The 40671-nt window shown below is 41.2% G+C and carries 36 protein-coding genes; 8 read left to right on the top strand and 28 right to left on the bottom strand.

Features of this window, described 5'->3' with window-relative positions; translation table 11 throughout:
• Window positions 1-72 precede the first annotated feature (72 nt).
• The 3 genes from KUG63_RS01345 to KUG63_RS01335 all read left to right on the top strand — a co-directional run bounded on the left by KUG63_RS01345 (window position 73) and on the right by KUG63_RS01335 (window position 4284).
• Window positions 73-450, top strand: coding sequence for a hypothetical protein (locus KUG63_RS01345; RefSeq protein WP_287553757.1), 378 nt, complete (start codon window positions 73-75; stop codon window positions 448-450).
• Between the two features lie 524 nt (window positions 451-974).
• The gene (locus KUG63_RS01340; protein WP_287553754.1) at window positions 975-1931 is read left to right on the top strand and encodes an ABC transporter substrate-binding protein; all 957 of its coding nucleotides are present in this window, start codon (window positions 975-977) and stop codon (window positions 1929-1931) included.
• Window positions 1915-4284, top strand: a complete 2370-nt coding sequence (locus tag KUG63_RS01335) for an ATP-binding protein (RefSeq protein ID WP_287553752.1) — start codon at window positions 1915-1917, stop codon at window positions 4282-4284. The genes KUG63_RS01340 and KUG63_RS01335 overlap by 17 nt, the downstream gene beginning before the upstream one ends.
• Before the next feature lie 100 nt (window positions 4285-4384).
• On the opposite strand, the gene KUG63_RS01330 is transcribed toward KUG63_RS01335, so the two are convergent.
• The 14 genes from KUG63_RS01330 to nirB form a co-directional block, all read right to left on the bottom strand.
• Window positions 4385-5074, bottom strand: a complete 690-nt coding sequence (locus tag KUG63_RS01330; RefSeq protein WP_287553750.1) for a hypothetical protein — start codon at window positions 5072-5074, stop codon at window positions 4385-4387.
• Window positions 5071-5847 (bottom strand): FTR1 family protein, encoded by a 777-nt coding sequence (locus KUG63_RS01325; protein WP_287553748.1) that lies wholly within the window; start codon window positions 5845-5847, stop codon window positions 5071-5073. Before KUG63_RS01325 ends, KUG63_RS01330 begins: the two co-directional genes overlap by 4 nt.
• Before the next feature lie 4 nt (window positions 5848-5851).
• Entirely contained in the window at window positions 5852-6169 is a 318-nt protein-coding gene (locus KUG63_RS01320) for a cupredoxin domain-containing protein (RefSeq protein ID WP_016389561.1), read from the bottom strand.
• An 8-nt stretch (window positions 6170-6177) separates the two neighbouring features.
• Entirely contained in the window at window positions 6178-7503 is a 1326-nt protein-coding gene (locus KUG63_RS01315; protein WP_287553745.1) for an ATP-binding protein, read from the bottom strand.
• Window positions 7500-8159: a response regulator gene (locus KUG63_RS01310; RefSeq protein ID WP_287553743.1), complete on the bottom strand. Its 660-nt coding sequence runs from the start codon at window positions 8157-8159 to the stop codon at window positions 7500-7502. Before KUG63_RS01310 ends, KUG63_RS01315 begins: the two co-directional genes overlap by 4 nt.
• Before the next feature lie 16 nt (window positions 8160-8175).
• Complete coding sequence (locus KUG63_RS01305) at window positions 8176-8805, bottom strand: tetratricopeptide repeat protein (protein ID WP_015005629.1); 630 nt, start codon at window positions 8803-8805, stop codon at window positions 8176-8178.
• Window positions 8806-8956: 151 nt separating this feature from the next.
• The gene (locus KUG63_RS01300) at window positions 8957-9625 is read right to left on the bottom strand and encodes a TenA family transcriptional regulator (RefSeq protein ID WP_287553741.1); all 669 of its coding nucleotides are present in this window, start codon (window positions 9623-9625) and stop codon (window positions 8957-8959) included.
• 5 nt (window positions 9626-9630) lie between these two features.
• The gene (locus KUG63_RS01295; RefSeq protein WP_287553739.1) at window positions 9631-11094 is read right to left on the bottom strand and encodes an AMP-binding protein; all 1464 of its coding nucleotides are present in this window, start codon (window positions 11092-11094) and stop codon (window positions 9631-9633) included.
• Window positions 11094-11807 (bottom strand): thermostable hemolysin, encoded by a 714-nt coding sequence (locus KUG63_RS01290; protein WP_287553737.1) that lies wholly within the window; start codon window positions 11805-11807, stop codon window positions 11094-11096. Before KUG63_RS01290 ends, KUG63_RS01295 begins: the two co-directional genes overlap by 1 nt.
• Before the next feature lie 264 nt (window positions 11808-12071).
• Entirely contained in the window at window positions 12072-13961 is a 1890-nt protein-coding gene (locus KUG63_RS01285; RefSeq protein ID WP_287553735.1) for a DmsC/YnfH family molybdoenzyme membrane anchor subunit, read from the bottom strand.
• A gap of 5 nt (window positions 13962-13966) precedes the next feature.
• Window positions 13967-16168 carry a molybdopterin oxidoreductase family protein gene (locus KUG63_RS01280; protein WP_015005624.1) on the bottom strand — a complete coding sequence of 734 codons (2202 nt, stop codon included), beginning with the start codon at window positions 16166-16168 and terminating at the stop codon, window positions 13967-13969.
• Between the two features lie 17 nt (window positions 16169-16185).
• Window positions 16186-17100, bottom strand: a complete 915-nt coding sequence (locus KUG63_RS01275) for a PhzF family phenazine biosynthesis protein (RefSeq protein ID WP_020162009.1) — start codon at window positions 17098-17100, stop codon at window positions 16186-16188.
• A 13-nt stretch (window positions 17101-17113) separates the two neighbouring features.
• Window positions 17114-17473, bottom strand: a complete 360-nt coding sequence (gene nirD, locus KUG63_RS01270; RefSeq protein ID WP_020162008.1) for a nitrite reductase small subunit NirD — start codon at window positions 17471-17473, stop codon at window positions 17114-17116.
• Window positions 17474-17481: 8 nt separating this feature from the next.
• Window positions 17482-20016, bottom strand: coding sequence for a nitrite reductase large subunit NirB (nirB, locus tag KUG63_RS01265; RefSeq protein ID WP_016389573.1), 2535 nt, complete (start codon window positions 20014-20016; stop codon window positions 17482-17484).
• 304 nt (window positions 20017-20320) lie between these two features.
• On the opposite strand from nirB, the gene KUG63_RS01260 reads away from it, so the two are divergent.
• From KUG63_RS01260 to KUG63_RS01250, 3 genes are all read left to right on the top strand, one after another.
• A complete protein-coding gene (locus KUG63_RS01260) occupies window positions 20321-21787 on the top strand; it encodes a NarK family nitrate/nitrite MFS transporter (protein WP_015005620.1) in 1467 nt (488 codons plus the stop codon).
• Between the two features lie 18 nt (window positions 21788-21805).
• Complete coding sequence (locus tag KUG63_RS01255; RefSeq protein WP_287553730.1) at window positions 21806-23509, top strand: bifunctional protein-serine/threonine kinase/phosphatase; 1704 nt, start codon at window positions 21806-21808, stop codon at window positions 23507-23509.
• A 226-nt stretch (window positions 23510-23735) separates the two neighbouring features.
• Window positions 23736-24410 (top strand): NnrU family protein, encoded by a 675-nt coding sequence (locus KUG63_RS01250; protein ID WP_015005618.1) that lies wholly within the window; start codon window positions 23736-23738, stop codon window positions 24408-24410.
• A gap of 25 nt (window positions 24411-24435) precedes the next feature.
• Here KUG63_RS01250 and KUG63_RS01245 read toward each other — a convergent pair whose 3' ends face one another.
• The 13 genes from KUG63_RS01245 to KUG63_RS01185 all read right to left on the bottom strand — a co-directional run bounded on the left by KUG63_RS01245 (window position 24436) and on the right by KUG63_RS01185 (window position 35634).
• Complete coding sequence (locus KUG63_RS01245) at window positions 24436-26157, bottom strand: bifunctional protein-serine/threonine kinase/phosphatase (RefSeq protein WP_287553727.1); 1722 nt, start codon at window positions 26155-26157, stop codon at window positions 24436-24438.
• A gap of 63 nt (window positions 26158-26220) precedes the next feature.
• Window positions 26221-27030 (bottom strand): formate/nitrite transporter family protein, encoded by an 810-nt coding sequence (locus tag KUG63_RS01240; RefSeq protein ID WP_015005616.1) that lies wholly within the window; start codon window positions 27028-27030, stop codon window positions 26221-26223.
• A gap of 35 nt (window positions 27031-27065) precedes the next feature.
• Entirely contained in the window at window positions 27066-27509 is a 444-nt protein-coding gene (cynS, locus tag KUG63_RS01235) for a cyanase (RefSeq protein ID WP_277642241.1), read from the bottom strand.
• A 619-nt stretch (window positions 27510-28128) separates the two neighbouring features.
• Window positions 28129-29877, bottom strand: a complete 1749-nt coding sequence (locus KUG63_RS01230) for a Na(+)/H(+) antiporter subunit D (protein ID WP_020932773.1) — start codon at window positions 29875-29877, stop codon at window positions 28129-28131.
• Complete coding sequence (locus KUG63_RS01225; protein WP_015005613.1) at window positions 29861-30148, bottom strand: hypothetical protein; 288 nt, start codon at window positions 30146-30148, stop codon at window positions 29861-29863. The genes KUG63_RS01230 and KUG63_RS01225 overlap by 17 nt, the downstream gene beginning before the upstream one ends.
• A gap of 12 nt (window positions 30149-30160) precedes the next feature.
• A complete protein-coding gene (locus KUG63_RS01220; RefSeq protein WP_287553723.1) occupies window positions 30161-31636 on the bottom strand; it encodes a monovalent cation/H+ antiporter subunit D family protein in 1476 nt (491 codons plus the stop codon).
• A 10-nt stretch (window positions 31637-31646) separates the two neighbouring features.
• Entirely contained in the window at window positions 31647-33137 is a 1491-nt protein-coding gene (locus KUG63_RS01215; protein ID WP_015005611.1) for a monovalent cation/H+ antiporter subunit D family protein, read from the bottom strand.
• On the bottom strand, window positions 33134-33490 hold the full coding sequence (locus tag KUG63_RS01210) for a cation:proton antiporter subunit C (protein WP_015005610.1): 357 nt from the start codon (window positions 33488-33490) through the stop codon (window positions 33134-33136). The genes KUG63_RS01215 and KUG63_RS01210 overlap by 4 nt, the downstream gene beginning before the upstream one ends.
• 7 nt (window positions 33491-33497) lie before the next feature.
• Window positions 33498-33950 (bottom strand): Na(+)/H(+) antiporter subunit B, encoded by a 453-nt coding sequence (locus tag KUG63_RS01205; protein ID WP_015005609.1) that lies wholly within the window; start codon window positions 33948-33950, stop codon window positions 33498-33500.
• A complete protein-coding gene (locus tag KUG63_RS01200) occupies window positions 33940-34524 on the bottom strand; it encodes a DUF4040 domain-containing protein (RefSeq protein WP_015005608.1) in 585 nt (194 codons plus the stop codon). The genes KUG63_RS01205 and KUG63_RS01200 overlap by 11 nt, the downstream gene beginning before the upstream one ends.
• Window positions 34521-34856, bottom strand: a complete 336-nt coding sequence (gene mnhG, locus KUG63_RS01195; RefSeq protein ID WP_041230487.1) for a monovalent cation/H(+) antiporter subunit G — start codon at window positions 34854-34856, stop codon at window positions 34521-34523. Before mnhG ends, KUG63_RS01200 begins: the two co-directional genes overlap by 4 nt.
• On the bottom strand, window positions 34853-35158 hold the full coding sequence (locus tag KUG63_RS01190) for a monovalent cation/H+ antiporter complex subunit F (RefSeq protein ID WP_287553718.1): 306 nt from the start codon (window positions 35156-35158) through the stop codon (window positions 34853-34855). Before KUG63_RS01190 ends, mnhG begins: the two co-directional genes overlap by 4 nt.
• Window positions 35155-35634 carry a Na+/H+ antiporter subunit E gene (locus tag KUG63_RS01185; protein WP_015005605.1) on the bottom strand — a complete coding sequence of 160 codons (480 nt, stop codon included), beginning with the start codon at window positions 35632-35634 and terminating at the stop codon, window positions 35155-35157. Before KUG63_RS01185 ends, KUG63_RS01190 begins: the two co-directional genes overlap by 4 nt.
• A 266-nt stretch (window positions 35635-35900) precedes the next feature.
• Here KUG63_RS01185 and KUG63_RS01180 point away from each other — a divergent pair, with 266 nt between their 5' ends.
• Both KUG63_RS01180 and KUG63_RS01175 read left to right on the top strand, forming a co-directional pair.
• The gene (locus KUG63_RS01180; RefSeq protein WP_287553715.1) at window positions 35901-38615 is read left to right on the top strand and encodes a cation-transporting P-type ATPase; all 2715 of its coding nucleotides are present in this window, start codon (window positions 35901-35903) and stop codon (window positions 38613-38615) included.
• Window positions 38616-38675: 60 nt separating this feature from the next.
• Window positions 38676-39938: an MgtC/SapB family protein gene (locus KUG63_RS01175; RefSeq protein ID WP_287553713.1), complete on the top strand. Its 1263-nt coding sequence runs from the start codon at window positions 38676-38678 to the stop codon at window positions 39936-39938.
• A 128-nt stretch (window positions 39939-40066) separates the two neighbouring features.
• Here KUG63_RS01175 and hypB read toward each other — a convergent pair.
• Window positions 40067-40671: hydrogenase nickel incorporation protein HypB (gene hypB / locus KUG63_RS01170; RefSeq protein ID WP_287553711.1), on the bottom strand; the 605-nt coding region annotated here is incomplete at its 5' end.

Below are 40671 nucleotides of genomic sequence, written 5' to 3'. Positions count from 1 at the left end.
TCATCTTCTGTGTCCTCTATTTAAATAATAATACAGAAAATAACTCCTTAACTAACGGCTTTTACTGTCCTAATGAGCGGAACCGCTTCAGGGTATGCATACAACCATACCAATGTTGGGAGAATCACTCACAATGATATTGAAAATATTCGCAGCTCTGTACCAAAAGATGTTTTTAATATTTTGGTCTCCCATACGTTTGATAATAATTTATGGGCTAGTATTGCTTTCTACTACACTAGTAGCATGGAGTATTTAGACTCGGGTAACCCACAAGGTCCGTTAAGGCGCTTAGATATTAATACAGGAAAATCATTTAACCTATCACAACGCCAAGAAATAGACCTTAGCTTTAACCTACAACTGGCTCTTGATAAAAACAAAGACTTCCTGAATGAATTTGAACTCGATAACCGAGCATTTGTCGAACTAACCTATAGGTATGACTAAAAGGACGACAGTAATACAAGTTAAGACATGGAATGTTGCACAAAAAACTCTAGGTATTTACTAACCAGCTTATTACTGGTCGGCTTTATTTATGTGCCTTATGTTGAGAATCAATACCTATTTTCAATGTTCCCTCGATTACTCTTCTTCTACCTAGTTTTGAATAGCCTCACACAGCAATGCTCCTTAGCTAAGCTATTAATAACATGATACTATAATTTTTAATGCTTTTTTGATAGCCAAACTTATCTGCCTAATTATCGGCATTAAACTTAGTCATAGTCAAAACATATTTTCCTATGTTGTTAAGCAACAATTTTTCGCAGAACGTCTAAAAAGGAACAGACTCCTCACCAAAGGCAACCCCACGTATCAAACCATTGCTAATATTCGACTGTACTTTAAACTATCGAAAAAGCTAACTAATGGAATCCGTTTTAGCTCATCATTAACATCCAATAAAAAGCAGCCTCTTCATCAATACGTGGTCACCAATAACCAAATGCATCAAAGGATAAAATAGCGTGCTGATTAACACCCATCAGCCCAGAAAATTTTATAGTGTCTATTTAGCATTGGCTTTACTGCTGATGCCTCTACCCTTACTCGCACAAAATTTGGTTATCATTTCTGATAACGCTAGCCATTATCAAACCAGCTATAAAACACTTATTACGAACCAGCTATCTCAAGACCCCAGCATACAATTACGAAACATACCGACCAGCTCATTAAGCACCGAAACGCTAACAAAAGACTCACCCGACATCCTGATTAATCTCGATAATAAAGCCATAAAAAAGCTCGTGGAATTGAATATACAAACCACAACATTTCACGCCTTAACAACATTATCACATGCTAAAAAGAACATCCCATGCTTACCTTCATGCCGAGAGCTTCGGCCCAATCACTTTTTCTTTGTCTTGGATCAGCCACCAGCTAGACAATTAAATTTAATACAACGTCTTAGCCCTTTATTTAAAAACATTGGTGTTATTGTCACTCATCAATCAAAAGATCAGCTAACACACTTAAAGAAAATTGCCGCGGATAAAAAATTAACCATTAACGAACACCTTAGTAATTCAAAAAATGTAAATTCCCAAATAGGTCGTGTTTCACAATCTTCGGACATCATTCTCGCAATAGCCGATACCGATATTTATAACGCCACGTCTCTTTCACAAATCCTACTAACCAGTTACCGTTATGGAACACCCATCATAGGTTTCTCTAAAGGCTTTATAAGAGCCGGGGCTATTGCAGGAACAGTCAGTAGCCTCGAGCAGTTGGCTAAGCATTTAACCGAAACAATCTTCGCCCTAGAGGAAGCAAAGAAGCCTCTGGCAAACAGTATTGTTTACCCTAAATATTTCAGCGTTATTTCCAATAGAAATGTCGCAAAAAGTTTAAACCTACATTTCCCTAACGATAAAGCATTACAAGCGCAATTAATCAGCTATGAGTTTGATAAGTAGGTTTCAATTACAAGATAAGCTGCTTCTCCTAGGCGTTATGCCAGCAGCCATCGTAGCCATTATATTAGCCACCTACCTAACCTCAACGCGTTTAAATGACATGTACGATTTATTGCATAAAACGAATGAGAACTTATGTCTTTCAATAGCCAAGTCCAGTGTTAATGGTGTCTTTTCTGGGAATTTAGCGGCGCTCGATGCAGTTGTCCGTTCAGTAGTTAATGAGCCAGATATCCTCTCTATTAAAATTACAGACAGTGCGGGAACGGCTCTTTCCTATGCAAGCAGTGATATTGCAACACCCTCATTACTATCCAACCCATCAAAAGAAATTGTTCAACCAATCACACTTAAATCAATTGAAAACACGGATGAATTTTATAGCTTATTAGTTGGCCCACCGGTTGAAAAAAATGAAACCATTGGTTACGTCACACTCACGCTTTCATATGAGGCTATTCAACAACGGCAATATAATATTTTATCTAACACAATCTACATCACCTTATTTTTACTATTGGTAATCGCTCTTATTGCAAAATACTTCAGCGCAACAATTAGTCGCCCCATTCTAAAATTAACACGTGATGTAAAAAACATTACTAAAGGCAACTATACTCCACCACCTAACACCCCAAATATCAGTAGCAAAGATGAAATTGCCACACTCGAGAGCGGTGTTCATGAAATGGCTCAGCAAATTAATAATCACCAACGGATTCTGAAACAGAGGGTCCTTGAAGCGACGCAAGAGTTAAGATCTCAAAACGACAAGCTTTTTTCTGCCCAAGAAGAAATCCTCAAATCCGCCGATGCAAAATCACGGTTTATTTCACATATAAGTCATGAAATACGAACTCCGTTAAATGGCATTATCGGCTTTCTTGAAATCATTCAACAAACCCCTCTTGATGATGAGCAACTGAAATTGGTCAATGCATCTCATTTATCATCAAAAAATTTACAAACCATTATTAATGAAGTATTAGATTTTACCCAGCTTGAATCTGGCAAAGTACTTATTCATAAAACAAATTTTGAACTGAAAAAGGCAATACAAGATGCCATTTTGCTTTTATCTGCCCAAGCAAAGGAAAATCACGTCAGCATTAATTATCAGCACGATGCCAATGTCCCTGTGGTTATTAATCAAGACCACGTCAAGTTTGGTCAAATACTTATTAACCTACTTAGCAATGCTATCAAGTTCAGCCACCAATCATCTGTTATCGTTCGCTTAAAAATGAACCCTTACAAGCAGGATGTTATTGATATTAGCATCATTGATCACGGTATCGGCATCAGTGAACATAACCTCAAACAGCTTTTTCAAGAATACTCTCAACTTGATGGCGCTACTAGCGACCAAGGAACAGGTCTTGGCTTAGTAATTACTAAACGCCTGCTAAACGCACTTAACGGCAGCATTAAGGTAAAAAGCACCTTAGGCGAAGGTTCTAATTTCACCTTTAGTCTACCCTTTACACAGGTGAAAGATAGCTACCAAGCTATTAATAAACCCATAGCGATTGAACACCCTCTGCCCGACCTAAGTTCTTTAAATATATTAGTTGCAGACGACAACGAAATTAATCGATTATTGTTGAGTCATTTATTAGAAAAACAACACGCTAATGTAACCTGTGTTAACGATGGCCAACAAGCCATTGAACTAGCCTTCAAGCACCCCTATGACCTGATGCTATTTGATTTAAGAATGCCTTTAAAAATGGGCAATGAGGCACTTTTTGAAATACGTAACCACTCACAAAACCCTAACTATAAAACACCCGCCATTGCTATTACTGCACACATTACCTCAGGTGAAGAGAAGGCACACCACATCAGTTCATTTGACGGGTACCTAATAAAACCTATTGATCAAGTACACTTTTTCGCCTTAATTGAGCAATTACTTAGCGAACATGATTTTGATACGCAGCCTTTTATATCAACCACTACAAATGGCGATTCAGCCTCTAACAGTCAACCGTTTGATTATCACTTAGCTAAAAAAAGCATGAATGCGGACCATTCGTTTATGTTAATTATGCTTGAGAAGTTTTTATCTGAACTTCCTAAACAAAGCGAAGACATTTCAGAGCTGATTGGGCAAAACAACATAGTGGATGCAGCAGAAGCAGTCCATAAAATCCACGGTTCGGCAGCATATTGTGGAACACCTTTATTAAAATCAGCAGCGAAAAAACTTGAGCTTGTATTGAGGGAAAACGATAAAAATAATATTCAAAAGTTCCACAAGATTTTTTGTAATGAAATACAGACATTGCTTACATTAAAAAGCGACATTCTTACCTTGCTGCAAACCCTTACTAATAATCAAGAAACTTAAACAACTTTCTTATAACGTGCCCATAGCAACCATGACATGGCGCTTTAATCAATCAAGAAACCCTAATTACAGTTAAGTAGAAAACCTTAATCCCTCTGCATTAATACTCATACTCTATCAATACGCGCAACGTACTATCAGGGCCTTTATAACCTAAGCCAAATATGGAGCCAACTTCCCAATGCATTTTTTTCGCATGGGCTAAGCGAATATCACCCATTACAACAGGGCCTACCGCCTGGCCATTTTCATCACTATAAAACTCAATGGCAGGTTCTAACTTTTCTGAATACCGGTAGCGTGCCTGAAGAGCTAGCGACGATTCAAGCTCATTCTTTATTTCATTCCCCCACTCATACTCAATAATAAAATTGGCCGCACCCACCCATTTCCCCAACTCTTTTTCCATTAAAAGACCACTGGATAAGCCCCAAGTATCGTCGTGCTGCTGATGCTCAAGTTCAAATAAAACACCCCAGTCAGCATCGTACTCACCTTGTTCAGTTAACTGCCATTTTACTTCCAGCTCTAAGGCCTCTAAAGAAAAGTGCCGATCGTTATCTTCTGCAATAAGATAGCCCTCAACGAACAAGCTATCCGATAATGATTTACCGATACCAAGCCGGTGAAGTTGCTGCCCATCTCCTGATAACATTCGCCATTCCAGCTCCCTTTCTAAAGGCTGGACGTACGGGTGATACACTTTATCTACCGAAAATTCCGATGCTGCCACACGAACGGCTAAAAGTGCTAAACAACAGGCTTGTAGTGTTCTGTTTATTGTTCTCACTCGCCCATTTCCCACTTAAAGGTTTTAAAAGTCCTAACAGCTAAGGCAGATGCAAGTATTAAACTTAAAAAATACCCACCAACTTGAATAGGCGTTGGCGTAGATTCGTAGCCAAGCAAGGCATATAAAATTTGCCCTATAACAGAGCCCTCACTCACCCATGATGAGGTGTTCCATAATGGTGCTTGACTGATCAAAATATCCGCCTGAATTAACAATTGAAATGCTTGAGTGGTCATACTCGCGCTGATTAGAACCAAGGCAACTAAGCTAACAGCAATCCCCTTCCTAGGACGCAAATTGATCATTAAATAATACATAAACACTCCCACACTGAAACCTACTCCAGCTCCAATAAAGCTGCCTGCAAGCACTGTTTCTAATAGCTGCTCATTACCTATAAAACCTTGAATATAAATGATTATTTCTGACCCTTCGCCCACTAAAGTGGCCGATAAACACCCAGCAATCGCCCATACAGTTATTTTGTAATAAGGTCGCCTCCCCATTGAAAAAATTAAAAATAACAAACAAATAAACGTCATTAGGTGCATGCACGCATTCAAAATTTCTTGCCCAACACCATCAAAAAACATCGAAATAGATGCAATATGACGAGCATAAAAAATTGATAACACCCCACCTAAGCCCAACGAAGAAAGAAAGTAACGACGCGGTAATTGCAGTTTCTGACATAGTACTAACAACACACTGACTATGAGCGCTGCTTCAAATACCTCCCTTAAGATAATAATGACTGAATTGATGAGCATAACGTTACTTTACAATGACCTTGCCCTGAGCTGTTTTAGGAAAAAACTCACCAAAAAAGGGGTATTCACCCGCTGGTAATGGGCCTATAAAAACAACGCCTTTTGAATGTCCTGGAATAACTTTCTCACGGTTAAGCTCATAACTTTCAAACTCCTCTGCTGTCTGGTCTTGGTTATCAATTAACAGCTTTACTTTGGTATCGACGGGAATTTCAACCGTGGACGGGTAAAACAGGTGATGACGAATGACAATATTAACTGTAGGTGCCGCGAAAAGCGGGGTTATTGCCAACATTAAGCAGATGATGAGTAATATGCGCATAGGTGCCCTTAAATAGCTGGAAATTCTACCATCACGTTTAAACCACCTAATTCAGCTGACACTGCCAGTTCAACCTTAGCCCCATGAAAAGTAGAAATATGCTGCACAATGGCTAAGCCAAGCCCACACCCTAATATACCGGATGCATGTCTATCTCCACCCACCCGATAAAACCGTTCAAAAACACGTACCCGATCTTCTTCTGCGATGCCTGGCCCAGAGTCTTCTACGCAAAGCATCACAGCATTGTCTTTGGATTTAATATTTACCGAAATAACACCCTGTGCTGGTGTATATTTATTGGCATTAAGAACTAAGTTTTGCAATAAACTCTCTAGTGCAAATTCATTACCTTTGATAAGGCATACAGGCTCTGCATTCAAACTTATTCTTTGCTGCTTTGACTCAAACTGCATGTATTCTTTGGCAATCACCATCTTAGCAATATCAGTTAAGTTTAACGGTTCCATTTGCTGAGCAGCTTGATCGGGTGAATGTTGATATAAACTCAGTATCTGCTCAATCACATGCCCCATTCGTTCCACTCCCTCTTTCAAAGGTTCTAGATCGCCATCAGTTATGTCCTTAGTAGACATTAGGTTGTGTAGCTGCACTTTTAAGGAGCTAATAGGGGTGCGCAACTCATGCGCCGCATCCGCCGAAAACTGCTGCTCACGTACGAATGCATCATTTAAGCGCTGTAGTAAATCATTGGTTGTTATACATAATTGCTCTAGCTCTTTGGGTTGTTGCTTAATCGAAATTGCAGACAGATCATCCGCTTTCTTATCACCGAGTTGCGTGGTTAATTCACGTAGCGGCTTTAAACCAAAACCCACCGTTAACCAAATAATAAAGGCGGCCAATGGGATAGCCATCACTGTTGGTTTGATGGCAGATAATACAATTTTATCGGCTATTTCATAACGTAAGTCGATACGTTCCCCTGTGATCACCCAGCGTTTAAAAAGCCTGTCTTGTAATATGTAAGTACGCCAACGAAAGTCTGCGTAGTTGGCATTATGAAAGCCTTCCGACAATTGACTGTTAAACATTTGGTGTTCAGGCGCATTACCGGAGCGCGCAATAAGTACGCCATCATGCGACCAAATTTGAAAAAAAACCGAGGGCTTAAGGTCTAGTGTTTTTTCAACCCTTGGCGTGAGATCATGATTAGCATGTACAATAATGCTGGCTAAGTTTTTAAGTCGCTCATCAAACAAAGCATCCGTTTTAGCAAGACTTGAGCGGTAGCCCAGCAATAACGATAGAAACGTTACCGCGGTAATAGTCGCCAACAGTGTTAACAATAAATAGGTACGAATTGACCTCATATTGGCTTCACTATATAACCAACACCTCGAAGTGTTTTGATAAAACCTTTAGGTAACTTTTTTCTTAGATTGTGAATATGAACTTCTATCGTATTACTCGCCACCTCTTGATCCCAGCTATACAGTTTTGACTCCAAACTCTCGCGTGTTAAAACACGCCCAGCATTTTCCATCAGTGCCTTTAACAAGGTAAACTCACGACGCGATATATCCACCGCTTCGTTGGCAACCGATAAGCCATAACAAGCCGTGTCTAATACAACATCACCGATATGAAGGCCTGCATGTTTTGAGCTACTAGAACGGCGCTCAACAACTCTTAAGCGCGCCAACAGTTCATCCACTTCAAATGGTTTTGCTAAATAATCATCCGCCCCTAAATCCAAGCCCGACACCTTGTCATCAATCGATGACCTAGCCGTTAAAATAAGTACCGGCAACTGCGCTGTATGCTGCCTAATGGCCCGCAATACATCCAAGCCATCCATATCGGGCAGGCCCAAGTCTAAAATCACAATATCCGTTGGCTCAGTTTTAACGATGCTTATCGCCTGTTGACCATGCTTCAAATAATTAACCACAAAACCTTCATGTGTCAGCGTCTTTACCAAGGCGTTAGCCAATGCTGCATCGTCTTCAACCAGTAAAATATTCACTTGTTCAGTTTAAATGCTAATTAATTTCATGCAATGCTTCATTTATTTCATGCCGGCGGCCGCTATCTGCAAGCGCTCTGTCTGGCCTTGCTTTAGCATCGAGTGCTTTTATGAAGCTAGCTTGAGCTTGTTTTTTCTCACCTTGATCCAGCAAAAACAAGGCATAAAAATAATGACTATCAATGCCGTTTGGATCAAGGAGTATGCCCTTTTGAAGATACCTTTTTGCTTTTTTGTCATTGCCAAAACTAATCGGCCAGCCTGGCGCCTTAAAATACAAGGTTCCCAAGGTTGTATGTGCTGAGCCAGACAACGCTTTATCATCTAATAAAATAGATTTTTCCAAATCTTTTTTTGCTTCTTTTATTAATGATAACGCACTCAGGCCACCCTTAACGCCAGCGAAACTTGATTCAATAATACCCCGCCAAATAAGCACTTCCGCCGATACCGGATGCAACTTAACTGCCTCGTTAGATTGCTCTATTAAGGTCTCAAACGCTTCTTCTTGTTGTGACCCTTTCATTTGATAGTTAGCTTTTGCCCAATCTTTTGCCAAGAGAGCCACATCCTGCTGAACATCTGCCAATACGGCGGTTGATGATATGAGTAAAACGTAACACAGTATTTTCACAATATTTTTCATACTAAACTCCGATTTAGGTTACTCAGCAACCTTTTGTGTTTGCTCACTGTTTATCCGTAGATTGAACAGCCAGCGCTTAATAACATCATTGATAAGCCAATGCACCACCACTCGTCACGCTGTTTTATTTATTTATAAGTACGCTTACCTTCTATGCTAATGTCTTTTCAGGCTGTTCAGTTAAGCTACAAAAAATATCACCATAGAGTCGATAAAACTGTTTGGCACAACGAATAATAAGCTGCTGCTCAGCTGGCTGATTTATTTTATTCATTAAGCTTTCAAAAAATTGAACATGATCCTGATCCAGTGCGCCATGTGAGCGCAAATAACTAAACGCCTCATCAGGTAAACTCAATACTTCTTGAATGCCATCTGCCGCTCTATCAGCTGTTGTGACACTGGTGCCTTCTAACACATGAACCATACCAAAAAAACCCAAGGGGTTAACACGGTTAATAACATCATAGGCATACGCAACCATTAATTCCGTTTCAAAGGCTGGCGCGTCATGCCGAACTCTTTCTTTATCAACCCCACACACAGCAAGGTCGTTTAAAATCCATTCTTGATGGCCTAACTCTTCTTCGATGTATTCTGCCAATGCATTACGTAGCCACTCTTTTTCCTCTGGAATTCTCGCACCCGCTGCCATTAATAATGGCACCGTATGTTTAACATGGTGATAAGCCTGTTCTAAAAAAGCGATATATTCCTCTTTTGAGATTGTTCCAGACACCGCTTTGTTAATAATCGGGGCCGCCAACAGTTGATGACGCTCCTGCTCGGTTTGTTGCTGTAATTGTTGAAAAAAGGCCATTATCCTTACTCCGAATATAATTGATGTATAGTTGATTGATACTGCCTCAAAATAACATCCCTAACGGGTCTGCCATTAGAGGTCATCGTGCCTGCTGAAAAACTCATCGGTTGTGGTAGTACTGCCCATCTTTTAACCTGCGCATAATCAGGCAGTGAGCGATTCGCTTTGATAATGCTATCCTTTATTATTTCTTCAGGCATTGCTTCATCTCTTAAGGATATTAGTGCAATGCAGTGTGGCCGTTGATCGCCAAACACGACACACTGTTTAAGCAAACCATCGCTTAATAAAACGCCTTCAACCCATTCAGGACTAATATTCCGACCATAACTTGAAATAAGAAGGTTTTTTTTACGTCCATTGACATATAGATACCCTTGTTCATCTAAAAACCCCAAATCGCCCGTTCCAATTTCTGCTTTTCCCCATGAAGCAGGCTCTCCTACGTAACCTAGGAACGGGTTTCCATAAACAATAATTTCATCGTCCACAATGCGTACTTCAAGGTGCGGCAAGGGCTTGCCAACCGACCCCGCTTTATTATTTTTAGCTGAATTTAAACTCACAACCGAAGCACACTCAGATAGCCCATACCCTTCATAAACGGGCAAGCCATACGATTGCGCTTGCTGAATGAGTTGTTGAGACACTTTGCTACCACCGACAGCCATAAGCGCTATGGACGAGGGTAGCGTCCAACCTTTTTTTATCGCACCAATAAGACTCAGTAGTATTTCTGGTAATAAAATTAAACTAACGGGCTTATATTTCTCAATCGTTTTCAGCAAAGCTGATAACTTAAAGTCACTGCTGCCATTAAAGCCTAATTGATTGCTGGGTAAGGCAATAATAGTTCCACCATTTAACAAGGTCACGTACGAACCCGCTGTGTTTTCAAGTAAGGTACTAAACGGTAATACTGATAAATGCTTGCCGACTGGCAATTGTAATGAATCATGCGTAGCTTTCGCGACCGCAAACTGCTGCTTGTTCGATAAGCAAACACCTTTAGGCTCACCTGTTGAACCCGATGTAAACGTTATTTTCGCAGTAGAAACGGGTAATTCGCTATCCGCTATATTTTTCAAGTCACTACAGAGTAAATCCCCAATCAATACCTCTGTATTCAATAACTCCGTAACGTTCAATAAGCTATCATCACGCTTATGAACCAGCGCACATGCGCCCGATTTTTTAATAGCAAAGGCTAATTGCTGCTGAGAAAAAAATGCCGGCAAGGGTAACAAGGTCACCCCTGATACATTAGCAGCAAGGTCAACTAACAACCATTCAGGCGAATTATCACAAAACAAGGCCAATACTTTATGCTGATAACGTACTAAAAACCTTGATATAACATTAACCCCATTCAGCAATTCTTTATAGGTGTATGCTTTTTTTTCGCCAACAATGGCTATATCACTTGGCCGCTGTTTGGCAAGCTCTTTAATTTCGTTCCAAAGCATTACCGGTCCAAAGATACTCGCAATACAAGCTGATCAATTGTGGACTGATAATTAGTCATCACAAAACCTGAAACCGGATGACTTTTCAATATTGCATAAGCTTTTTTTATATCGCCTGCAATAACTTTGGGTTGGTTTTTGTAATAACTGCCCCATGAACCACTATCAAACGCAAGACTTTCGGCTTGGGCATCACAAATATCAATACACCCAATATCCAGTTCCGAAATCATAGATTGAACTTGCTTAGTTGCGGTAAATAATGCCCAATCAATATCTAATTGATAGAGTGTTGACACTATTAAAACAAACAACATTTTACTGGTACTAGGATAACTCGATGTTAAGTTACCAATTTCCGCTATCTTCTGCCGGTCAACATTAAGGTTGATCAGCCGACTAATCACTAACTCAGCCTTATCATCTAAATATTGTTCTAAAAACATTGGGTTATCGATCTCAGCCGGATAGAACCCAAGCACTGATGTTATATTTTTTTTGGTTTCTGCAGATAATAAATAAGGTAAAAAACTCTTTATCTGCGCGGCATGGTTTTTATAAAATTGCTTTGTAATATATGCTTCTACATTAGCTCGTTGCGGTGAGTCAAGGCCTGTTAAAACAACAGATAAGTGAGGTAAAAAAACTCGTTTGCTTGCTTCTGAATCAGCACGTTGTTTGCTACCCTCTGATTCACTTTGTAGTGCACTCATAACCAATCCTTATTCTCATAGACTGGTTACGAGTGTACTTGTTGAAAATTAAGCCAATCTTAAGAGAATTGGAATAAATGCAAAAACATAATAAAAACCTATATTCCCCTGAACATCGCCTTTAATACGTTACAGCTTATGCTGTAGGCCTAAGGTAACCTACAAACAAGTATTAACAAATTGATAAATTTAAGGCACATTAGGATTTTCTAAACAGTTACACCTTGTTAAATAACAAGGTCACGTGAGTTTCAAGCCGAGCTTCTATTTAACCTTTTTCCAATAAAATATTTCTTTCAATTGGTCAATCGCTTCTTTTGCGGTTGTGGTTTTAATAGTATCTATCAATTCACCTACTTTAAAGGTTCTATGCTCCTCATAACGCACACCCACTTGAGGCATATTTGCTAAACCAGTTTCTTTTGCATGTTCTTCAAAAGCTTTGTTTTTCCAAAAGAATGCACCCGGCATTGTGGTAGGAATAACCAATGCAAAGAATAAAGAACGCCTAATCACGGCTGTACTAAGTAATGACAGCCCTAATATCAACCAACCCAGCGTTGATGATGGAGAATCAAGCAATAAGCAAGACACAATAATTGAGGAGCCTAACAATACATTACTAATAATATAAGGCCATGCAAAACGGGTTGTTTGTAAGTACCATGAAGCACTACCTTCTCCCTCACTATTTTTAAGATCAGCGGCATGCGCGACGTGCCCTATGGCTTCAAGCAGCAAACCCAGCAATAGTAAAACTACCAAACTAATATATTGTGTAGTATTGAGAGCATCTGCTATTAACGCAACGAAAACAATCGTTAATGACCCAAGACTCAAACATGTTCCAACAAAAGAACTCGCTGTTTGCCAGTGATCCCAAAATGGGCGTGCCTTAATTCTATATAGCTTATACATATAAAACAGACCTACTGGACCACTGAGTACGCCCATAATGGCAAACAGTCCAATCAATGGCTTAATCTCAAAATAACTAAAAACACTAAACCCAAGCAAGCTGCTAAAAAACAAACTAACCCCAGCAATTTCACGGCTTACCGGTGAATGGCGTAAATTATAAAAACCACGGTAAAAACGATGTGGTTTGCCCAAATGCATATTGAGTTTATAGAAGCCAACCATCAGCAATACATTCATCAATACTAATAACGGCAGATACGCAGCAGACGACTGAATCGCTACTATCGCTTCAACACCCGTAAAGCTACCAAGCACAATGATTAAAAACGCGCCAAGGATGGCTTGTGTTGATAATGTAAAAATGACATGAGAACTTTCATGCGTCATCAGCAAAGCTTTCCAATTCCATTGCTTTTTGACTCCATGCTTTTCATCTACTACCGGTTTATACTTTCCAACCTCTTCATCTTTATGATATTTAAGCGGCATCGAGTCGGTACGCGTCATTTCACGCTTATTTTGTCGCGTTTGCTGAAAACGAATATTCGGATGCGTAATATCTGCTGTTGGAAAACCCGGTATTTCAGCTTGAGCCTGTTCCCTATTTTCTGGCACATTCTCAATGACTCCAAAATCCAACGCATTACCTAAACAGGCTGATACACATGACGGTTTTAACCCCACCTCTAATCGATCAACGCACATATTACATTTACTAACCTCACCTTTAACAGGGTCAAGTTGAGGGGCGTTATAAGGGCAAACCCATGTACAGTAACCACAGCCGAAACAAATATCTGGGTCTTGTAACACCGCACCATATTCAGCAAACTTTGTGTAAGCTCTTGTTGGGCAACCTTTTAAGCAAACAGGGTCATCACAATGGTTACAGGCCATCGAAATATTAAGGCGCTGATAATCTGGGTACGTTCCGCCTTCGACATAACCAACCGAACGGAATGAGATATGAGCAGGGTTATCATTTTTTTCACTGCATGCCGCTTCACATGCATGACAACCGATACAGTTATCTGCATTTAAATAAAACCCATGCTGTTTATATCGATCTGGGTTTTCGCTAATACCTGTATCACCATTTATATTAAGGCTCACCTCCCTTAACGCATTACCCTCCTCGGCGAGCTCAATATTGTCTCCATATCGGTTTTTTTCTCGGCTTTCTTCTGTCCTTAAAAAAGCATATTTTTGTTCATCACTACGTGTTTCAATCATGGGACTTAAAATGTTCTTGCTTCTAAATTTAATCGTGCAGCAACTTCCTGATTTACATGCTCTATTCGTACTGCGCATTGTTTAAAGGCAGGTTGCCGTGAATGTGGGTCTAATAGTCCTAATGTAAGTCGGTTAACGCAATCAAAAAAGTGAAAGGGAATAAACACCATCGTCCTAGGTACTCGTTGTGTCAACATAACCATAACAACAGCATCACCACGACGTGAAATAACACGCACATAGGACTGATGCTCTATCCCCTGTTCAGCTGCTGTATCAGGGTTCATTTCCATAAATGGCGTTGGACTGTATTTATTGTTATTACCGACTTTTCCAGTTCTAGTACGTGAGTGAAAGTGCTCAACTAACCGGCCTGAATTCAACCAAAACGGGTATTGCTCGTCTGGTTTTTCATTATTATCGATAAACGGTAGCGGAATCAGTTTAGCCCGACCACCGGGATGGCGAAAAGTAGCTGGTTCGGTATACAAGCGTTTTCCACCTTTAAGCGGCTTTTCACCCTTATCCACCTGCTCTTGCGTATAAGGCCACTGAATGCCCTTATTCTGCTCAATCAAATCATGAGTCATACCCGATATATCAACCAGCCGTCCTTTGGATAGTTCGCGCATTTCATCAAACACTTCATGAAAATTATCAGGGAAGTTCATCTTTCTACCCTGTTCAAACTGTTTTGCTAGGCCGTTAAAAATATGTAAATCTGTTTTTGACTGACCATAGGGTTCTTTTACTTTACGAATAATATTGACCCTTCTTTCTGTATTCGTAAACACGCCTTCCTTTTCAGCCCAAATAGCCGCTGGTAGAAAAATATGTGCATATTGCGTTGTTTCCACATCAAGGTAAGAATCCTGCACTACACAACATTCAAGCTTTTCTAATGTTTTACGAATACGCGCCGTATTAGGCATTGATGTCATTGGGTTTGTACCCACCAACCACAGACCTTTAATTGCGCCGGTTTCAATGGCAGGAAATATATCTGTTTGTGCAAGCCCCCGTTTCTTTGGGAAAAACTCTGGATCTACGCCCCAGTATTTTCCAATATCAATTCGGTCTTGTTCATTCTCTAATAAACGATAGCCAGGTAGACCAGAACACGATGACCACTCTCGTGTTCCCATCGCATTACACTGTCCAGTAATAGACAAGCTGGTCCCACCTTTTTTACCAATGTTGCCAGTCAGCAAGCTAAGGTTATTAAGCCCCACCACTCCATCTGAGCCATGCGTGCTTTGATTAATACCCATCGTCCAAATATTCATTGCGGCGCCAGCTTTTGCGTACAAACGAGCAACATTACGAATCGTATCTTCATCAATACCGCATATTTTAGATGCCGTTATCGGGTCATAGTTTTTAACTTCTGCTGCTAATTCGTCAAAGCCAGTAGTATTCGCTTTTATATAGTCTTGATCTTCCAATCCTTCAGCCAGAATGACATGCATTAATGAATTCATTAACACGACGTCTGTACCGGGCGTAATTGCCAAATGCATATCTGCATTTTGCGCCAGCATGGTGACTCTTGGATCAATAACAATTAAAGGAAATTTTCGTTTTTCCTGCGCTTCTTTAAAACGCCAATAAATAATAGGGTGTTGTTCTGGTAAATTGGACCCCCAAGCAATCAGGCAATCGGTATGTTCAAAATCTTCATAACAACCTGGAGGGCCATCTGAACCAAAAGAGCGCTTATAGCCTGATACTGCCGAGGCCATACACAGTGTGGTATTGCCATCGTAGTTATTGGTTCCAATCACACCGCGGGCCAACTTGCCCAAGGTATAAAAACCTTCGGTTAAAATTTGCCCCGTTGATACAATGGCAAATGAGTCTGGCCCATAGGTATCTTGTATGCGTTTAATTTCAGAGGCCATTTTTTCAAAGCTTTCGTCCCAGCTCGCTTCTTGGTATTCATCATGAATATTTGAGCGCATCAGCGGTACGTCACCGCGACCTGCTGACTCAAACAATTCGTGTTCAAAAAGGCCTTTTACACATAACTTGCCTCGATTAACATCTGCATCAGCCACTCCTCGACTTCCTACTGGCACACCATCTTTGTCCGTGCCTACTTCAATTGCACAACCAGTTGAACAATAGCCACAAGTAGCATAGGTCCATTTTTCAATTTTTTTATCCGCGATCGCGATGGGATTTTTTTTATTCCGACCAAATAGCATCTTATTATCTCCCTCGTTTAACCTAGCAACAGTTCGCTTTTACTGACCAACAATGAATCGCCACCCACCCTTAAAGTTATTGGGCGGCCTTCTCGTTTATCCATTTCTACATGTAACAAACTTCGGCGAGTTTCTGCTGTGCCACGATCAATTGCAAAACTATAAGTACCCAGCCGTATATGCTCATGAGAAGCTAGGTAGCCAGCAAAGGTAGGCAAGACCGAACCAAGAGGTGGGTCCTCACGATCGCTGATATTTGGACCCATTAAACGCCCGTGGAAATTACAATCGTCTAGGTCCGTTTTTGCACTAAAAATTAAAATTTCTTGTGCTGCCATAGCGGGTGCTGACGACTCACCCCAAGCCTTCACATCAAAACATGCTTTACGTACATCCGCCTGTGATTTCAGTGGCACAATTAAATAAGGTAAGCCACTCGACACAAGGCGTGTGTAATAGCTTGAATGGTCTATATCTTTCTCATCAATCGATAATAGTTTTGCTAACTCTTGATCCGTGGGTGTAAATCGGTCAACAACAGGCATACTACTTAATGTAAATTGCACATACCGCTTACCATTCGCATCCTTAGAAATATTTGCGGTAACATCTTGGCTATTTTGCTTTACCATAATGCTTGTATAGTCGCCTTCCAAGCTAACTTTTCCAGTTTCCACTAAAACATTGGCAATCGCTAAAATAGGATGTCCTGCAAAATCCTTCTCGCCATCCGGCGAAAAAATTCGAGCTTTAAAGGTACTACGGCCCTCATCTGCTTTATAAACGAATGCCGTTTCAGATAAATTTATTTCACGTGCTATACGACCAAGCTGCTCTTCTGGCAGATCCTCTGCATCTGGGAAAACAGCAACCTGTGCCCCTTGAAAAAGCGTATCGGTAAAAACATCGAGAGTGTAATAAGTTACTTTCATTATTTAGCCTTCATTAACTGTTTGTACCGACGACAACTCGGCCATTTATTATTTTTACTGGGTATGCATTAATACAAACACTCTCGTCTTCTAAGCATTGCCCTGTTTCTAGATTAAAGTGCTGTTTATAAATCGGCGATGCCACCACAAGTTCATCACCTATACTGCCAATTATCCCTCTGGATAAAACGTTCACCTCGCTAAAAGGGTCGTAATTACTAAGCGCATAAACTTGTTCGGTCTTTTTCACATAAAACAAAGCTATTTGTCTCTCATCTATCAAAGCAGCTGTACCTGCATTTTCATTTAGATCTGTTAACGCACAGACATCCACTTCACTACTTTTTAATTCATTAACCATTCGTGTATTCATCCGTTTGTTTAAACTTCTTCAAGTTGTGCTGGTATTTCCTCTTTTCGCGCAGGCCGTATTTGATCCCTTTCTGAAACAAATACAATTTGGCTATCGCCTTTGTCAGAATTTACAAACGCTTTAAAGGTTTTTGATTTTTCTTCGTTTTCAACTGTTGTCTTCCACTCACATTGATACGTATCAATAACATTTTGCATTTCTGTTTCAAACGTTTCAGCAAGCCCTAATGAGTCTTCAATGACCACTTCACGCAAATAATCAATGCCGCCTTCTAGGTTCATCATCCATGTAGATGTACGTTGTAATCGATCTGCTGTTTTTACATAAAACATAAGGAAGCGATCAATATATTGAATCATTGTTTCGTAATCTAAGCCTGTTGCAAACAAGTCGGCATGTCTCGGCTTCATACCGCCGTTGCCGCACAAGTACAAGTTCCAACCATTTTCTGTGGCGATCACGCCAACATCTTTGCTTTGCGCTTCTGCACACTCACGAGTACAACCCGAAACAGCAAACTTTATTTTGTGTGGTGTGCGCAAACCCTTGTAACGATTCTCTAAATCAATCGCCGTTGTCACACTATCGGCAACGCCATATCGGCACCACGTACTACCGACGCAGGATTTAACTGTTCGTAAAGATTTACCGTAGGCGTGACCTGTTTCAAAGCCCGCATCAATTAATTCTTTCCAAATAACAGGTAGGTCTTCTTGGTGCGCACCAAATAAATCAACACGCTGCCCACCGGTAATTTTCGTATACAAATTATATTTTTTGCCAACCTCACCCAGAGTAATCAGCTTGTCAGGTGTAATTTCACCACCTGGAATCCGAGGTACGATTGAATAAGTGCCATTTTTCTGAATATTGGCAAGATAACGGTCATTCGTGTCTTGCAGGCCAGTATGTGGAGTTTCTAATACATAATCATTCCAGCAAGAAGCAAAAATAGACGCTAGCGTTGGCTTACAAATATCACAGCCATACCCCTTACCATGTTTTTCGATCATTTCATCGAACGTTTTAATCTTGCCGACACGAACCAAGTGATAAAGGTCTTGGCGGGTATACGCAAAATGTTCACACAAATCTGTATTAACATCCATCCCCAGTTTTTCTAACTCTTTATTCAGTACTTGACCAACAAGTGCCGTACAACCACCGCAGCCTGTTGTTGCACTGGTACACTCTTTAAGGCTTGCCATCGTTGTAGCGCCATCTGAGATGGCTTGGCAAAGCGCACCTTTGGATACATCAAAACAAGAACATATTTGCGCAGCATCCGGTAAAGCTTCAACACCTAAACCTGTTGCGCCTGAGCCATCTCGTTGTGGCAAAATTAATGCATCCGGATACTCTGGCAAAGCAATATCGTTCAGTTTAAGTTGTAACAAATTACCGTAATCAACCGTATCGCCAATTAACACCGCACCTAATAAGCGTTTATTATCTTCACTGACGACGATCTTTTTATAAACGTCATCTGCACCATTGACATAAGTGTAAATCTTCGCCTTTTCAGTGGTTGCATGCGCATCACCAATACTCGCTACATCCACACCCATCAGTTTTAATTTCGTGCTCATATCTGCACCGGTAAAACTATTCTCCTTGAGTGATAACCGGTCTGCTACAACTTGGGCCATTTGATAACCCGGTGCCACCAAACCAAATATTTTGCCATCCCATAAAGCACACTCGCCTATCGCATAAATGTCTTTATCTGACGTTTGACAATGATCATCAATAACAATACCGCCTCGCTCACCAAGTGTCAGACCACAATCACGAGCAATATCATCACGCGGTCTAATACCGGCTGAAAATAAAATAACATCGGTTTCAATATGTGAGCCGTCAGCAAAGTTCATCCGATGCAGACACTGCTCACCATCAACAATGCCTTGTGTATTCTTTTGGGTATGTACGCTAACACCTAACTCTTCAATTTTCTTACGTAACACTGCGCCAGCGCCATCATCAATTTGTACGGCCATCAACCGTGGCGCAAACTCAACAACGTGTGTTTTCAACCCCAAGTCTTTTAACGCTTTTGCGGCCTCAAGACCCAACAAACCACCACCAATAACAACGCCTACCTTAGATTCTTTACCTGCTTTCGCAATATCAATTAAGTCATCAATAGTTCTGTAGACAAAACAATTTTCCCTTTCATGGCCTGGGATAGGTGGAACGAAGGGAAAGGACCCTGTCGCTAGAACAATTTTATCGTATGAAATACGTTGACCCTTATCGGAGGTAACGATTTTTTTGTCACGATCAATGTGGGCTGCACGATCACCGATATGAACGGTAATATTATTTTTTTCAAAGAAATCCGGCTCAACAAGTGACAGATCCTCTTCAGTTTTACCATTAAAGTATGACGATAGTTGAACACGGTCATAAGCAAACCTCGTTTCTTCACAAAACGTTGTTATATCGTAGTTTTGCATTTCATCGCTGTTTACCATGGACTGTAGGAATTTATGCCCAACCATACCGTTACCAATGACAACTAATTGTTTTTTATTACTCATGCTTTATGTATATCCAAAATTCTTTATAGTCAAACCTCCTTAGCACGCAACATGCCAACATCAACCACCACCTCTCTAACAATTGATTTTTAAGCAGAAAATTTTTAAAAACATATAAAAAAAGACAGTCAAAACAGTTTTTTGCTTTAGTGCTGTGCAATAAAAACCCCAATCGCATTAACTTGGTGCAAAAAAGCACATTACCCCAAACAAATAACTACAACGACCATTAAGAGTAAGTAAATACTTAGCTGGCATAGCTTTTGCTCTTACCCTCACAATCTATTGAAGGAGACACATTGCAATGTCGCAAAAACTAAATTTATTATCGTTCAAAGGCAATATTCGTATTTTACATACAACTTGGTTTGCCTTTTTTATCAGCTTTATGGTGTGGTTTAACCATGCCCCATTAATGTCTGTTATCAGAGATGTCTTTAACTTAACAGCTCAAGAAGTGTCAGTTTTACTCATCCTGAACGTTGCATTAACAATCCCTGCACGCATTATTGTAGGCATGATGGTGGATAGCTTTGGCCCTCGCCGCATGTTCTCAGGCATACTAATATTCTCTAGTTTTTTATGTTTATTTTTTGCTTGGGCACAAACTTTTGAACAACTTGCCTTAGCTCGTTTTTTACTGGGTTTTGTTGGCGCAGGTTTCGTTGTTGGTATCCGTATGATCGGCGAGTGGTTCCCCGCTAGACAAACTGGTATCGCACAAGGTATCTATGGTGGCTGGGGTAATTTTGGCTCGGCAGGTTCCGCCATGGCTTTACCCGCTTTAGCTTTATGGATAGGCGGTGAGGATGGCTGGCGTTATGCATTAACAGCTACCGCAGTGATCGCTTTTTTCTATGGTATTTTTTATTATTTAAGTGTCACAGATACACCAAAAGGTTCAACCTATTTCAAACCTAAAAAAGTAGGTGGAATGGAAGTCACCAGTAAGCTTGATTTGACGCTTTACTTAATAATGAGCATGCCCATTTATGGTGCACTCGCATTGCTCACATGGAAACTCTCTCCAAAGGGTATGGGCTGGTTAAATGAGCAAGTAGTCATTATCACCTATGCATCCATTGCCATTGTCTACCTGTATCAAGCGATGCATATTATTAAAGTTAACAAAGATATTTTCAGCAAAGAAGTGCCTGATTTATTTCGCTATCAATTTAAACAAGTTGCCATTTTAGATCTTGCTTATATGGTGACATTTGGTTCTGAATTAGCCCTAGTCTCTATGTTGCCATTATTCTATATCGATATGTTTGGCTTATCGCCTGTAACAGCTGGGCTACTAGCCGCCATTTACCCTGTGATGAACTTAATAGCTCGACCTGGCGGCGGTATGATGAGTGATAAAATTGGCCGCAAAAAATCACTTGTTATTTTGTTTTCAGGTATTAGCGTTACCTTTTTATTACTCGGTCAAGTTAGTGAAACATGGGCTGTACCGTTAGTTGTGGCATGTACTATTTTATGTGGGCTATTTTCTAAAGGCGGGTCTGGTGCAGTGTATGCCATGGTGCCTCTAATTCAACGTCGTATGACTGGCCAAGTCGCTGGTATGGTGGGCGCTTACGGCAATGTAGGTGGCCTTATATTTCTAACTGTTCTTTCTTTTGTTTCTCCGCAAGTCTTCTTTATGGTGATTGGAGGAACAGCCGCCACCGTTTTATTATTTATGTTTATTTTCTTAGAAGAGCCTAAAGGACAAACAGCCGAGGTGCTTGAAGATGGTACAGTAGAACTTATCGATGTGACATAACCCATCAACACCACTAACATGCAATCAGAATCGATTATAGACCTTGGTCAATCATCCGATAAAGGCCTTAAAACGGACAATGAAGACAGTTATGGTGTTTTACTACCTGAATCACCTGTTTTAGAGCAAAAAGGGGTGGCTGCGGTTATAGCTGATGGTGTTAGTGGCTGTGAGGCCGGTAAACTTGCCAGTGAATCTTGTGTAAAAAGCTTATTGGGTGATTATTACTGCACACCTGACACTTGGACGGTTAAAACCTCTGTTCAAAAGGTTTTAACCGCTACTAACCGTTGGATGTTGGGGATGGCACAGCAAGGTGGTGCTAACCAAAAAGGCTTAGCCACTACTATGAGCGCCTTAGTTGTTAAATCTTCCACCGTGCATTTATTCCATATTGGCGATACACGTATTTACCGAATACGCGATAAGCAATTGGAGCTACTCACGGACGATCATCGTTTCTGGGTATCCAAAGAAAAAAATTACCTCACTCGTGCAATAGGCATTGATCTACATTTAGAAATTGACTACAGCCATTTTCTATTGGAAGAAGGCGATACTTTTTTATTCACCACGGATGGTGTTCATGAGTTTGTCAGTGACAACATCATGCTGGCACAAGTAAATAATAATACCGACAATTTTGACCGTGCTGCTCGAAACATTACTGATCTTGCAATGAAAAATGGCAGCCATGACAATGTCACCTGCCAAATTGTCAGGTTTAATCAACGACCACACGTTAATGAACAGGAAATATACCGTAAATTAACTGAGCTACCTTTTCCTCCTGACTTAAGTGCCGGCATGACCTTAGATGGTTACCGAATTGAGCGAGAACTACATGCCAGTAATCGTACACAAGTGTATCTGGCAACAGATATTCAAACACAACAGCAAGTTGTTATTAAAACACCGTCTGTTAATTATGTAGATGACCCTACATTTTTAGATATGTTTGTGCAAGAAGAATGGATTGGCCGCCGAATTGATAACAATCATGTTCTAAAAATTATTGAACAAACAAGGACACGTCGCTTTCTTTATTACGTCACCGAATACATCGAAGGACAAACACTCAGGCATTGGATGAGTGACAACCCCCAACCCAGCTTACACGATGTTAGAGGCATCGTTAGGCAAATTGCTCGAGGCCTCAGAGCTTTTCATAAAAAGGAAATGATTCACCAAGACCTGAAACCAGAAAACATCATTATCGATACCCAAGGCACCGTTAAAATAATAGACTTCGGCTCTACAAAAGTTGCCGGTGTAGAAGAAATAGCATCTCCCATTCAACGTTTAAATTTATTGGGAACTCAACACTACACAGCACCAGAATACCTATTAGGTCAGCCCGCTAGCTACCGTTCAGACGCTTTCTCTTTAGGCGTTATTACCTACGAAATGTTGACAGGAAAACTCCCTTTTGGGGAAAAATACGGTGAAAAAGCACTTAGTAAATTGCACTATATTCCAATATTAGAAATCGATACGGACATTCCACTTTGGATTGATGGTGCAATCAGAAAAATCGTCAACAAAAAACCTTCAAATCGATACGAGGAAATATCAGAATTTATTCACGACCTCTCACACCCGAATAAATTATTCACCACTGCCGTTCACACGCCCTTAGTTGAACGTAACCCTCTCGCCTTCTGGAAGGCAGTCGCGCTATTAAGCTTATTCACCAATGCAGCCCTTTTGCTCATAAAGTAAATCCATGTTTTCATAACGATAACGCTTTTCGCTATCATCTTAGCGACCCTATATCACTAGCGCTTTCTTGATCTACATCCTCTCATGCCAAAAAAAACTAGCTTTTTGAATTAACAATTACATAAATACACGACGCTTCGCAAAATTTTAAGTATGCTTTATGCTAGTTCGAATAACAGCCCCATAGTTAAAAAGGGCGCTAATAACTAGCTGGAGGAGCAACCCCATGAACTCACTAACCGCGGCTTGTCTTTTTTTTCTTGGCATGCACTGGATTATTTCTGGCAGCCCCTTGCGTGCTCACATTGTTAACATTCTTGGCGAAACCGTCTTTAAGGTCTTATTCTCGCTGAGTATATTTATTGCTTTAGCTTGGATGGGGTTCGCCTATCAAAGCGCTCCTTATATCGCCACTTGGGGAACAGCTGAAGCCTTAAAACCAGTCAGCATTGGGCTCACCTTCTTTGCCTTTTTGTTATTACCAATGAGTATTTTTGATAAAAACCCAACCTTAATGGGGCTTGTTCCACCCGACCAAGTCACAACCCGTGGCATGGTACGCATCACACGGCATGCAGGACTTATTGGGTTAGGATTATGGGGCTTCGCTCATTTTATTGTCAACGGCGATTGGGCCTCCCACCTTCTGTTTGGAACGATTGCATTTGAAGGGCTTATTGCGCCTATGAATTTAGACCGTAAATACAAGGCCCGGTATGGTGAGTCTTGGGTTAAATTTACCGAACAAACATCCTATATTCCTTTTGTAGCTATTTTAAACAAACGTAATAAACTTGTTTTGAGCGAACTTAATATCTGGGCAGCACTAGCAGGTACCGCCATATTCTTTGCCGTTATGTACTTTCATCAAACATGGTTCGGCGGCTCCCCTTTGATTTAGCCTATACCAATAAACATAAAACCCGTTATTGGCTAAGTAAATATAAAACCAAGATCGTTAACATTAACGTGGTGCTCTTCCAAAAAAGCACAGGGTCACGCTCCATCAAAGGTGGACGAGTTTTATTTATAAACTCTTTATTTGGTTGTCGCAGGTCAAAAATAAACTCTGATAGCTCCCCATATCGCTTATAAGGATCAGGATGCACTGCCTTTTTTAACACATCGTCAAACCATACTGGAATCTCTTTTTCATCATCGAGCACCGTTTTATAATTCAATTTATTTTGCGCCGACTTGCTTTTACACCTCGCCACATCCACGCCATAAGGTAACCGACCTGTTAACATCTGATACGTAATAACACCTAAAGAGAATAGGTCTGAACGGCTTGTACCGCTTTGTCCAAGGAAATATTCTGGCGCAGTATACTGAGCAGTGCCGAGTATGTCGTCTTGCTGCCTTGAACTTGATATGTCCATGATGCCAGCCACCCGTGTCGAACCAAAATCAATAATCTTCACCGTCCCTGTTGAATCGATCATGATGTTGTCTGGTCTTAAATCTTGATGCAGCATCTCCAATCGGTGGAAAGCCCGTAAGCCTTTAGCAACCTGCTCAATAATGCCGCGTACTGTTTCTAAATCAGGCGTAGGATTATCTATCATCCATTGTTTTAAAGTCTGCCCTTCAATAAACTCCATTGCTAGATACAAGTAGTTTCGTTTGCGACTCTGTTTACAGGGTTTCAGCACATGTGCATTATTGATACGTCTCGCAATCCACTCTTCCATTGTAAAGCGCTCTAGATAAGCAGAATCATCTCTTAGATCAACGGAGGGCGTTTTAATAACAACCTGCTCTCCAGTGTCGTCATCAAGCGCTAAATAAACGTGACTACGACTACTTTGATGAATAGCGCGAATAATTCTATATCCATCCATTGTCATGCGAGCATCTAATAACGGGGCAAATGGAAGCTCAGTAATGTGTTGGTAAAGCTCACTTGTCTCATGATCTGGTAGTGCATCAATACGAATAATTTGCGCCGTTAAATTATCATCGCTACCTTGCTCATATGCTGTATTAACAATAAGCTTTGCCGCCTCATCTAATTGATCGGCGTACTCATTGATTGTTTTAACGATAAACACATCATTAACAAACTCATACACCCCGTCTGTTGCCAAAAAGAATATATCGCCCTCTGCCACAGCCATGCTTTGATAATCAATATCGAGTTGTTGCTTAACCCCCATTGCTCGGCTAAGGTAACTTTTACCCTCTGCTACCCATAATCTATGATCGTTGGTAAGCTGTTCTAACGACTGATCATTCAGGCGATATACTCGGCTGTCTCCAACATGAAAAATGTGTGCTGTTCTTGACTTAATAACCATGGCACTGCACGTGCACACATAACCACGATCTTTATTAAACCGGTGTGTACTTTGTTGGCTTTGGGCGTATAGCCAAGAGTTGGTAGCCCTTAGCACCCGTTCAGCTGATTGTTTAACAGACCAAGTCTCGGAGGTGCAATAATAATCCGAGATAAAACCACTCACCGATGATTCACTGGCAATATGGCTTACATCACTACTACTGATACCATCGGATAAAACAACCGCTATGCCCTTAGATGTTAGCATCGGCTCATCAGGAATATAAACACCATGAAAGTCTTGGTTTATATCCTTTTTACCTTTATCTGAATATTGACCTACGGATATGTTTAATCGATTTGTCATTTTAAATAAAGGCCAGCCTAAGCTTAGGCTGGCCTTGGTCCATCAGTTGTTTAATGGAAATGATTATATAGAACGATTTGGACTGGTTCTAACATGAGTGAAGTATAGTGGAAGCCCTACCAAGCACAAACCACCAGCTAGGTTGCCAAGTACTGTTGGCAGCTCATTCCAAACTAAATAGTCAACAAACGTAAACTCCCCACCCATAATCATTGAAAATGGGAACAGGAACATATTAACAATTGAGTGTTCAAAACCCATAAAGAAGAACAGCATAACAGGCATCCACATCGCTAACATTTTACTGGTAGCAGAAGTCGAAATCATTGCACCAACCACACCCATTGAAACCATCCAGTTACATAACATGCCGCGAATAAAAATCGTAAACCAGCCATCAACACCGTGTGTTTTATAGCCTAACGTTCTAGACTCACCAATCGTACTGACTTTGGCAGCAATAGCGCCTCCATCGACACTGTAGCCGTAGGTTAAGATAAACGACATCATAAACGCTGTTGTGAGCGCTCCTGCAAAGTTACCAATAAACACAAGCCCCCAGTTTCTAAATACTTGACCGATGGTGACACCTGGCCTCTTATCAATTAATGCTAATGGCACTAAGGTAAATACCCCTGTTAATAGATCAAACTTCATTAAGTACAGCATGATAAAACCCACAGGGAACAAAATAGCACCAATTAATGGAGACCCCGTTTTCACAGCAACCGTAATGGCGAAAATGGCGGCAAGCCCAAGAATAGCACCGGCCATAAAAGCACGAATAAACGTATCTTTTGTCGACATATACACTTTGGATTCACCAGAATCCACCATTTTTGTAACGAATTCACTCGGCTCTAAATATGACATTTTATATACTCCAGTTTTACAAATTAATTAAATGATTAGTAACTTTTATACGGAAGAAACTTCCCACTCATTACAATATTCACACGATCACCCAATGGGTCTGGTTCACGTTTAAGATCCATGCTGAAATCAATAGCACTCATAATTCCATCACCAAACTCCTCATGTATCAGTTCTTTAAACGTCGTTCCGTACACATTAACTAGTTCATAAAAACGATAAATTAAAGGGTCTGTTGGAACGGCTGTAGGTAAGGAGCCCTTATAAGGAACTACTTGTAATTGGGTCGTCGCATCAACAGGCAAATCAAGCATCGTACCAAGTGTCTCGGCTTGCTCTTTCGTTAATGTCATTTGCCCTAATAAAGCCGCCGTTGTCCATTCTTTACTCTTATCTATCGCTTTTGCTAACTCAGACCAGGTAAAACCCATGGCTGATTTTTGTAAGATAATTAATTCAGTTACCTCATTACGTGTCATTGCAAACTCCTTTATAAATAGTCTAAATAATGATTACCAACCTCTAGTGCCGTAAAATTAGTTCTACCTCGTCGCACTTTAAGTTTACTTAAAGCAACTACAATGCCACCCTATTTTTTTTAACACCTTCTTATTAAAAAAAGACTTTAGAATCAATCTATTAAAAATAAATATTTTTATACTTAACTCGAATAATAAATGTCTAAATAAATTTATTTTCAAATTTAAGAATCCATATACTCTACTGCACTATATATGCGCAACTTTCATCATGCAGCGCACCATAAATGTGCCTTATATACAGTCTTCCACTTTTAAATCTGTGTTTTATAAAGCGTCTTAAACGATATATTTAGGTAATTATTAGATATGGTAGGAGTAAAAAATGGGCCAGCGTATAACAAACAGCCCTACTTATTAACGAAACGAGTGAACACTCATCTACGTTATTATTTTTATAATACGGCACCTTGGCATGTTGTGCTCACGATGAGACGCAAGTCAAAACTGCTGGGAAAAAACAAAACGATTAGAGTACAGAGAAGGTTTTCTACTGTGGGTTAATACCCTATGCCAATAGCGAAAAGACTTTAAGTTCTTGTTATAAGCCTATTAGCTGTTATTTAAAATAAATATCAGCTAATAGGTATCCACCTAAAATAACGCCAATCCACAACACCATACTTCCGGTTGGCCAGCTACTCGCTAAATGATATTGAGATAAACGACTGGCTTGAAAAGCCGATTGAGCACCTTCCCAACTTTGACGAAGAGTGGCTACTACAACACGGTTAAGCTGATCCAATAATTTATAACTCGCCCTTGCTGTTGCAGGTAATAGTTTTCTATACGTCCACTCAACATCAATATTAACCGAGCGTAGCTCAGGTGGGTACAAGCCTTTTTTGTTTAACCAAACAAAGGCTAACGCAGAGAAAAAGAGTAACTGTAACTGGGTCAATACATGTGTCAAATCATACGGCCAATAATCAAATTTCCATGGCAATAACGCATAAAGGTATTGTGGCTGTGTACCAATAAATATACATAAGAAAGCCGCAACGCCCATTGCAATTAACATGTTAATCGGCGCCTCTTTAACCCTAATTCCCGAATCATGATGAAAAAAAGCAAAGTACGGTACCTTAATACCCGCGTGATGGAATACACCTGCCGCTGCAAACAATAACATCAACCAAACTACTTCATGCCCTTCTTTCAGCACAGCAACCATGATTAATGATTTTGCAATAAAACCACTAAATAAGGGAAAAGCAGAAATTGAGGCGGCGCCAATAATACAAAATGTTGCTGTCCAGGGCATGCTCTTATACAAGCCGCCAAGATCTGAGCCTCTAATGTTAGCAACACGATACATGACTGCACCCATTGACATAAACAACAGTGATTTATAAATGATATGTGCGAAGGCATGTGCAACTGTGCCATTTAGCGCTAGAGCAGTGCCAATACCAACACCTACCACCATAAAACCCAACTGGTTAATCATACTGTACGCTAGAACACGCCTGAGATCATTTTCAACGACCGCATAGAAGATTGGGAAACAGGCCATTACAGCACCGATATAAATCAGAAGCTCTGTTCCAGGATACCCACGTGCTAAAGCATATACCGCAAGCTTAGTCGAAAATGCAGATAAAAAGACTGTCCCACTAGCGGTCGCTTCAGGGTAAGCGTCTGTTAACCAATTGTGTAAAAAAGGAAACGCACACTTAATACCAAATGCTAAAAATATTAACCAACTGCCGATACCATTAAGCCCAATATAATCAAAAGCCAATGAAGCATGTTCATTGTAATAGACCAAAGCACCCGCTAGTAATAACACACCAGAGGCTACCTGAAATATCAAATAACGCATGCCCGACTGAATGGCACGGTCAGTACGGTTAGCCCAAATCAAGAATACTGAACTTAATGCCAGGCATTCCCAAAAAATAAATAAACTTATTAAATCCCCTGCAAACACTGCCCCTAGCGCACTGCCTGCATAAAGTAACCCTGCCACCTGTTGCGTGGTATCCCGCACATGTAAGGCATACACGATGGCAATAAAGCTGGCAATATGAAATAAATAACCAAATAACAAACTCAACTTATCAACTCGCATAAACTCAAGTTGATACGTAAATACGGTTAATGGATATGATAATGCAGTTGCTTTGACTAAGGTATCACTTGCCTGCATTGGAACAAACGGTTGTACATCTAACCATAAATGTAAACCACCCAAAACCGGTGTTGCAAGTAGAATTATATTACGTACCTGACCACGCGTAACCAGTACCAATATCGCGGCAATAAAAAAAGGAATGAAGGGTGGTAAATTACTTATCCACATCATCTTTCTTTTCCTTCATTTCATAATAATCTTCATCCCTCATGAGTACCTTGCGCATTTCCTTGGAAATAAAAACTAGCAACACACAAGCCACAAAACCATATAGGGCATAAAAACCTGGAAAGCCTTCCCAGGGGTGAACGGTATGACGATGAACAAAGAAGTCTGCAATAAACAACCCTGCAGAAATGATATAAAAGCCTAATAACAGACGCGAAACATTGCGTGGGTTATCAAACAAGTAAGTTTTTTCATCTTCAATTTTGTTTGACATATTAAGTACTCTCTAACGACCCGTCGCTGCATCTACAGCGAGGTTATAAAATGGGTCAGAATAAAAAAACAAAACGATACAAGCGAGTGATGTAAACCCTATAGCCATTAACATACTGATGGGCGCCTCTTTTATCTGTGTATACACCACACCTTCTTTAGGTTTTGCAAAAAACGCACGCACTGATATTGGTAATAGATATGCGATGTTAAGTAATGAACTAAGCATTAAAACAGTTAACAATACCCATTGTTCAGTTTGCACCATACCTAATGCTAAATACCACTTACTCCACATGCCACCAAAAGGAGGTAAACCAATAATACTCAAACTGCCAATAGTAAATGCGGCAAAAGTGATCGGCATAACACGGCCTAAACCGTCCATATCACTAATATCCTTTTTATGCGCTGCTACTAAAATAGCCCCTGCAGCAAAAAACAAGGTGATTTTCGCAAATGCATGCATTGCAATATGCATAGATGCGCCGATTAAGCTCATCTCAACAGCCACCAGTGCGCCCAATACAATGTAACTGAGTTGGCTGATGGTTGAATACGCTAAACGTGCTTTAAGGTTATCCTTAGTCATTGCAATCAATGAGGACAATAAGATAGTTACTGCGGCAAACCAAATAAGCCAATCACTGGCTCCTGAGCTTGTAATAAAATCACTACCAAAAATATAAATCGTCACTTTAAGGATCGCAAATACACCCGTTTTCACAACGGCAACAGCATGTAACAAAGCACTGACTGGCGTAGGTGCAACCATCGCGGCAGGTAACCATTTATGGAATGGCATGATAGCCGCTTTACCAACACCGAAAACAAACAAGGCATACAGAATACCAGCATAGGCAGGATCTAGCTTACCAGCCAAAATACCGCCATCTTTAAAATCAAGCGTACCCGTTATTGACCAAGTCAGTAAAATAGCCAACAACTGGAAACCAATAGAGGTTCCCAAAAGAATACCCAAATAGATACGGCCACTGCGCTTTGCTTCTTTAGTACCCGCATGCGTAACAAGTGGATAGGTTGATAGCGTTAATATTTCATAGCAAAGAAATAAGGTAAACATATTGCCAGAAAATGCTGCCGCTAGCGTACTAGCAATGGCAATGGCAAATGCGGCATAAAAGCGTGTTTGGTTCTTTTCATGGTGACCTCGCATATAACCGATCGCATAAATGGAGGTTACTAGCCACAAAATACTCGCCACCAAGGCAAACAACATCCCTAACGGTTCTACTGAAAAACTAATATTGATGCCAGGAATCACTTCAAACACATCAAAACTTGGTCGCTCACCAGCGTTCACTTGGCCAGCAAGTGTCATCACTAATAGAGCAACCATCACGGCTGTAATGAGTGTTATTGCTTCACGAAGATTAGGTTTTTTACCCGCTAACACAATTAAAACTGACGCCACTAGCGGCATTAAGATAGCTAATTGGATTATTTGCTCGCCTGCTAAGCCGATCATTTATTCAACCTCATTCGCTAGCACCTGGAAGCAATAATTTAACCGCCTGCTCTGCCGTACCCACGGTCAGCTCAGTATTAAAACCAAAATACACATTAGCCAATACCAATACCCACATGGGGATTAGCATCATTAATGGTGCCTCTGTTGCACTTATTTGCCCTTGTTGTGGTTTATCAGCTACTTTGAAGTACAGTACTTCAACGAGCTTCCAAACATACACAACGGCCAACAACGAACCCGTTAAGATTACACCAACAATAAACCAATTCTGTTTTTCAATCGCCGCCAGTACTAAATACCATTTAGAAATAAAACCTGCCGTACCGGGCACGCCAATTAAACTAAGCCCGCCTATCACAATCGCCCCAAAGGTCCACGGCATTTGCTTACCTAACCCAGAAAAGTGCTCAAGGCGACTAGAACTGACTCTATAAACTAAGGTACCGATTGCCATAAATAAAGCTCCCTTCATTAAGGCGTGGTTAAATAAATGCACCATAGTTGCCGTAACACCTAGGACACTTCCTAAGCCTATACCCAGCATCATATAACCAATTTGAGCCACACTAGAGTATGCCAGTAAGCGTTTACTGTCTTTCTGGTAAATGGCATAAAATGACATCGATAAAATACCCATTACGCATAACAATATAAACAACTCATCCGCTGGTGTATTTTCAATAAACGAAAAGCCAAACACTGAAAATACCATACGTAACATGACATAAACTGCAACCTTTGTTGCCGTCGCTGCAAGAAAAACAGACACAACCGTCGGCGCATAAGTGTAAGCATTAGGTAACCAAAGGTGTAATGGAAACAAGGCTAACTTTAATGCAAAGCCCACCATAATAAATGCAAAAGCGGTATGAATAGTACGATGGTTATATAACTCTGGTAACCGTTGCGATAAATCCGCCATGTTAAGCGTGCCAGTCATCGCATAGAGTAAACCCACCCCAATAATAAAGAATGTTGCTCCAATCGTCCCCATAATTAGATATTGATAAGCCGCCGTCAATGCCTGACGTTGCCTACCCAAACTTATTAATGCATATGATGATAAAGACGAAATCTCTAAAAAGACAAACAAATTAAATATATCGCCTGTTTGCGCAATACCCAATAAACCGGTCAAACACAACATAAACGCCGTATAAAAAAGCGCGTGCTGCTTCTCTGGAATCTCCTTAATAACGCTTTTTAATGCGTAGGGTAAGGTTAGCGCAGCAATACCAGAAACCACCAAGGCAACCAGTGCATTTGCCGCATCAATACGGTATTCAATACCCCAAGGAGGAGCCCAGCCACCAAGTTCATAACTGATCGTATGCCCTGTGCTGACATTGATTAATTGCCAAGCCGCCATATAAAAAACTGACCAGCTCACTATCGTACTAACGGCCCAAGGCAAACGGCCATTTGGTAGCACCGCTATAATAGGTGCCGCCATTAAAGGTAAAACAACTAACAGTAGACTTAGGTGGCTTTCTATCATAATGATTGATCCTGACGATGAATATCATCTTCTTCGATAGTGCCATACGCTTCTTTGATTCGAATGACAAGCGCTAAACCCAAGGCAGTTGTTGCCACACCGACCACAATAGCCGTCAGAATTAATACATGAGGCAAGGGATTAGAGTAAAGATCGACGCCCTTTTCTATAATCGGTACCGCACCGCCTTCTACATTACTAATGCTGATATAAAGCAAAAAAACTGAAACCTGAAAAATATTCAAGCCAACAATTTTTTTTATCAAATTGCCATGACTAATAACGGTATAAAACCCAGCCATCATAATAACAATGACCAACCAGTAATTATAATGCCCAAGAATCATCTCCATAAATAACTTATTCCAATCCTGACTCAGGCTCTGATTTTAAGTTTGGTCTGCCGCGTTCAGCAAACGTAAAAAACATTAGCAACATCACAGACATTACGGTGATACCCACACCCAACTCAATGACCAAGATACCAAGATGCTGACCCGCTATTTGCGTAGCCCCTAGCACGCTGTATTCTAAATAATTACCACCTAAGATTAATGCCGCTACACCCGTTCCTGCATAAATTAATACGCCTAAACTGGCAAGAAGGCGAAGAACATACGGTGAAATCACTGCTTTTGCATTATCTACGCCAAAGACTAACGCATATAAAATAATTGCTGCGCTAAAAATCACCCCCGCTTGAAAACCGCCACCAGGGCCAAAATCGCCATGGAACTGAACATAAAGTGCGAACAGCAAAATAAGGGGGATAAGGAATTTTGAAACAACCCGTAAAATTAAATTATGCTTCACCGTTATCGTCTCTTTTCTCTAATTGAGGTTTACGCCGACGGCCACCAATCAACAATAGTACTGCAATACCTGCAGTAAAAATAACAGTGACTTCACCCAAGGTATCAAACCCACGATAACTCGCTAGTATCGAAGTCACCACGTTGGGCACGCCTGTATCAGATAAACTGTTACCTAAGTAATAGGGTGCTACGTGCTGATTCGCCGGTGCTGCCAAATCACCAAATGCGGGTATATCCCATGTGCCATAAATTAATAACGCACCGGTAACTAACACCACCATGAAAGGGAGCCATGGGTTATGTGTTGCTCGTTTTTCTTCTTTATTAATATCTTTGGGTGAGTAGGTCAGCCCGAGCGTTGCCAACATCAACACCGTCGATATACCAGCACCCACTGCAGCCTCAGTAAAAGCCACATCAGCGGCATCCATAACCACAAACAAACCAGCTGATAGAAAACTAAATCCAGCAAATAGCATGATGACCGTAAATATACTTTTCAGACGAATAATCGCAATCGCATGGATGGCAATAAGGCTGAGCAATATAATATCAACAACATTATCTATCATTCATCACCCAACTTGCTTGAATCCGTTGTGTCGTCGTTTGAAAGTTTAGGTTTAAGCCCACCCAACATAGCCGCATTAGCGAGGGAATGTGAGGCAGTAGGACTAGTAAAAAAAATAAACACGAAAATTAGAAATAATTTAAAACTGGCTATTGTTAAGCCTGCCTGAAAAGCTAACCCTAATAAAAAAAGTCCTGCACATAAGGTGTCTGTAATACCAACGGCATGAAGTCTTGTATAAAAATCAGGGAAACGCAGTATACCGATACCACCAACAATACCCAGAAAACTACCCAATGCTAAACAGACCCAGCTGAGTATATCCATCATCATTTTTCTTTCATCTTCTGTTCGTTATTAACTACCGTCTTACCTTCAGTATAAAAATTACCCTGCTCAATTAATTTTAAAACAGCAACCACGCCAATAAAGTTAATCAGCGCGTAAACCAACGCAATATCAAGCAAGTCATGTCGATCAGTCAAAAAGGCATAGGCAGCAATTAATAAAATTGTTTTAGTGCCCAACATATTCATTGCCGCAATACGGTCATAAACCGTTGGCCCCAGTAAAGCTCTTACCAAGGGCAATAAAATAACAACTAAAATGGCGAGTGTTGCGGCAGCGTACATCATAAAGTGTGTTCTGGCATATCAGGAACAGCCTTGGCCATCTCACCCGATTTTAAATGAGCAGCGCCTTCTTTACTTAACGCATGTACTTCAATTTCATCGTCTGATAACTTCAAGGTCACAGTACCTGGTGTCAGCGTAATCGCGTTAGCATAAATAACTTTACTTAAGTCAGTTTCTTTACTGGCGCGAAGTGTAACAACTTGCGGACTAATATTAACAGGCCCAAGCGTCAGAATCCGTTTCGCCACATCAATATTAGATTTAATAATTTCCGCTCCCAAGTAAAAGTAATAATGTAACAAGCGTAAACTTAGATGAAAAGGGTAACTTTCATGATCAATAATATCCATTCGCCTTGCAAGATAGACACTGATCACCGTAGATAAAACACCTAACCCGATCAACAACGTTTCGGTATGCCCTGAGAGCATAAACCAGAATATAAAAATTGTACTCGCTACAACCACTGTTCTCATTATTTTAACTTTCCATGTACCTTAGTTTTAGAAACCTCAAGCTGAAAATAGTATAGCTGGGGTATTTCAAGAACGAAAGAAAATAGATCGAAATAATAGCGAATCCGATACGGTGCCTGAAAAACGATTAAATTAAACTTTGCCGGTCACTCCCACTTACCAGAACCGATTTTTTTCCAATAAGCAGTTTATACAAGATCTGTTAGGATGATAGATAAGGTGCTTACCAACGTTGATATTTTTTTATACGCTAACAATGGGCAAATATGAAAAACACAGGTGCGTCGTCAAAGACTAATTGGCATGGAATTTCCTCCGACCTTACACTGGAGGCCCTAGGCTCCTCACAAAACGGCTTGACTAAAATCGACGCTGAAGCTCGTTTTTCCACCCATGGTCCCAACCGAATGCCACAAGCACCCCGTCGTAACTCCTTGGTACGCTTTCTTCTGCATTTTCATAATATCCTTATCTATGTACTACTCGGCGCTGCTCTAATTACCGCCCTTCTAGGTCATTGGGTCGATACTTGGGTTATTTTGACGGTGGTCGTTGTTAACGCCATTATCGGCTTTATGCAAGAAGGAAAAGCCGAACAGGCTATGGATGCCATCCGCCATATGTTAGCGCCTCAAGCCAATGTTATTCGTGCTGGAGAGCGCGCCAATATCGCTGGCGAGCAATTGGTTCCCGGCGATATCGTCATACTGGAGGCCGGTGATAAAGTGCCCGCTGACCTTCGAATAATTAACGCACATGGATTAACTGTGCAAGAAGCAATTTTAACCGGTGAATCTGTACCAGTGGATAAACACACACACTTAGTTGCCGAGAATGCCGCCTTAGGAGACCGTAGCTGTATGGCTTACTCCGGCACACTCGTCACTAGTGGTCAGGGCAAAGGGGTGATAGTGGCGACAGGGTCAGACACTGAGATCGGTCGAATCAGTGGATTACTATCGCAAATCGAAACGCTAACAACACCGTTAGTGACACAGATGAATGTGTTTGCCAAATGGCTGACCATTTTGATTCTTGTCATCGCTGTGATCTTATTGGCATTCGGCTACTTTGTTGCACATTACGATTTTACTGAGATATTCATGGCTGTAGTGGGGCTTTCTGTGGCGGCGATTCCTGAAGGCCTACCAGCAGTCCTCACTATTACCTTGGCTATTGGTGTGCAAGCCATGGCTCAGCGCAACGCCATCGTACGACGCTTGCCTGCCATAGAAACGCTTGGATCGGTATCAGTCATTTGCACAGATAAAACTGGCACCCTAACTCGCAATGAAATGATGGTTTCCTCTGTACTCACTCACCGCCATCTTTTTACCCTAGAAGGTAGTGGCTATGAACCCAAAGGTTCACTCATGCTGGAGGACGCTTTTGTGTCTCCAGCGCAACACGCCGTACTGGAAGAGTTGGCCCGCGCCTCAATACTCTGCAATGATGCCTCGCTGCGCGAACACAATGGGGCCTGGATTGTTGAAGGCGACCCAATGGAAGGCGCGCTACTAAGCTTCGCCGGAAAAATGGATTTGAATACCCGTCAAGAACAAGCTAGCTGGGCTCGAACCGATGCCATTCCTTTTGACGCTAAACATCAGTTTATGGCAACACTCAATCACGATCATGAGCATCACGCTTGTATACATGTAAAGGGTGCGCCAGAACGTATGCTCGCCATGTGCGCGAATCAACGAAGCGCCAATGGTGGCACTGAACCTTTAGATACCGTTTATTGGAGCGAGCAGGCAGACGCCATTGCCGCACTCGGTCAACGTGTACTGGCGATTGCGGTTAATCCCACTTCACCAGCACACACAGTATTAGAACATGCAGAGGTATCAGGTTCGTTAACGTTGATTGGTATGTTGGGCATGATTGACCCGCCCAGACAAGAGGCCATTACAGCGGTAGCAGAATGTCATGATGCTGGCATCCAAGTAAAAATGATTACTGGTGATCACACGAAAACAGCTGCTGCCATCGGTAAGCAGGTTGGTCTACAAAACACGACTAAAGTCCTCAGCGGTAAAGAGCTTGATGAACTTGATGACACAGCACTGAGTCAAGCAATATTAGAATGCGATATATTTGCCCGCACCAACCCAGAGCATAAATTACGCTTGGTCATGGCCTTACAAGCCCACGGAAAGACCGTTGCGATGACTGGTGATGGTGTTAACGATGCACCCGCGCTAAAGAGAGCTGATGCCGGTATTGCCATGGGGTTAAAGGGCAGTGAAGCGGCAAAAGAAGCAGCAGACCTAGTATTAGCCGATGACAACTTTGCTTCCATTGTGGCCGCTGTACGCGAAGGTCGCACGGTATACGATAACTTAAAAAAAGTCCTCAGCTGGACGCTACCGACCAACGCCGGTGAAGCCATGACAATCGTATTAGCCTTGCTTTTGGGAATGACGCTACCGATCACCCCGATTCAAATTCTATGGGTTAACCTGATTACCGCCATAACACTGGGCATTGCTTTGGCGTTTGAACCCACCGAGAAAAACACCATGCGGCGACCACCGCGATCACGTCATGAACTACTATTAAATGGTGGTTTGCTTTGGCATATCGTACTAGTATCGTTTCTGTTTCTCTGTGGCGTCTTTGGCACTTACAGCTACGCCATAGATAATGGTTATTCAGTCAATTTAGCAAGAACCATCGCGCTAAACACCTTGGTCGTGATGGAAATCTTTCATCTGTTTTTTATTCGAAACATTTATAGTGCCTCATTAACTTGGCAGGGAGTACGCGGCACCAAAGTCGTCTGGGCTGTTGTTATCTCCATAACGATTGCACAATTTGCTATTACCTATTTGCCGTTACTACAAACAATTTTTTCCACTGAGTCTATCCCCTTCTTAGACGGTCTTATCATTATCGCGGTTGGTATCGCACTGTTTACTATTATTGAGGCAGAAAAACAGATGCGGCTCGCATTCCAAAAAATGAAAGGAGAGTGATGGAAAAATCCAACTTTATACATACTACAACCTTCTATAAGCCAACCACTGGAGAAAAAAGTGAACGGTTTTGTTGATGCTAAACAGATAACGCTTATGGGCATAGCGCTAGCTATAGGTCTTCTTATCGGTGCCGAACGTGGCTGGAAATCCCGTGAAGCAAAAGACGGTGAAAGGATAGCTGGCCTGCGAACATATGGTCTGACAGGGCTTCTGGGTGGCGGAGCTGGTTTGCTGTCACAGTACCTTGATGCAATGGTATTAGGTTTTATTTTTTTGGGATTCTCTATCACCGTAGCAACGGCCTATACAGTGCAGCGAAACAATAGCGAAGATGCCAGCATTACCAGCCTCATTACAATGCTGCTGACCTTTATATTGGGCGTATTTGCTACCCTAGAGCATGTAGATCTGGCAGCATCTATCGCTGTACTGACAGCAATATTATTACGATATAAAGAGGCATTACATGGCTGGTTAAAAAAACTAGAAAAAAAGGAACTGCATGCCGCTTTGCAACTTCTTCTTATTTCTGTCGTTCTTCTGCCTATCCTCCCCGACCGTGGTTATGGGCCTTGGCAAGCTTTAAATCCCTATGAAATATGGTGGATGGTTGTTCTCATCGCAAGCATTTCATTCAGCGGTTATTTTGCGATGAAGATAGCTGGGCCAAGCAGAGGGGTCATCTTAACTGCACTAGCAGCAGGTATGGCATCATCCACTGCCTTGACCTTGCATTATGCTCGGTTATCCCAAAAGCAAGAGACCATGAGGAACCTGCTAGCGGCAGGTATCTTACTTGCCTGTGGCACCATGTTTCCTCGTGTTCTATTGGTTTCTAGCCTTATCAATCCAGCGCTGTTCAGTAAACTACTGGTTCCCATGTCAGTTATGATGGCTGTGGTTTTATTATCATCACTTGTCATCTGGCATAAAAAAGCCGCTCAGACACCCGCTAAGATGACCCATTTGATTAATCCACTAGAGCTAAAATCTGCACTGTTTTTCGGCGCTTTATTGGTGCTCGTCATCTTGTTAAGTAAGGCAGCGATTGATTATTTTGGTGAAGCGGGTATTTATTTGATGACAATGATATCGGGCATTGCCGATGTGGACCCGATTAACCTGGCACTGTCTAGAATGAGTACCACCGATTTATCAGTCAACCTCGCCGCATTGGGCATTGTTATTGCTGCATCGTCAAACACGCTTGTTAAAGCATTATTAGCCAGCTTTATTGGCGGCCCGGGGCTGGGGATGCGCGTTCTACTGCCATTATTGGCTGCGTCTGCAGTTGGACTTACAACTGCTTGGCTAATGTGATGAGTTTTCTTGTGATTGGTGCTCTAGCCTCTTCTCCAACAGGTTCTGCTAAATAATATTAAAATTGATTGTTTTAATCATCTACTGTGGGTTATGCACAATGTTCGTTATAAATTTCAGTGACGCGCCTAAACAGCCTTTAATGTTCGTTGCGCCTTGATCCATTGCACCCACTCGCTTAAACCATCGCCCTTTGTCGCTGAGAGTTCAATAATTATTAAGTTCGGATTGATCTGCTTAGCGTATTCGACACATTTATCCATATTGAAATCAACATAGGGCAACAGATCAGTTTTATTAATGATCATCAAATCCGCTGCATAAAAAATATCTGGGTATTTAAGCGGTTTGTCTTCGCCTTCGGTTACTGACAGCATAACGACCTTGTAGGCCTCGCCAAGATCAAATGGTGCCGGACAGACCAGATTGCCTACATTTTCGATAAATAACACGCCTTTATCTGCTGGGTTTAAGTCCTCAATGGCATGCCCCACCTGATGAGCATCCAAGTGACAACCCTTACCGGTATTAATCTGAATAGCCTTCGCGCCAGAATTGCGAATGCGCTCAGCATCCAGTTGACTGCTCTGATCGCCTTCAATCACATTAATGTCCAGCTGATCTTTCAACGCATCAATCGTTGCCGTTAATAATGAAGTTTTACCAGAGCCTGGACTGGAGATAATATTCAATGCAAAAATCTCATGTTGCTGTAAATACTGTCTATTTTTTG

The organism is Cycloclasticus sp. (assembly GCF_019090545.1).
Taxonomy (GTDB): Bacteria; Pseudomonadota; Gammaproteobacteria; order Methylococcales; family Cycloclasticaceae; genus Cycloclasticus; species Cycloclasticus pugetii.
This window is presented reverse-complemented; position numbering and strand designations above follow the sequence as displayed.

Coding starts and splice junctions, on each gene's coding strand:
- KUG63_RS01225 (WP_015005613.1), bottom strand. CDS start 30,148: ATGTCAAACAAAATTGAAGATGAAAAAACTTACTTGTTTGATAACCCA.
- KUG63_RS01230 (WP_020932773.1), bottom strand. CDS start 29,877: ATGATGTGGATAAGTAATTTACCACCCTTCATTCCTTTTTTTATTGCC.
- KUG63_RS01250 (WP_015005618.1), top strand. CDS start 23,736: ATGAACTCACTAACCGCGGCTTGTCTTTTTTTTCTTGGCATGCACTGG.
- KUG63_RS01315 (WP_287553745.1), bottom strand. CDS start 7,503: ATGAGGTCAATTCGTACCTATTTATTGTTAACACTGTTGGCGACTATT.
- KUG63_RS01220 (WP_287553723.1), bottom strand. CDS start 31,636: ATGATCGGCTTAGCAGGCGAGCAAATAATCCAATTAGCTATCTTAATG.
- KUG63_RS01210 (WP_015005610.1), bottom strand. CDS start 33,490: ATGGAGATGATTCTTGGGCATTATAATTACTGGTTGGTCATTGTTATT.
- cynS (WP_277642241.1), bottom strand. CDS start 27,509: ATGACACGTAATGAGGTAACTGAATTAATTATCTTACAAAAATCAGCC.
- KUG63_RS01305 (WP_015005629.1), bottom strand. CDS start 8,805: ATGAAAAATATTGTGAAAATACTGTGTTACGTTTTACTCATATCATCA.
- KUG63_RS01320 (WP_016389561.1), bottom strand. CDS start 6,169: ATGCGCATATTACTCATCATCTGCTTAATGTTGGCAATAACCCCGCTT.
- KUG63_RS01185 (WP_015005605.1), bottom strand. CDS start 35,634: ATGAGAACAGTGGTTGTAGCGAGTACAATTTTTATATTCTGGTTTATG.
- KUG63_RS01335 (WP_287553752.1), top strand. CDS start 1,915: ATGAGTTTGATAAGTAGGTTTCAATTACAAGATAAGCTGCTTCTCCTA.
- KUG63_RS01180 (WP_287553715.1), top strand. CDS start 35,901: ATGAAAAACACAGGTGCGTCGTCAAAGACTAATTGGCATGGAATTTCC.
- nirB (WP_016389573.1), bottom strand. CDS start 20,016: ATGAGTAATAAAAAACAATTAGTTGTCATTGGTAACGGTATGGTTGGG.
- mnhG (WP_041230487.1), bottom strand. CDS start 34,856: ATGATGATGGATATACTCAGCTGGGTCTGTTTAGCATTGGGTAGTTTT.
- KUG63_RS01325 (WP_287553748.1), bottom strand. CDS start 5,847: ATGCTCATCAATTCAGTCATTATTATCTTAAGGGAGGTATTTGAAGCA.
- KUG63_RS01255 (WP_287553730.1), top strand. CDS start 21,806: ATGCAATCAGAATCGATTATAGACCTTGGTCAATCATCCGATAAAGGC.
- KUG63_RS01240 (WP_015005616.1), bottom strand. CDS start 27,030: ATGTCATATTTAGAGCCGAGTGAATTCGTTACAAAAATGGTGGATTCT.
- KUG63_RS01275 (WP_020162009.1), bottom strand. CDS start 17,100: ATGAAAGTAACTTATTACACTCTCGATGTTTTTACCGATACGCTTTTT.
- KUG63_RS01260 (WP_015005620.1), top strand. CDS start 20,321: ATGTCGCAAAAACTAAATTTATTATCGTTCAAAGGCAATATTCGTATT.
- KUG63_RS01280 (WP_015005624.1), bottom strand. CDS start 16,168: ATGCTATTTGGTCGGAATAAAAAAAATCCCATCGCGATCGCGGATAAA.
- KUG63_RS01190 (WP_287553718.1), bottom strand. CDS start 35,158: ATGATGTACGCTGCCGCAACACTCGCCATTTTAGTTGTTATTTTATTG.
- KUG63_RS01290 (WP_287553737.1), bottom strand. CDS start 11,807: ATGAGTGCACTACAAAGTGAATCAGAGGGTAGCAAACAACGTGCTGAT.
- KUG63_RS01245 (WP_287553727.1), bottom strand. CDS start 26,157: ATGACAAATCGATTAAACATATCCGTAGGTCAATATTCAGATAAAGGT.
- KUG63_RS01295 (WP_287553739.1), bottom strand. CDS start 11,094: ATGCTTTGGAACGAAATTAAAGAGCTTGCCAAACAGCGGCCAAGTGAT.
- KUG63_RS01285 (WP_287553735.1), bottom strand. CDS start 13,961: ATGATTGAAACACGTAGTGATGAACAAAAATATGCTTTTTTAAGGACA.
- KUG63_RS01200 (WP_015005608.1), bottom strand. CDS start 34,524: ATGATAGATAATGTTGTTGATATTATATTGCTCAGCCTTATTGCCATC.
- KUG63_RS01215 (WP_015005611.1), bottom strand. CDS start 33,137: ATGATAGAAAGCCACCTAAGTCTACTGTTAGTTGTTTTACCTTTAATG.
- nirD (WP_020162008.1), bottom strand. CDS start 17,473: ATGAATACACGAATGGTTAATGAATTAAAAAGTAGTGAAGTGGATGTC.
- KUG63_RS01345 (WP_287553757.1), top strand. CDS start 73: ATGAGCGGAACCGCTTCAGGGTATGCATACAACCATACCAATGTTGGG.
- KUG63_RS01300 (WP_287553741.1), bottom strand. CDS start 9,625: ATGGCCTTTTTTCAACAATTACAGCAACAAACCGAGCAGGAGCGTCAT.